Origin of the sequence: Acetomicrobium sp. UBA5826 (assembly GCF_002433005.1) — a bacterium.
GTDB lineage: Bacteria > Synergistota > Synergistia > Synergistales > Acetomicrobiaceae > Acetomicrobium.
This window is the reverse complement of record NZ_DJHF01000018.1, coordinates 1-57671: the sequence shown is the minus strand read 5'-3', so window position 1 is coordinate 57671 and position 57671 is coordinate 1. Positions and strand designations below refer to the sequence as shown.

Below are 57671 nucleotides of genomic sequence, written 5' to 3'. Positions count from 1 at the left end.
TAGCAAAAAGCCTATCGGAACATAGGGCTAATGCGATCTTCAGTCGTATGACAAAGGATAAATACGAAATGTTGAAATCCTTTCTCCCAAATATGGAATACAGAGATGATTCGAGGTTAGCTCTCTGTCGCTTTGAAACGCCGATAGGGCGTGGGGAGGTGGCAATTATCGCGGCCGGCAGTTCCGACCGGCCGGTGGCCGAAGAGGCGGCGGGGGTGGCCGAATTTGCGGGTTGTAAAGTGAAAAGGTTCTACGATGTAGGCGTAGCAGGCATACATCGACTCTTTCCCTATCTTCCCGAGATAAGAAAGTCGAGTGCTATCGTCGTTGTTGCAGGAATGGAAGGCGCCCTGCCGAGTGTAGTTGCCGGGTTGGTCTCGACTCTCGTCATTGCGGTTCCCACCTCAGTAGGTTACGGTGCCAGCTTTGGGGGCTTTGCTGCGCTGTTGTCTATGTTAAATGCGTGCAGCGGTGGCGTGGTAGTGGTAAATATTGATAACGGCGTCGGGGCAGGAATAGCTGCGGCCTTAGTGGCGGCAAAAGATGAAGCGCGATAGTAAGAGTAAAAATAAGAATAAGAAAAACATCGAATATAGGCCTAGGCGGTCGCGAGGCCGCTTGGTCGTCGGAGTGCTTGAGGTCAATCCTCGTGGGTTTGGTTTCGTAAGCTCCATGGGCATCCCTGACGTTTACATTGCCGAAGACGATATGGACGGCGCGATTCACGGAGATAGAGTAAAGGTCGTAGTATATGGAGGTAAAGGAAAACCCTATGGAAAGATTAGAAAAGTCCTTTCAAGGGGCACTTCCGAAATCGTTGGCTTAATTAGGCGTATTGGAAATAAGTTTCGCTTAATTCCATTAAATCGACGCTATAATTTTACCCTTCTTTTGGATGACGAAGGTGAATTCGAAGAGAACCAGGTAGCGGTTGCCGCAATTGAAAGATATCCCTATTTTCCTAATCCCGGCGTGGGAAGGGTCGTAAAAGTTTTGGGATCCGAAGGAGATCCAAGGGTGGGAATATTGGCCCTAATGGAAGAATATAAAATTAGTGCCGATTTCCCGCGGGAAGTAGTTGAAGAGGCCGAAAGGTTGAGCGAACATTCTACATTTTACTGTGCGCCGGGAGAGAGAAAAGATTTAAGAAAAAAGGTCGCTCTTACGATAGATCCGTCGGATGCCAAGGATTTTGACGACGCCTTGTCCATAGAGGAGGTAGAAGAGGGTTGGCTAGTAGGTGTTCATATAGCCGATGTGTCGGAATACGTCAGGCCGGCAAGTCAAATTGACATTGAAGCAAGGCAAAGGAGCTTTTCCGTCTATCTTGTCGATAGAGCCATCCCGATGCTGCCGCCCAGACTTTCGTCGGACCTTTGCAGTTTGATAGAAGGAAAAGACAGGTTATGTCTTACCGTGGAAATGGTGTTGAATCGTCGGGGCGAGCTTTTGAGATACAAAGTCATTCCAAGCGTGATAAGGGTTCGCAAGCGCCTCACCTACGAGGAAGCTCAAGAGGTTTTGGATGGCAGGAACACCTTTGGAGAAGAAATCGACGGGGTGCTGCAGAGGCTATCCCGAGTCGCGAAGAAGCTGTATTCCGGGCGGAAAAAAGAGGGTATGGTAGAGTTTGACTTTCCGGAAGCGAAGGTGGTGCTTGACGAGGGGGGCAGGGCGGTAGACGTAAGGGTCGTAGAGAGGATATTTTCCTATCGGATTGTCGAACACTTTATGATCCTAGCAAATAGCGTGATAGCCGAATATGTATTTAACAGCGATATTCAGGCGATATACAGAGTTCACGAGAGGCCCGACAGAGAAAAGTTGGAACAGCTTAGACGGATCCTTGCGTCGGTGGGAATTGAGATTAAAAGGATCAACCAGTCTAACAGGACGATAAATCGCCTGTTGAAGCGTGTGGAAGGCCTTCCTTTCAAAAGATTGGTTCACACCTTGGTGTTGAGATCCTTGCCTCGAGCTCGTTACGACCCAGTTTGTCTGGGTCATTTCGGTCTCGCTCTCAAATATTATTTGCATTTCACTTCGCCTATACGGAGATATCCCGACCTGGTTGTGCATAGGATCGTCCACGAATTGATCAAAGAAGAAAGATCCCTCGAAGAGCCCTATAGCTTTGAGGAGCTGAAGGACATTGCCTCCTATGCCAGCATTATGGAAGAGAAAGCCGATGAATTGGAAAAGACTTCGGTCAAAATGAAGATAGTGGAATATATGGAAAACAAAGTTAGCGAATGCTTCAAGGGTGTAATATCCTGGATAACACATAGAGGTATTTTTGTCGAGCTGGATAACACAGTAGAGGGGTTTGTGTCAACGGAAAGCCTGGATTCATGGGGCGATTTTTACTACGACGAGGATGATTTTAGTCTGAAGGGGTCGAAGGGAATGGTGTTTCGTTTAGGCGATATGGTAGATGTGCAATTGGTAGAGGTCGACAGAAGCGCCAATAGGATCTGTTTTCGATTGATTTAAGCGGAGAGTGATGAAAGCATGAACGGGTCGTTTGCCAATAAATCACCTCAGGGAGGCTATCTTCCCTTTTTGATCGTCTTTGCCCTCTTGGCCCTGCTGGGGATTTCCATAACGGAGCCAATAGTGCGTCCTCTAATGTGGTCTGTCATCTTGTCCTTTTTTTCACACCCCTTAAACAAGCTTTTATATGTGAAGGTCTTTCGGGGTAAGCACAGAAACTTGGCCGCACTGATCACCGCCGGGTGCGTAGTCTTGCTAATCTGTGTCCCTATGGGTTTTATAGGTATTTCTTTAGCTAGAGAAGCCTTAAGATTCATCCCCAGCCTTTCCGACAATCTCGAATCGATACAGGAGACATTTGCCGGGGCGTGGGCATCGTTAGTTAACAGGCTTCCCGATTACGTCATCCAATATTTCGGCATCAAAGGCGATCCTTCCTTTTTGCGTGATCTCACTCATCGAGCTGTAAATTACGTTATTTCGTCGCTTGGTGATTTTTCCAGAGGCCTGTTGGGCAATGCCTTTAAAATGGTCTATCAATTGTTCGTCATATCGGTTTCGACCTTTTACCTGCTTCGTGATGGCCACGTGGTCATAGAATACCTCGATGACATCCTGCCCCTGCCAAAGGAGGAGAGGGCATCCCTTTTCACGAGCGCGACGCGAATGATGAAAGCGGTAGTCATTGGGACTGCGGTGACGGCGGGAATTCAGGCCTGCCTTGGCGTGGCCGGTTGGTTCTTTTTAGGCCTGCCGGCACCGCTATTGGCCGGTGTACTTCTTTTTATCTGTGCCATGATACCCTTTATAGGCACTCCCTTCGTCTTGATTCCGGCCGCCATTTACCTTTTTCTGATGGGCAACGTAAAAGAAAGCATAATATTGGCGGGTTGGGCTCTTTTGGTCGTAAGCACCATCGATAACTTGGTACGTCCCATTTTTATATCGGAGGGAAGCAGGGTTCATTTTCTCTTAGTCTTTTTGGGAGTGGTGGGCGGAATTCACGTGTGGGGATTCCTTGGGATTTTCTTAGGCCCCATGGTTTTGTCATTGTTTATATTCTTTCTGGATTGTTACAGGAGAATTTGGAGTACGAAAAGGGAATATGAGTAAAAATTCGGAGGAGGAGATTTAATGGCCTACAAGATTTCCCTTTGTGGTTACAAAAACAGCGGAAAGACCGGGCTTTGTAAAAAGCTGATCGAGATATTCAAAGACGAGCTCTCAATGAAAGTGGGCTATATAAAGCACTGTCATGATGAGGTAATTTCCGGTCGCGACACCGACAGCGGGGTAATTGCCGGCTTGGGTGTTGAGGTAGCCCTTTGGGGTGCAGACGGGGTTAGAGTCGAAGTCCAGGGTAATCGTATTGCCTTAGAGGAGATCGAGAAGAAGTTTTTTCCTGATAGAGATTTAATCCTATTGGAGGGAGGGAAATCGCTGCCCATCCCTAAGATTTGGGTTGGCAAAGAGCCTCCCTCAGGTGAAGTAAAGGGAATTTTTTGCCTCTTCAATTGCACCGACGACGTCCTTCCTGCCCTGCCACATTTTCGGTCGGGGCAGGAGCGTCAGTTGGCGGAGTGGATCGTCGAGAGAAGGGGGAGCAGAAGGGAAAGTGCTTTACTGTATATAGGAGGGCAGAAAATAGGCTTGAACGATTTCGTCATGGATTTCATCGTCGGAACCGTCAGGGGTATGATAGGTTCATTGAAAGGTGTCGAGGATGAAAAGGGCGAGGTGTTATTAGTAATTCCGGAGGATAGAAAATAATAACTTTTTCAGATATTTGGACATTATTAATTCCTGCATGAACTTTAAGAAACGCTCCTTCCTGAAGGTCGCCGTATATAGCGGCGTTGTCATGTTTAACCAATGCGAAATGGGATTCGATCTTGCAAATTTAGGGTAACCTGCATATAATTAGGGTCGCTTCTTATATGATCAGTTGCGCCCGCCTAAACAAAGGCGGGCTTGAAATTATCGTAAACGGAGGGATCTGGCAATGAACGGATTTGCGTTGTGGTCTTCAATAGGCGCGGGAATAGTAGCATTGTTATACGCTGTTATAGTAGTTAATCGCATAAACGGATATAAAGTGGATAATGATCGGATAAATTACCTCTCGAACATTATCCAAAGAGGTGCCATGGCGTTTCTGTATAGAGAGTACAGGGCTCTCATTCCCTTCGTGATCGTAGTGGCCTGCCTTTTGGCCTGGAAGTTGGGCCTTCCCATGGCGGTTTCCTTTCTGTTGGGGGCCGTCTGTAGCGCCGTTTCCGGTTTTTTGGGTATGAGGGTGGCTACGAGGGCCAACGGGAAGACGGCCTTTGCTGCCACTACTGGCATGAATCAGGCCTTAAAGATTGCCTTTTCGGGCGGTTCCGTCATGGGCATGACCGTGGTTGGCGTAGGAATCTTAGGAATAATAGTTACCTTTTTGCTATATAGGGATCCGAACATTATCACGGCCTTTGGCTTTGGAGCAAGCTCTATAGCGCTTTTTGCAAGGGTCGGGGGTGGCATTTACACTAAAGCAGCCGATGTCGGGGCCGACTTGGTCGGCAAGGTGGAGGCCGGAATTCCCGAGGACGATCCCCGAAATCCTGCCGTCATAGCGGACAACGTGGGCGATAATGTGGGAGATATTGCCGGCATGGGTGCGGACCTTTTCGAATCGTACGTTAATTCGATCATAGCTGCTATGGCTATTGGAGCCGGCATATTTGGCATTACCGGTGTGTCCTTTCCGATCTTGCTTGCAGCGATAGGAATAGTATCGGCGCTCATAGGAACCTTTTTCGTCCGGATCAAAGAGAAGGGAGATCCTCAGCTCGCCCTTAGAAAGGGCACTTTTGCTACGGGCATTTTGATGATAATCGGTTCTTTCTTTTTAACGATGGCCGTGTTCAGCGATTTGTCCCTCTTTTGGGCAGTTTTGGCTGGAGTCATCTGCGGAGTTGCCATAGGTTATATAACTGAGATATATACTTCTTCTTTTTACACTTCCGTAAAAGAAATTGCCAACGCGTCGACGACGGGATATGCGACCAACATTCTGACCGGGATTGCGGTGGGAATGAAATCGACTATGTGGCCGGTTTTATTGATATGTGCGGCTATTTTCGTAGCCGTTCAGACGGGAGGTTTGTACGGCATCGCCTGTGCGGCAGTAGGCATGCTTGCCATCACGGGAATGACGTTGAGCGTCGATGCCTATGGCCCCATAGCGGACAATGCTGGCGGCATAGCGGAGATGAGCCATTTGTCGCCCGATGTCAGAAAGATCACCGACAGGTTGGATGCAGTAGGGAATACCACTGCAGCGGTGGGTAAAGGTCTTGCGATAGGCTCTGCTGCTTTGACGGCCATTGCACTTTTTTCAGCCTACTCCAGCGCTATCGGTTTGAAGTATATAGATCTAATGGATGCTCGAGTTTTGATCGGGCTTTTTATAGGCGGGATGCTGCCTTTTGTGTTTTCCTCTAGGGCTATTCAAGCCGTTGGAAGGGCTGCACAGAGCATGATCGAAGAAGTGCGGCGTCAGTTCAAAGATATTCCGGGCATCATGGAAGGCTCGCAGGAACCTGATTACGAACGGTGTATCGATATTTCTACAAAGGCGGCCCTTAAAGAGATGGTCGTTCCCGGGATGATGGCGGTCTTTTCTCCGGTGATTGTGGGTTTGCTTCTGGGCCCTTCTGCTTTGGGCGGACTGCTTGCCGGTTCTATCGTAACGGGAGTGATGCTTGCTATTTTCATGGCCAATGCTGGCGGAGCCTGGGATAACGCTAAGAAATATATCGAAGAGGGCAATCTGGGCGGCAAGGGTACACCTCCCCATGCAGCAGCCGTGGTCGGCGATACTGTGGGAGATCCCTTTAAGGATACGGCCGGTCCAAGCCTTAACATATTGATCAAGTTGATGTCCATCATCGCTCTCGTCATAGCCCCGCTGCTAATCTAACTGCCGCTTAAATATTCGCCGTTGACAAAACCCAGTTTTATCGGAAATTTTAGGGAGGGCAGATGTTGTTCCCTCCCTTTTTGGCTTTGGAGGGGTTGGTTTGGATAAATTTCAAATAGAAGAGATAAAAAGAAGGCTCGACATATTGGACATTGTAGGCGATTATGTTCAATTAAAGAAAGTAGGAAAAGGGTATAGAGCTCTGTGTCCATTCCACAGCGAGAAAACCCCGTCTTTTTACGTTATGCCCGATAGGCAGTTCTTTCATTGTTTCGGCTGCGGCAAAGGCGGTGATGTCATATCTTTTGTAATGGAGATCGAGGGGCTGAGCTTTCCCGATGCCATTGAATTGCTTGCCAACAGAGTTGGAATCAAAATCGAAAGCAATGAAACCAGGCGTAACGAGTGGAGCTTAAGCGAAGTAATGGAGAAAGCACTTAAGATATACCGTGACAGCCTGGAAAGCGCAGGAGGAGAAGTTGCCAGAAGGTATCTAATTCAGAGGAGACTATCGGAGAAGTGGTGGTCCCGCTTTGAGATAGGGTGGGCGCCTCCTTCATGGGATTATTTGTGGCGCCTCCTCAATAAGGCCGGCATTCCTTCGAAAGCTGCCATCGAATGCGGTTTGGTTATCGAAGGTCAACGGGGTTTGTATGATCGTTTCAGAGGTAGAATAATCTTCCCCATTAGGGATGTAATGGGTCGGTTAATTGGCTTTGGAGGACGTTCCATAGCGGGTGAGGGCGCCAAATATATCAACACGCCGGAAAGCCCCCTGTTTCATAAAGGACGATGCCTATATCTGCTTAATGTCGCCAAGGATGCCATGCGTGAGAAGGGGCGGGCTATTTTGGTCGAAGGCTACATGGATGCAATCAGACTGCACATATCGGGGTTTGGCGAATCCGTAGCGTCTCTGGGGACGGCATTGACCGAGGAGCAGGCAAATTTGATAAGCAGATTTGCCGATGTTTGTTACGTTTGCTACGATGCCGATACGGCCGGTCAGGAAGCGGCAATACGGGGGATGTATCTGTTGCAAGCTTCGGGTTTACAGGTAAAAGTAGTTGTCTTGCCCCATGATGCCGATCCGGATGAGTTTTTATCGAAGGAGGGGGAGAGGGCCTTCAAGGACCTTTTAAGTCAAAGCCTCCATCTTCCTCTTTATCATTTAAAAATAAGAGAGAAAGCATTAAAAGATCTCTCTCTGCGAAAGAAAACTGTAGAGGAATTGCTAGAATCTTTCTCCAGGATTTCATTGCCCGACCTTGCCCCCTTTATGCCCCAAATAGCTGCTGCCTTGGAGGTTCCTAGGCATGCCTTGGAGAATATGCTGTTGAACTTTGGGGCAAATAAAACCAGGGCTGAAGATGAAAAAAAAAGGAAATCGGCCAAATCTCGCGTATATATAAATGGATGCAAGAAACAGGATGAAAAAAGTTTGGCGGTCGATGCAAAAGAAGCGGCTCTTTTTGCTCTTCTATGGAATGATCTAGAAAAAAGGCATCATTTGAGGGAGGAGGAGATATACCCTCTAATTTCAGACGAAAGGATAAAAACTCTGGTTGCGGCCTTAATTAACGGCGAATCCACCGAAGAATTGGAGAAACGATGGTTGAATTCAGGGGACCTCTTCCCCTTGCAAACGTTGGCCCTGGGTAACGCCTTTTGCGAACAATTCGAGGAAGGAATAAGCCCATGGGACGTAATTGTAGGCGAACTGAGGTTGAGATCGATTAAATTTAGATATGACGAGCTTTATTCGAAGATGCTCAAAGGAGAAGCCAATTACGATGAAATAAAGGAAATGCGAAGGATAGCTTCCTTGCTGAAAGGAGGAAAGGAGGACAGATGAGCAGGAAAGACAACAGCAAAAAAGATAAAGATGTTGAAAAGTCGGAAAAATTCGAAGGCGAAGACAGACAAAAGGAGCGTAACGAGAATATCGTGGATCAGGAACCACAGGAATTCGAAGACGTGGAAAGTCACGAAATGGCAGAATTGATAGAAAATATCCGCGAACTGTTGCAGGAGGGGCGACAAAAGGGCTTTATCACATATGATGACCTTGAAAAATATTTGCCCCAGGAGGCCCTTAGTGAGGCTGATATAATGGACAACGTTTACTCCAATCTCTTGGAATTGGGAATAGATGTTAAAGAAGAAGATAAACTTCAAGAGATCAGGCAAGGCGAACTTCTCCCTCAAGTGAGTCTGGAAGAACTTTCGGACATAGAAAGTGTTTCCATATCCGACCCAGTGAGAATGTATTTGAGAGAGATAGGAAAGATCTCTCTGCTTACTCCGGAAGAAGAGGTGGAGCTGGCGAAACGGGTCGAAGAGGGAGACGAAGAGGCTAAGAAAAAGCTCATAGAGGCGAACCTGCGTCTCGTCGTAAGTATAGCAAAGAAGTATATAGGAAGAGGCTTGTCATTTCTGGATCTGATCCAGGAGGGCAATCTTGGTTTGATACGGGCCGTAGAGAAGTTCGATTACAGAAAGGGATTCAAATTCAGTACCTATGCTACGTGGTGGATCAGACAGGCCATTACGAGGGCAATTGCCGACCAGGCGCGCACCATCAGAATTCCCGTGCATATGGTGGAGACAATAAACAAGCTCATTCGAGTTTCTCGGCAGTTGGTACAACAACTGGGTAGAGAACCGACCATAGAGGAAATAGCACAGGCTTTGGGCTTGCCGCCGGAGAAAGTCGAGGACATTCAAAGAATTGCCCAAGAGCCCGTCTCTCTAGAGACGCCTATAGGGGAAGAGGAAGACAGCCAACTGGGAGACTTTTTGGAGGATAAGGAATCTCCTAATCCGGAAGACGCCACGGCTGGTCAATTATTGCGGGAACAACTGGAAGAGATGCTTGGCGAGCTGACCGAGAGAGAGCGAGAGGTATTGCGTTTGAGATTTGGCCTGGAAGATGGCCATGCCCATACTCTGGAAGAAGTGGGCAAGCGCTTCAACGTTACCAGAGAGCGGATAAGACAAATTGAGGCCAAGGCTTTGCGTAAATTGCGCCACCCCAGCAGGAGCAAAAGGTTGCGAGATTATTTAGAATAAAGAAAGGATTACTTAATGTGATCGATGAGGGTTGTAATTGAAGAAGGCGAAGTATGAAATAAGGTAACTTTTAAAGAGGGGGTGCGATTGATGTTCGAAGACGTAGTCAAAGGATTGTTGAGGGAATGCGAAGGGAAGCCCTTTCTTATGTCGCTGTACGTTGATTGCGATAGAGCGCAAAGGTCGGCCAAAGAGATATTGATCGATCTTAAAAATCTTCAAAAAAAGGCCTCCGAGGAGGTGAAATACGTTTGCGGAGATGCTAATTGCAAACAATGTAACGAAACCGTCGCTTCGCTATTTAATGAGTTGAGCGACGAACTATCTCACGGCGGTTTCAGCGAAGCTAAAGGAGTGTCCTGTTTTGCTGACCTGCATGGAGATTATCGTCGATTTATAGGACTTCCCATATTGGTAGTGAATAAAATAAAATTTCTGGACCACCCTTTTTTGGCGCCCCTTGTCGAAACCCTGTCCCCTCACAAACTCGCCCTCGCTGCGGTCGTTGAGGCCAGAAGGGCTACATTTTTCAGGGTATACGCAAGTTCCGTCGATAAGCTCATGACACTTGAAGAGGATGTGCCCCCCAAGGTTAAATCTGCAGGGTGGTATGGACTCGAAGAAACGAGAATTAAAAGACATGTCGAAGATCACGTGGAAAAACATTTGAAAAACGTCGGGGCAACCATGAGAGCCCTCTACGATGAAGACAATTACTCGATTATATTGGTGGGAGGCAACACGAATTACGCTTTGGTCGTTGCCGATCTTCTTAAAGAGATAATTACCGGAATTCCCGTCGAAGTCTTGGAAAATCTTGGAATTACCGATCAGCCCAAGGCGGTAGTCGATGCTGTTGCCGATCATGCCCTTCAGACCTTCGTAGTCGAGAGCTCGAACTTGATCGATGGTCTCATAACGGAGCATGAAAAGGGTGGTTTGGCCGTTGCCGGGCTTAGGGGGGTAATTCACGCTTCCAATCTTCATGCCATACATAAGCTCATTGTCGACAGCCATAAGGAGATAGCCGGCAAAAGGTGTTCTTCTTGTGGTGCATTGGGCTTGGACGAGGATCTCTGCCCCTTGTGCCATGGCAGGATGGAAGACGTTGAGGATGTAATAGATCTTTTGATCTACAAGACTTTGTGCGATGATGGCGATGTGAGGGTGATTGGGGGCGAGTCTCCTTTAAGGGAGTATGAAGGCGTAGGAGCAACTTTACGCTTCTTAATATAATGTGAAAACAAAGCCGAGCGGCAAAGAGTATGTCCCCGCTCGGCTTTGTTTTTTGTTAAAATACATAACATCGGTTTATGAGATTTGGATTATAAGTTAACATGAACCTAATGTTGATGCGAAATTAAAATCTTTGTGTTGATCGGCGCCTGTGTTATATTTATACTCATTTCTAAGGCGTTTGTGTCGCTAGAGGGGCATAGATAATGAGGATCGACAAGTATTTAAAGATATCCCGTATTGTAAAAAGGCGTTCAGTGGCGCAAGAGATGATTGCAGCAGGCGTGGTAAGATTAAACGGCAGGCCTGTTAAAGCTTCTTCTATGGTAAAGGTGGGCGACATAGTTGAGGTTGCCTTCCCAAGGAGGACTTTGAAGGTTTCGGTTATATGTAACGATGAGCTATTGTTGAAAAAGGGCAATCGCAGTTACGAAGTATTAGAGGAGCATGCAGTAGAACACAAGGATATACCTTAACCTGATCATTTAAGAGAGGTGAAGTTGATGGGCCACATAGTTGGCGTAAATGCTCGCGAAATTCTTGATTCCAGGGGTAATCCTACTGTTGAAGCAGAGGTTTGGCTGGATAGCGGATTAATGGCAAGGGCAGCAGTCCCCTCCGGTGCCTCTACCGGAAAGCATGAGGCTGTCGAGTTAAGGGACGGAGACGGACGTTACGGGGGTAAGGGCGTTCGTAGAGCTGTAGCCAATGTCAAAGAAAAGATAGCTCCAGAAATAATAGGGATCGATCCTGGCGAACAGGCGCTTATAGATAATATAATGATCGAATTGGATGGTACCTCAAACAAAAGCAACCTGGGAGCGAACGCAATCCTTGCCGTTTCCATGGCTGTGGCGAGGTTGGCAGCTATGGAAAGGGAACTTCCGCTGTGGAGATATATTGGCGGATTGGGTCCCTTCCTCTTGCCCACTCCGATGATGAACGTTATAAACGGAGGAGCTCATGCCGATAACAATCTGGATATGCAGGAATTCATGATAGTGCCCCATGGTGCGGAAAGTTTTGGCGAAGCTCTTAGAATGGGGACGGAGGTTTATCACTCTTTAAAGAAGCTGCTGAAGAACAAAGGTAAAAATACATCCGTAGGCGACGAGGGGGGGTTTGCGCCCGATTTGGCCGGTGCCGAGGAAGCCTTAGAGGTTTTGGTCGAAGCCATTGCCGGCTGCGGATATAAACCTGGAGAAGATATTAGTTTAGCATTGGACGTGGCTGCCTCCGAGCTTTACGACGATGGTGTTTATCGCTTCAAGGGGGAGGGAAAGAATTATAACCCCGAACAGTTAGTTGAGTATTACGTGAAATTGTGCCGAAATTATCCCTTTGTCGTGTCCATAGAGGACGGCATGGCGGAAGACGATTTCGAGGGCTGGAAGATGTTGACCCAGGCCCTCGGTGGTGAAATGCAGCTGGTGGGCGATGATATCTTCGTTACCAATCCGAAGAGGCTTGCTGTGGGTATTGAGGAAGGAATGGCCAATGCAGTGCTCGTAAAGCTCAATCAAATAGGGACATTGACCGAAACTCTCGAAGTAATAGACATGGCAGTCAGGAATTCCTATTCAGCAATAATATCCCATAGATCTGGCGAGACGGACGATCCTTTCATCAGTGATCTGTCAGTTTCCGTTGGAGTGGGCCAAATAAAGACAGGGGCACCTGCTCGTGTAGATAGAGTGGCTAAATATAATCAGCTTTTAAGGATCGCAGAAGATTTGGGCGATCTTGCGTTGTTTGCCGGGCTGAAAACCTTTAGAGGAAGGAAGGCAGAGAGATGAGAATAGCCGAGCCAACAGTTGAGAGATTGGTGCAATATATTCGTTATCTCGAGCGTTGTAGAGAAGCTGGGAAAAGGGTAATTTCTTCCCAAGAGATCGGCGACGGTCTCGGTATCAAGGCAAGCCAAGTCCGTAAAGATCTGTCCTATTTTGGAGAAATAGGGAAAAGAGGTGTAGGGTATAACGTAGAGAAGTTATATAGCCATCTTAATACAATTTTCGCCCCACCGAAGACCTGGAAAATAGCCATGATAGGCATTGGAAACCTGGGGGAGGCTTTGTTGGGCTATAAAGCCTTCGAGAGCGATAAGTTTCGAATTGTTGCGCTATTTGACATAGATCCGGCCAAAATAGGCCGCAAAATACACGGTATTCCCTGTTATGACGTCGAGGATATGCCTCAAGTGCTAAATGATGAAGGTGTAGAAGTTTTAATCATAACCACGCCTTCTTCGGCAGCCCAGGATGTCGTCGATAAGGCGACCGAGAGCGCTCCCATTAAGGGGATACTCAACTTTGCGCCGACCACTTTGGTTGTGTCGGAGCATATTATACTTTACAATGTCGATATATTTGTAGAACTCGAGAAATTACTTTTTTATATAAAGCTGAAAGAAATGGGAGGAAATATTTGGGGTTAAAAGATCTTTGCATTGTTACGAGATATTTATTAACTTAGACGTAAATTTAATTAATTTTTTATTAATATAGGAGGGATTTCCTTGAACGGACAAGCTGGGTTGTTGGGTATGATGTGGCCATTGTTGCTATTTATTGTGATATTTTATTTTTTGCTGATAAGACCGCAAAAGAAGCGCCAAAAGCAGCACCAGGATATGTTAAATTCCATCAAGCGCGGAGATCAGGTTGTCACGGCAGGAGGTATTTTCGGTACAGTGCGAGACGTTAAAGACGATAGCTTCATCATTGAAGTCAGCGACGGAGTAAAAATAAGGGTATTGAAGAATGCCATATCAATGAAACGTGGCGGTGGAGAAGCAGGAGAGGCGACGGCAGGATAAAAATAATAAAATATGCAATTCGATAGATAGGACGCGATGTTTTTTCTAGCGAAATTATATTAGTTGCTGCTTTTTCATTTAGGAGGTAGAAATCAATTGCCCAGACATGAACGCTGGAAAATAATACTGATCCTGGTTATTCTGATCGCTTCTGTTTTGGCTGTATATCCTCCGGGCGAAAAAATAAAGCTGGGTTTGGATCTCAAGGGCGGGGTTCATATACTGCTGCAGGCCAAGGGAACGCCGGATAACCCGATCACAGGTGATAGCATCGAACGTTTGATAGCCGTGCTGAGAAATCGAATCGATCAGTATGGTGTGGCTGAACCCGTCATTCAGCGAGAGGGCGGCGATCGAGTAGTTGTCGAACTGCCCGGACTGGATGACCCCGAAGCCGCCATCGAACTGATCGGGAAGACGGCAATGCTTGAGTTTAGACCTGTGGTGGATGTAACGCCAGCAATACCTAGAGAGCCCGAAAGGCAAAACTACGACACTGATGAGGAATATCAATCTGCATTAAAAAGGTGGCAGGAGTATCGCGATCAATCCCTTTCCCTGGAGGAGGAGCTGCGGGTTCGCAGCCAAAGCGATCCTTCTTTTACGGTTGCAAGGGGAGAGGATGATAGGATCTATTTATTGGGCCCTGCCGAGGTTACGGGTAAGCATTTGACGGATGCCAGAGTAGCCTTCGATAATTTGGGAAGACCTGTGGTGACTCTCAAATTTAACAAGGAGGGTACGGACCTTTTTGACGAACTTTCCCGCGAAAACATAGGCAAGCAAGTAGCCATCCTCCTCGATGGAGTTGTCATATCTGCGCCTGTGGTACAGGAGAGGATAAGTGCCGGAGAGGCGCAGATTAGCGGCAGGTTTACCACGGACGAAGCCCAAAGGCTTGCCATAATGCTTCGAGCAGGAGCATTACCTGTAACGGTAGAGATCCTGGAGACGAGGTCAATAGGGCCGACGTTGGGCGCAGATTCCATCAGATCGGGGGTAAAGGCAGGTCTTATAGGGGCTGCTTTGATCTTCATATTTATGATCGTATATTACTCTGCAATGGGGTTAGTGGCTGATATCTCTTTGGTGATGACCATACTGTTGTTGCTTGCGGGTTTGGCCAGTTTCAAGGCAACCCTTACCTTGCCTGGGATAGCCGGGATAATCCTCACCATTGGTATGGCCGTAGATGGAAATATATTGATATATGAACGAATAAAGGAAGAACTCAGGAGCGGAAAGACCGTCATGGCATCGATCGATACTGGCTTTAGAAAGGCCTTTATCACAATAATTGACGCCAATTTGACTACACTCTTCGCGGCTGTCTTCCTTTTCTATTACGGCACAGGGCCAATCAGGGGATTTGCTGTTACCTTGAGCATAGGCATTCTGGCGAGTGTTTTTTGTGCCGTTTTCGTAACCAGGGTTTTGCTGCGAATCCTCATATCTAAGCGGCAAAAACTATTGTTCCCCGCTTCTAAGGAGAGATCCTAATGTTTATTAAGTTGAAGTCGAACTTTAATTTTATGAAATACCGAAAAATAGCTCTGGGGCTCAGCTTGTGCCTGATAATCTCGAGCCTCCTTTTGCTGGCGACAAGGGGTTTAAATTTCGGCATAGACTTCGCCGGTGGAATGCTTTTTCAGCTGGAGTTCGATTCCCCCCTATCTGTTTCGGAGATCAGAGCTTCTTTGGATGAGGCCGGTTTCGGTGGGGCTGTCATACAGCCTTATAGCGATAGAGGCGTTTTGATCCGCGTAAAAAGCGACAGGGAGGGCGACCAAAAGAAAGTTTTGGACTCTCTAAGGGGTAGTACGGGCAAGGACTTCAGAGTGCTGCGGGCCGAAATGGTCGGTCCAGTCGTGGGGAGTCAATTGCGCAAGAGCGCGGCACTTGCGACCGTCTTCGCCCTCCTTGCCATGCTTGCCTACATCACCATAAGGTTTAGGTTGAGGTTTGCGGTAGGCGCAGTAATCGCCCTCGTTCACGACGTGATCATTACGCTGGGCATTTTCAGCTTGACCTTTCAGGAGATATCCATGCCCTTTATTGCCGGCATGCTTACCCTTGTAGGTTATTCCATCAACGATACAATAGTCGTATTTGACAGGGTTAGGGAGAATTTGAAGAACCCAAAGGGGATGGCTTTTGTCGATCTCTTCAACAGCTCGATCAATCAGGTGTTATCGCGGACTATCAATACGTCTTTGACGACCTTTTTCCCCGTCCTGGCGCTTTTTTTGTGGGGCGGTAAAGCTATCTCAGATTTCTCTATGGCGCTATTGGTTGGAATCGTAGTTGGCACTTACAGCTCCATATATATAGCGGGAACGGTGGTTGTCGAGTGGAACATGAGGTCGCGCGGTAAAACCCTGTCGCAGGGGCGTTAAGTTCTTGAGTTTCAGGCCCTCGGGCAATCGTTTGCATAAAAGTTGGTTAGGCACGAATTTTCGCCCCGGTTGTTTAAATTGTATTTTGGGTTAGAATTAAAATTGATGTAAATGCTTACAATATAAAAAGGAGGTCGTCCTATATGGATTCGGTAATTCAGTTGATTTTGGGAGGATTTGGCGTTAGCGACGACCTTGTATCTCTGTGTAAGTCTTATATGAGCACACTGGTTGAAGAGGGCGCCATGGAGCAGTGGGCAATGGATAGGGTGATAGGACAGCTCGAGGAAGAGCTTGCAAGAAGACGTGAGGCGTTGATCCGTGGGTTTAAAAGCGAGATGGAGAAATTTCTCTCCTTTTTACCCCTGGTTACAATAGAGCAATTTAAAGCATTAGAGGCAAGGGTGAAAGCCTTGGAGGAAAGAGAAAACACTTGCAATTAGGATTGTGCCAGCTTAAAGGAGGCGTTTTCGATGGTTATGAGTTTAACGGATCGACTAAAGGGAATGGTTTCGATTGCCCTCTTGAACCAGGTCGTCAAGTTGGTTGAAGAGGGAAATGACGAAAAGCTAGCTTCGCTGTTCGATACGATTTCTCGTTTGGCGCCGGCAAAATTTCAACGGGAAACTTTCAGGGAAATGGCACAAATGGCCAGAGAAAACCATCCCTTTGTTGGCGTATTTAGAAGGGTATTCCAGGAGCTTCATCCTAACTGTCGAAAGAAGCTCATCGTGAACCTTATAGTTAATTTCATGGTCCTCTCTCGCGGCATAAGAGACAGAAAGATGAGAGAGCTTGATATACACATACCCAATTTTATGGTGATCAGCCCGACTATGAGGTGCAATCTGAAATGCAAAGGTTGTTACGCCGGATCCTATGACACGTCGACCGATTTGACTGCCAGTGAAATTGATGACCTGATAACGCAGGCTAAGGAATTAGGAATGTACTTCTTCACTATATCCGGAGGAGAGCCCTTTACGAGGAAGGACCTTTTCGATATATGGGCAAAGCATGACGACTGCTATTTTCAAGTATATACCAACGGGACGTTGATTACGGATGAGGTTGCAGACAAATTGGTGGAGCTCGGAAATGTGGCCCCCATGATCTCCATCGAAGGAACGCCGGAAGAGACAGAATACAGACGAGGCCCGGGAATGTACAGCAAGATCATAGAGACCTACAGAAGGCTTAGGAGGAAGGGTGTGCTTTACGGCTTCAGTGCGACATGTACCCGTTCCAGCGCCTCATACATTTCCAACGACGAGTTCATCGAGCGCATGCTCGAGGAGGGTTGTAAGGTTGGTTGGTTCTTCCAATATATCCCAACCGGTCTCAACCCCGATCTCTCTTATATGGCAACACCTGAGCAGCGAGCTCACCTTAAGAAAAAAGTTGAAGAGTGGAGGTCGAAGTACCCCATATTCTTGGGCGACTTCTGGAACGACGGCCCCTATGTTGATGGCTGCATTGCCGCCGGTTTTCGTTACCTGCACGTGATATCCAACGGAGATGTCGAGCCCTGCGTGTTCTGTCATTTTGCCGTAGACAACATAAGAGAGAAAAGCCTCGTTGAGGTGCTGTCTAGTCCTTTCTTCGAGGCGATACGTTCGAGGCAACCTTACGACGATGATAATTTACTCAGACCATGCCTTATCATAGACCATCCGGCAGTGCTGAGGGAATTGGTCATAGAGTACGGAGCACATCCCACGCATCCCGGGGCCGACAAGCTTCTCGATGAGCTTGCATCTGGATTGGACGAATACGCCAGAAAGATGAAGGATATTTACGATCCGATTTGGGAGGAAAGAGAACGCCAAAAATACCTGAAAACCCTTGAAAAGGAGGATAACCCCGATATTAAGGGAAGGTATAAGAAAAGATGCGTTAATTGTGGCACAAAGGTCGAGAGGTAAATTTTATGGACTGAAGGTGGGGCTTTCATGAAAAGTTATGTTGTAGCTCTTGCGCTTGGAATGTTGTTGGCAGCTTTCTACGCTGTCCAAAATAGCGGAACCGTGATCGTAAAATTTTTGACGTGGCAATGGTCTCTTCATCAAGGCATATGGGAAGTGTTGGTCTTTGCCGCCGGTGCCGTTTTGATGTGGATTACTTCTTTATTTGCTCAGTTAGAATATAAGAACAGATACAAAAGCGACACAAAAGAACTTAAAAGGCGCATTGCCGAACTGGAAGACGAAAAGCGGTCTCTTTTGAACGCCCTGCAACGAGAAGGCAATGCCGGTTCGCGAGATGCCTTCCCCCAGGGAGAATACGCTGCAAATGAAGGGGTAGAAGCTGAGAAGTGATTCCCTTACAAGATAACACGCGTCTTCGTATTTGGGGGATAGAGGATGCTCCGCGTGAATTGGTTGACTCGTTGCAGTGTCATGAGCTAACGGCCTTAACTTTGCGAATCAAATATGGTGACCGCCTGGATATCTCAAAGGCTCGGGCATGGTTGCGCCCGAGCCTAAATTCGTTATTGGCTAATCTTTTCCTTTGTGAGGGAGGGGAGGCAGTTTTCCCTACTTTAAAAGCACTGTCAAAGGGCAGCAAGGTTGCTCTTTACGGGGACTACGATGTGGATGGGGTGGCTTCTGCATTGCTTGCCAGCGAATTTGCCCGTGAAAAGGGATGGCATGTTCGATATTATCTCCCCCATAGGCTAAAAGACGGATATGGTTTAAATCCTGATGTCGTTAAAGTAATAGCGCGTATGGGGTTTGATCTTCTGATCGTTACCGACTGCGGAAGCAAAAACGAGAAGGAAATCGATCTTGCCCTCGATATGGGATTGAAAGTGGCGGTGTTCGATCATCATTTCGTTGACAAAATTTGCCATCGTGAATGTATAATTAATCCTCACATAGGGGGAGATGAAGAAGCGAGAAAGCTGTCTGCTGCGGGAGTTTTGTGGTGTTGGCTGTGGCAAAGCGGCCTTGTGTCGCAGGATTGGTTGTTGGACAGATTGGATATAGTCTCCCTATCGGTAGTTGGCGATTCAATGCCCCTTGGTCTACTGAATAGAGCCCTCGTGCGGGAAGGTCTTAAACGGTTAGAGACGACTCTAAGGCCGGGCTTGAGATATCTATTCGACAAACTTTCTGTAATGTACCCTATAGATGAAAATCAGTTAGCGATGAAGCTTAATCCATGTTTAAATTCGGCCGGAAGGATTTCCCTTGCTGAGACGGCTCTGAAGGCGCTCGAACATTCCAAGGAGAGCATCAAAGCTGCCCTGGAACTTGTGAATTTAAACTATCAGCGTAAAAAGCTGAGCGGCGAGCTGTACAACCAGGCCACTACGGGATTGCGTGATGGACGTTTCAAGTTCGTTGTGGATTCGGCTCATTGGCCTTTAGGGCTTTTGAGCAGCGTGGCGAGCAGATTGTGCTATGAGTTCAACAGGCCTATAGTTTTGGCTGCTCAGCACGGCGGAAATGTGAGAGCTTCTTTGAGGGTGCCGGAGGGTTTAAACGCTATAGAAGTATTGGAAAAGATATCCTCCCATTTAAAGAGCTGGGGAGGCCATAAGGGTGCGGCAGGCTTCAGCGTAGATGCGAAAGGATGGCATGAGGTAAAGAAAAAGCTTGAGGATAGCCTGTCAAAATGCTGTTCTCTTGAGAGCGTCTCGGAATACGAGGACGCAATATCGTTTGAGCCTAAGATGTGGGATTTGCATCTATGGGAGCGATTTAGAGAGCTTGCCCCCTTCGGCGAGGGCAACGAGATGCCCTACTTCTTTATAAGCCATCAATATGATGATGTAATGAAACCTCTAAGAGGAGGGAGTCATTATCGTCTTTTATCAAGGAGTGGCGAGATATTGATATTTAATTTCAGTGAAGCAGAAAAGTACAAAGGCAGAATCAAAGGGTGGCTGTACCGCCCCTTCGTCGATGCCTTTGGGGGAAAGCTTAAGTTGTCCATGAAAGCAGAAAAAGCAGTCATATGATTTGTCAGGGGAGTAGCTAAATGAATGAAGGTAGCGAAAGTCGTATGATGTACGGCTACCAGTGGAGTGGAATGCAGAGTCCCTCATCCCAGGGGATGGATAAGGCCCTACGGATTTTGCGCGATAGCTTCATGGGTCGCATCCCTGAAGAGAGCAGGACGACTGCCGTAAGTTTGGCTTGGCAGGAGCTTTGGAGTAAGGCGGCGAAATACCTGGATAAGAACGAATTGAAGCTCCTGGGGGAAGCTTTTGTGCATGCCGCTAACAAGCATAAGAACCAAAAAAGGGCTACGGGGGAACCTTACGTGGTGCATGTCCTCTCGGTGGCCGGTATACTTTCCGATGTCAATATAGATGTTGAAACTCTTGTAGCCGCGCTCTTGCATGATGTCATTGAAGATACCGATTCTACTTTCGAGGAAGTTAAGGCTAAATTCGGCACGAACGTTGCAGTGCTTGTCGATGGGGTAACAAAACTTGGAAACATCGACTTTAAGACCGTGGAGGACTATCAGGCTGAGAATTTGCGCAAGATGTTTTTAGTGATGGCCAAAGACATTCGGGTCGTGTTAATCAAATTGGCCGACCGCCTTCATAACATGCGTACGATACAGGTGTTGAGAAGGGAAAAGCAGCTTCGCATAGCCAAGGAAACCCTTGAAATATATGCGCCTCTTGCTCATAGGCTCGGCATCTATCATATGAAACGGGAGCTCGAGGATTTGGCCTTTAAAGTCTTGGAACCGGACATGTATTACGAGATTAGGCGGAGAGTAAGGAAGAAACTTCCCGAAAGGGAAGCCATTATAAAAGAAGCTATAGACACCTTATCCAGAAAATTGGATGAAGGGGGAATAAAGGCCTTCATTACCGGGAGGGCAAAGCACTTTTACAGTATTTACGAAAAGATGAAGCGCAAGAATCTAACAATAGAGCAGATGTACGATCTCCTGGCTTTAAGGGTTATTACAAATTCTGTCGTGGATTGCTACCAGGTTTTGGGCATTGTCCATACCATATGGAAACCCATTCCCGGCCAATTCGACGATTACATTGCAAATCCTAAAAGCAACATGTATCAATCTTTGCATACCACAGTGGTGGGGCCAAGCGGAGAACCCCTGGAAGTACAAATAAGAACCTGGGATATGCATTGGATAGCGGAGTACGGGATTGCTGCCCACTGGAGATACAAGGAAGGTCAGATAAAGCCAGACGACCTGGATACCAAGTTGACGTGGATAAGACAAGTCCTGGAAACGCAGCTCGATTCTTCGGAGCCTTCCGAATTCCTGGAAAACTTGAAGGCAGATGTGCTATCGACAGAGGTCTTCGTCTTTACCCCCAAGGGCGATGTGATATCTTTGCCCAAGGGCGCAACTCCTTTGGACTTCGCCTATAATATTCACACCGAGATAGGAAATAAATGCGTAGGCGCCATGGTTAATGGCCGGATAGTTCCCTTGAGCTACGAGTTAAAAAACGGGGATATAATTAGAATTCTTACATCTCCGCAGGGACACCCTTCCAGAGACTGGTTGAGCATTGTAAGCACAGGGCGGGCCCGGTCGAAGATAAGAGCCTATTTCAGGGCGATGGAGCAGACCGAGAAAAAAGAAAGGCTGGAAAGAGGGCGGGATCTGCTGCTGTCTGAAATTTCAAAGCATGAAGAATTTAAAGGCCTGGATTTGGAGTCCTCTTCCAGTACTTTGAATAAAGTGGCAAGGGATTTTGGCCTGTCAAATAAAGAAGAGCTTTTCGTCGCTATAGGAGAGGGGAGCATTTCGCCCTCCTCTGTGGTGTCTAAGCTTATCGACTCGGAACTTGCGAGGTCTAAGGGTGCGGCAAAGGCAATCGGACAACCAAAAACGAAGGAGACGGACTCGGAGATCCTAGTGGAAGGGGCCGGAGGAGTGATGGTCTCGTTGGCCCACTGCTGTTGTCCAGTCCCGGGAGATCAAATTGTCGGTTATGTTACGACAACCAGAGGGATAACAGTGCACAGGTCCGATTGTCCGAATTTGCTGAGAACATCGGATGGCCGAAGGGTTGAGGTCTCCTGGGGGCAGAAGACCAAGGCCTTTTACTCTACTCGCCTCAGGCTGGAGGCTGTCGACAGGCCAGGCTTGTTTGCCGATGTTACACAAGCGATAAACGCTGCCGAGGGAAGTATTCTATCCATAAGCGCCCACGTGGTCGATAAGAACAGGGCCAGAATGAACATGGAGATATTGGTCAAAGACGTAGAGCAGCTTTACCGAATAATGGCGCGCATCAATTCGATCGAAGGTGTGCTCATGGTCGTTAGGGGGTAAGTATATGCGAGTCGTTTTGCAGAAAGTGCTCTGGGCCAAGGTCGAGGTGGGAGGGGAAATATTGGGGGAAATAGGCCCCGGTTTGTGCCTTTTGGTCGGCGTATCTCGAGAGGATACCTTGGAAGACGTGAGGTTTATGGCGAATAAAATACCGAATCTGAGGGTCTTTCCTGATGACGAGGGTAAGCTCAACCTTTCCTTAATGGATGTAAAGGGGTCCATTTTGGCCGTTTCTCAGTTTACCCTTTTTGGAGATTGTAGCAAAGGAAGAAGGCCCTCCTTTTTGGGCGCTGCGCCACCCAATATGGCCAATCAACTTTTTGAGGAATTTTTGGATGAATTGAGGAAAAGCAAGATTGATGTCCAGACGGGGCGTTTTCAGACCCACATGAAGGTAAGTCTGTGCAATGACGGCCCGGTTACATTGATACTAGACAGCAAAGAGGTGTTGAATAAATGAAGGTCATGCGATTCCCCTTGGGAGCTCTGTTTGCGAACGGATATTTAGTATATGATGAAGACGGCAATGCCTTTTTCGTGGATCCCGGCGGAGACCCCGATGATGTCATTGCTGTCATCGAGGGTAATTCGCTTGAATTGAAGATTATTCTCTTGACCCACGGCCACGTGGATCATATAGCTGGGGTTAAGGCTCTACAGGATCGCTACGATTGTCCCGTAGCGGTGCATGAAGACGACTTGGGCATGTTGGCCAATCCAATGAAAAACCTTTCTCAATTTGCCGGTGAAAGTGTGAAAGTGGATGGCAGTGTGAAACCCTTGTCCGACGGGGAGTCGATAAAGGTAGGATCGATTTTAATAAGGGTTATACATACCCCCGGCCATACTCAAGGAAGCGTTTGTTATCTAGCAAGCCATGAGGGCGAAGAGCTGCTTTTTTCGGGAGATACCATTTTTGCCCTTAGCGTTGGAAGGACTGATTTGCCCGGAGGGGATTTTGCCGCCCTTGAGTCGTCGTTGAAAAAATTGGATTATCTTCCCGATGATATGAAGGTCCTTCCGGGGCACGGACCGGAGACGACGCTGGGCAGAGAAAGGCGGGAAAATCCTTTCTGGCCGGGAAAGCGCGATGTGCGCTAAATTGGCCTTCGCATCTATGGCCATTATAATTCAGCGTTTTTGGAGATCGAGAAGGAGGTCTAAATTCCTTGTTTAGGTTTTTGTCGGGATTGTTCGCTAGAGATATGGGAATTGATTTGGGAACGGCCAATGTGGTAGTTTATCAGAAAGGCAAAGGAATCGTGGTTGACGAACCCTCTGTTGTTGCCTACCGTAAATCTTTGAATTCCAAGGATGAGATAATTGCCATCGGGAAGAGGGCAAAGGAAATGATCGGCAAGACCCCCCAGAGCATTGTGACTTTAAGACCTCTTAAACATGGCGTTATCGCTAACTTCGATGTTACTGAAGCGATGTTGCAATATTATATAAGAAAGATCAACGGAGACAGGCGTCTATTTGCCCATCCGAGGGTGGTGGTGAGCGTGCCTGCCTGTGTTACCGAGGTGGAAAGAAAAGCTGTAATTGATGCCTGTCTGGGCGGGGGAGCAAAAGAAGCTTATATCATAGAAGAGCCCCTGGCGGCTGCTTTGGGTGCGGGGCTTCCCATTCACGAACCGAAGGGGTCCATGGTGATCAACATAGGAGGAGGTACTACAGAGGTAGCTGTTCTCTCCTTGGGCGGCATTGTGGAAAGCTCTTCCCTCAGGGTGGCGGGGGACGATATTGATGAGGCAATTATTGAGTTGCTCCGACAAAGCTTCAAGATGTGCATCGGAGAAGCTACCGCTGAGGAAATAAAGATCGCCTTGGGATCTGCCTGCCCGTTGGATGATGAGCTTTCGATCGAGGTTAGGGGGCGCGATTTGAGCAACGGATTGCCCAAGAGTCTGACCATCACCTCATCCGACGTTCGCGTAGCCTTAGAGCCGATGATCAAAAGGATAGAAGAGACGGTCCTGGAGACGCTTGAAAGAACATCTCCGGAGCTCGTTAGGGATATCGTCGAACGGGGCATAATTTTAACTGGAGGCGGAGCCATGTTGAAGGGGTTGCCCAAGCGTTTATCTTCGTCTCTTAACATCCCCATCATGTGTGCCGATCAACCCCTTTATGCCGTAGCCATAGGTATAGGGAAGGTTCTATCGGAACTGGAGAGGATGAAACGGATTTTAATATCAGTTTAGCTAATGCTTCCGATGATAATATTTTATTATTTTAAACAAGAGGTGCTGCTTCACGATGCGAGATCGGAAGATGGTTGAATTTTGGCAAGTCGGCATATCCTTGATCGCCTTTTCCATGGTGCTAATGGCAGTAGTCGGTCATCAATCGAGTTTCGATGTAAGAATGAGAAGCTTCATTTATAAAGGTCTGAGGCATTTGGAATTGCCTGCCCTGACCCTTCGAGAGGGCATAAACAGGGCGTTAGTTCTTAGTCGAGATAAGAGGATGTTTTTAGAAAAGATAGATTTGTTGCAAAAGGAAAATGTCGCCCTGCGAATGGAATTAAACAGGGATAAGGAGTTTAGTGGCTCAGAAGCTTATGAAGCCTCCCCCTATTTAGCGGTGGAGGGGGTTAATTTCTTGAATGCGACAGTAATTTACCGACACCCCGGATGGTGGTGGAGATATTTGACCATCGATAAAGGCCGAGATGACGGCGTAAAGAGAGGCATGCCGGTGTTGAGTGGCGAAAACGTCGTAGGAAGAGTTTCCATAGTAGAAGATGCGACGGCTGTTGTCGAGTTGGTGACGTCGCCCGACCTTAGGATCCCCGTTATCGTAGAAGACACGAGGGATATCGGCGTCCTTTCGGGAGACGGGAAAGGTAACATGTCCTTATTTTATATGCCCAGGAAAGCTCCTTTGCAAAGGGGCATGAAAATAGCTACGGCCTTTGCCGTGGGCAATTTCTATCCCGGATTGTTGGTGGGTACTGTGGATGGTCCAGAAGAAGATTTCGTCGAGGGAGATTTTGTTACATACAAAGTAAAGCCAGATATAGATTTCTCTCGCCTTCGAAGGGTCAGGATTTTGGAGGTAAGGTGAAGTGCCCTCCCTTTTGTTAGCCTCTATTATCACTTGGCTTGTCCAGGATTTTTTTCAAGTCCTGGCTAACCCCTTTTCGGGAATTCCGGATTTCTACGTTTTAACCTTAGGAATGCTTCTTGTCAGCAATAGAGAGGGAAAGGAAATTCATCTTTTGGTTGCCGCATTTGTCGGTGGACTCCTCTGGGATCTGCGGTGGGGAAGCCCCTTAGGCTTTAGCTCCCTTTTCTACGTTTCCGCTATGCTGGCAGTCAAGTTGATCTGGGGGGCGATTTCTCAAACAGCGAGAACATCTCTTTCTGCGATGCTTCTCGTTCTTGGTTCCCATATTTGTATTTCTATAGCGGAAGCATTTATATTCGATGCCCCAATTTTGCATATAGGCCTTGCTTTTGTGGTAAAGCAATCTGGCGCTTTTCTTTTTTGTATCCTTATGAATGCATATATATTTCATCGGGAGATGGACTAATTGAAACGCCTCGATCTTCCTTTGACGATCGATAAACGCCTTTTGTACTTTAGTTATTTTGCCTTTGCTATACTGCTATTTTTGATGATCGCTCTGTTCGTCTTTCAGGTGATGCATGGTGACGATTATGTTAGGTTGGCTACAGAAAACAGGCTCAGAGTGATCAGGCTCTCACCTCGGAGGGGGACTATTTTCGATGCTAACCAAATTCCTCTTGCCGTAAGCATCAGCACTTTTTCCATTCAAGGGTATCCTCTCTCCATGCAGAGCGAGGAAACCATAGAACGGATCGCATCCTTCCTTGGAAAGCACGGGATCGTAAAAAGGCCTGAGGATCTCAAAGAAACATTGAAGAGCCAATATACGGTCCCCTATAGGTCGGTGACATTGGTCAATAACCTCACCCTGGCGCAAATGGCAACGATAGTGGCTGACCCTGAATTTCCCCAGGAGCTGGTGCCCGTCTCTCAGTGGCGTCGCGTATATCCTGCAGGGGAGGTCATGTCTCATGTCGTTGGCTATGTGGGCAGCATTAACAAAGAGGAGCTTAAAAGATACGGTAGCAGAGGCTATCAGGGCGGAGATGAGATAGGCAAATCCGGGGTTGAGGCGAAGTTCGAACACCTTTTACGCGGTAATTTTGGCGGGGAGGCCATAGAGGTGGATGCCAGGGGAAGGCTGGTTCGTAAGTTAGATTTCAAACCCTCCGAACACGGTAAGGATGTTGTTCTTACGCTGGATTTAATTGCCCAGCAAAAGGTCTCGGAATTGATGGAAGGAAAGAGGGGGGGCGTCATAGTTATGGATGTACAGCGTGGCGATGTAGTGGTGCTCTATTCTTCTCCTTCTTACGATCCCAATCCCTTGGCATGGGGCTTAAGGGATTTTGAGTGGAGGGCCTTGACCAAAGATCCTTCTTACCCCATGATGAATAGGGTCATAGGAGGCCTTTATTCGCCCGCCTCGACTTTTAAAATCGTCGCTGCGATTGCCGGGCTGGCTGAAGGCGTCATTACACCGAAAACAACTTTCTATTGTCCCGGCTATTTGGAGGTGGGCAACAGGAGGTTTCGTTGCGTAAGGCCACATGGCAGGGAGGATATAGTTGGCGCCTTAAGGGATTCCTGTAATGTTTTTTTCTTCCAGCTCGGTTTAAAACTTGGTGTGGACGTGCTATCCGATTGGGCTTACAGGTTGGGCTTCGGCCGGCCGACGGGTATCTCTCTGCCGGGCGAGGCGACGGGAAATTTGGCGGGTCGTAGGTGGAAAAAGGTCACTTTCGGTGAAAGTTGGTACCTTGGAGATACTGCCAATTACGTAATAGGACAGGGCTTTTTGCTCGTAACCCCAATTCAGCTTGCAAGGGCCTATGCGGCTGTGGCAAATGGAGGGTTCTTGCCTAGACCTAGGTTGATCGAAGCAGAAGGCCTAGATGGCGAAGAGATATCGATAGACGATAAGGTTTTAAGCGTTATAAGAAAAGGCCTGGAAGAGGTGGTCAAATCCGGAACGGGACGGGCTGCCGGGGCGTATGGTGTCAAAGTCGCTGGCAAAACGGGAACGGTGCAAACTTCACGAGATAAAAACGACGCCCTCTTCGTGGGTTATGCTCCTGCGGATTCTCCGAAGTACGTCATTGTAGTTTTGTTGGAAGAGGGAGAATCCGGAGGAAGGGCAGTGGCGCCCCTGGCGGGCGAAATATTGGCCTATTTGCTAAAAGAGAGAGGGGAATAACAGATGGGGTCGCATATCCTCCTAAAGGGCACCAGGGAAGGCATACGCTGTATTTTTCCCGAAGATAAAGATATAATTGGCATTGAGCAGATGTGCGATGAGGTCGTAAGAGAGAGCGGCCATATTTTGCGAGACGGAACTTTGATAGTGGATTTGCAGGGACGGGAAAGCGACGAAGGCGAAATAATCGCTATCTTGAAGAACCTCGTGTGGTCCTCCGGTGCAAGGGAAGTTGTCTGGAGGTCCTACGATCCCCACGTAAGAAGGATCTTGAAGTTGGCAGGTTTTTGTATAGAAAATCGTCAAAGTTACGGAAGCGTCGGCGTAAGGGGTCTTTTTATATTTAAATCTCTGAGATCGGGGCAGAAGGTTGAACACGATAGCGATGTATTCATACTGGGCAATGTAAATGACGGCTCAGAGGTCTGGGCAGGCGGCAACATTTGGGTTTGGGGAAAACTGCAAGGCCTGGCTCATGCCGGCTGTCACGGGGACGAAGATGCCCATATACTCGTCAAGGTCTTTGAGTCGAACCAGATTAGAATAGGCAAGCTTTATAGCAGTATTGAGAAAGACTGCTCCTATTGGGGCAAACCCGTTTTAGTTTATGTGCAAGAAAATACGATTATTTTTAAGGAAATTCAATAGTTTACAGGGAGGCGGGGGCGTTGGTCGCTAGGACGATAGTAATAACATCCGGTAAAGGGGGGGTTGGCAAAACCACGACCACGGCTAATCTGGCCGTAGAGCTCGCAAAGATCGGCAAAAAGGTCGTTGCCATAGACGGAGATATCGGCTTGAGAAATCTGGATGTGGTAATGGGGCTCGAAAATAGAATAGTATATACCCTAGTGGATGTCGTGGAAGGGGCATGTAGGTTAAATCAAGCCCTTGTCCGAGATAAAAGGATCGAAAATTTGTATATGCTTCCGGCGGCACAGACGAGAACGAAGGATGCCGTAACTTCAGAACAAATGTGCGAAATTTGCTCGATGTTGTCCGATGAATTCGACTTCATACTCATCGATAGCCCCGCCGGCATAGAAAGCGGGTTTAGGAACGCCGCAGCTCCTGCGCAGGAAGCCCTTGTCGTTACCACTCCCGAAGTTTCCGCAGTCAGGGACGCCGATCGCATCATAGGTCTGTTGGAGTCCATGGAAAAGAGGGGAATATCTCTGGTGATAAATCGACTCTCCCCAAAAATGGTAAAAAGAGGCGATATGTTGGACATATCGGATGTCGTGGAGATACTGTCGATCAACCTGATCGGCATCGTCCCCGAAGACGAGGCTGTGATAACTTCCACTAACAGGGGAGAGCCTCTGACATTTCAGGCGGTCGGTCCTGCTGCCAGGGCATTCAGTAATCTGGCGAAACGCATATTGGGCGAAAAGGTTCCCTTCGATGAACTCGAGCACATGAACAATAAGGGCATATTGGGACACATCAAAAAGTTGTTTGGGGTGTAGTTTAAATTTTTTAACATGGATTTGGAGGCATGGGATATGGCTTTTTTGGATAGATGGTTTGGCAGAAACAAGACGAAGGATGAGGCAAAGGAACGCCTGCAGCTTGTCTTGATTCACGACAGGACCGATCTGGCCCCGGAACTTCTCGAGCAGCTCAGAGCCGAGCTCATAAAAGTCATATGTAATTACTTGGAAGTAGACGATAAAAAAATTGAACTCGGGCTCGAAAGGGAAGATCGAACCGTAGCCCTCGTGGCTAATATACCTGTCAAAAACATCAAAAGATACATTCCTAACGCAAAGAACAAGTAAGGATAAATGACGGAAAGCAGCAAATTAAAGCAGGTCTTTGCCTCTCTCGATCTGCCCCTTATTGCGGCAATTGCAATTTTATATGGTCTAGGGGTTATGACCATATACAGCGCAACCTACGGTCAGGGGCTGGGATATGTCGAAAGGCAGTTGATTAACGGCATCGTGGCTGCGATGGCAATGGTTGTCTTTTTCTTTATAGGCATCAGGCGGTTTTTTGAATGGTCCTACCTGTTGTACGGGTTGCTCGTAATATCCCTGATCGCTCTTTTGTTCTTGGGCGATGCCACGAGGGGTTCCCACAGGTGGGTCTACCTTGGAGGATTTGCCTTTCAGCCTTCCGAGATGGGAAAGCTCATATTATGCTTGGCTTTGGCCCGTTTTTTGGCATTGAAAAAGGACAAGTCTTTCTCGATTTTTTTAGAGGTTCTCGGACTCTCCGCTGCAAGCGGATTGTTTGTCCTGTTGCAGCCCGATCTCGGCACCTCGATCATATATGTCGTTATTACGATATCCTGCCTTTGGGTGTGGGGTTTGCCGAAGAAGTATTTCGCTGCCATCGTTGGATCGGGCCTTGCGTGTATTCCGATTGGATGGCCTTTTTTGAGGGATTACCAGAAGCTTCGTATTTTGACCTTTTTAAACCCCAATATCGATCCCTTGGGAGCGGGGTATAACGTGATTCAGTCTCGAATTGCTGTCGGTTCCGGAGGTGTCTTCGGCAAGGGTTTTTTGAAGGGAACTCAAAGCAAACTGCAGTTTCTTCCCGAACCTCATACTGATTTTATATTCGGTGTTTTCGCCGAGGAATTCGGGTTTGTTGGAGCTTTTCTTGTGCTTTGTCTTTATGCGTTCGTCCTTTGGAGGATTCTTCTTGTAGGATTAAAGAGCAAGGATCTGAGGGTTAAGATTTTTGTCGGCGGATTTACGGGGTGGATATTATTTCATGTATTCGAAAGCGTGGGCATGAGCATGGGGTTATTGCCGGTGACGGGCTTGGCGTTGCCCTTCATGAGCTATGGAGGAAGCTCGATCATTTCTTTAAGCTGCGGCTTTGGCCTTCTCCTAAGCGCATGTTTGGATTTTCCCAAAAGATACGAATAAAAGATAAGTTTGCGAGGAGATTAGATGGAGAATTTGTCTTTGGATTTGGAGTGGAATAAAGATTGGGATTATCTTACCAAGGTCAAAAGACCCTCCCGATACATTGGAGGAGAGTGGGGTCTTTTGCCCCCGAAAGATGATGAAGAAAATATCATTTCTCTCTGCCTTGCCTATCCCGATGTGTATGAGGTGGGGATGAGCTACCTGGGATATCAAATTTTGTATTTTTTGGTTAAATCCCTTGATTTTGCCGATGTTGACAGGGTTTATGCCCCCTGGCCCGATATGGAGGAAATGCTTGCGAAAGATGGAGTGCCATTGAGGTCTTTGGAGATGAAGAAACCCCTGAGGAAGTTCGACCTATTGGGGTTTACGTTACAGTACGAACTTAACGCAACTAACATCCTCACCATGCTTAACTTATCCTCTATTCCCCTTCGATCTGCCGATCGCGGGGATGAAGACCCCATAGTCATAGCAGGGGGACCCGGAGCTCTTGCGCCAATGCCCTACACCCCCTTTATCGACGTCTTTTGCATGGGTGACTGCGAAGAGCTGTTGGTAGAGCTTTTGTCTATCCTATATGAGCATCGATCTTTTGCCAGAGAGGAAAAGCTTAAATTGCTTTCCAAGATAGATGGGTGTCATGTTCCGCTCATGGCGGGGAGATCGGGCAAAGTCAAAAGAAGGATAATATCTTTGCAAGAGGCCTATGCCCCCGAAAGGTTCATGGTTCCCTCCGATAAAATTGTTCATGATCGAGCATCGGTAGAGGTTTTCAGAGGCTGCACCAGGGGGTGCAGATTTTGCCAGGCCGGGATGATATACAGGCCCGTTCGCTACAGAGATCCGGAAAGGGTTTGTGAGCTGGCGAATAAGATCCTATCTCAAAGCGGTTACGAGGAATTGGGCCTGACATCGCTTTCTACCTGTGATTATCCCTGGCTTGAGGAGACTATGGACAGATTAGGTCCGCTGCTTTCTGAATACAGGGCTGCTTTAAGCCTTCCCAGCTTGCGGATGGATCCCAAAGCCATTGACGTGGCTTTGAAGCTTGAAGAGATGAAAAGAAGGGGTCTTACCTTTGCCCCTGAGGCGGGGAGCCAGCGTTTGAGAAATGTGATCAACAAGGGAGTGACCGAAAAGGATATAGAAAACACCTTGAAGGCGGTCTTCGAAGCGGGCTGGAGCAAGGTGAAGCTATATTTTATGATGGGCCTGCCAACCGAAACAGAGGAAGACCTCAGGGGCATAGTTGATATAATAGGAATGGCCCGCTCCCTGGGAAGGTCGTACAATAAAAGGACGTCGGTATCGGCTTCGATTGCCGGTTTTGTGCCGAAGGCTCACACGCCTTTTCAGTGGGAAGCACAGAACCGGATGGAAGAGTTAATGGATAAGGGGCTTTGGATTAAAAGGCAGTTTCGTCAGAAAAACGTCTCCGTGAGTTTTCATGAGCCTGCACAAAGTTTTATAGAAGCCGTTATAGCGAAAGGCGATGAAGAGGTGGCCGACGTAATCGAAAGGGCCTGGAAATACGGTGCGCGATTTGATGGATGGGGCGAGACCTTCGACCTCTCTTTTTGGCTAAAGGCGTTCGAGGATTGCGGAGTTGACCCCTATCATATTACGGCCAGGCAGATTCCATACGAGGAAAGGCTCCCCTGGGATCACGTCGATGTAGGCGTAACGAAGGAATTTCTGTGGTCCGAGAGGGAAAAAGCCTTAAAGGGCGAAATAACGGGTGACTGCAGATGGAGCGGATGCAACGCTTGTGGCCTCCGGGATGTTTGTTTCTCAGGTGATGTACGCCATGAGAGTTAGAATTCTCTACGAAAAAATGGGGCCCATATGTTTTGTCCCCCATGTCGAAATGCCCACCCTTCTGTCGAGATCCCTAAGGCGGTCAGGAATAAGGCAGATTTTTACGGAAGGCATGTCGCCCCATCCTAAGATAAGTTTGGGTCCTCCTTTGCCTGTGGGGGTCTTTTCTCTATGCGAAGTGGCCGATATTTGGGTAGAAAATTGGAGAGCAGAAGATCTCGAGGCTTTGAATGAAAAACTGCCCCGTGGTTTGATGGCAAAAAAAGCTGTCTCGACAGAGGGCTTGTCTTTGAGCAAATCCTGCGATAAAGCCCAATATCTTTTGCAATTTAAAAGCAAAGAAAAGGGGAGCGATGCCTGCACTCTTTTGCAAAACCATGTCCCTGGGGTCGAGATTTTGACGCTTTGCGGAAAAGAAGTAGAAGCCGTAACCGGCAATCCTTATCAAATAAGCCCAACGCTTTTCGTAAAAGCCCTTTCAAAGGGCGGAGTGATCTCCTCCTGGGAGGACATAAGGATAGTCAGAACAAAACTAGGAAAAGGCGAAGAGGGAAAGATACTTCCCCTCTTGTAATAAATTGCTGTTTAGGGGGTAACGCTTTTGAATGACGACGATAAATGGATCATAGCAAATGTCATCGATCCGGAAGAATCTCGCGTTGCCATTTTGGAAGGAGGGCGTCTGGTAGAGCTTTTTGCCGAAAGGATGTGGGAAAGGCAGAGAGCGGGAGAGATATATAAGGCCAGGATAGATAATATACTTCCAGGGATGAATGCGGCCTTTGTAAATTTAGGTGAAGGGCGAAACGCCTTTTTATATCTCGACGACGCTAAGAATGCCGAAATAAAGCCAAACGGAGAGATAATCGTTCAGGTTACCAAGGTAGCCAGGAAGGGCAAGGGGCCGCGAGTAACGGCTCGCATTTCCTTGCCGGGAAGGTATGTGGTTTTGCTTCCCGGAGCTAGCGACATCGGCGTTTCCAGGCGTATCGACGAATCGGGAGAAAAGGAGCGGTTGAAGGGTATCGCAAGAGAATTGGTTCCCGATGGTTTTGGCGTCATCGTGCGTACAGTGGCTTCGGGAATGGATGAAGAGGTCATAAAAGAGGAGATTGGAGAGCTTTTGGAACTTTGGAAAGATATAAGCAACCTCGCGCTGAAAATGCCATCCCCCTCTCTTCTTTATCGGGATGCCGGCCTGCTGGGAAAAGTTTTGCGCGATGAGCTCGACGAAAGGGTCTCTCAAGTGGTTATAGATGATCCTTACGATCACAAGCTCGTAGTTGATTACATTTCCAGACATTCCCGCAGGGTACAGCCCGTTGTGGAACTCTATGCCAGGAACATACCCATATTTGAATATTTCGACATAGAAAAAGATATCAGCGCCGCCCTGGAAAGAAAGCTCTGGCTTTCATCTGGCGGTTTTTTATACATAGACCAGGTGGAAGCGATGACGGTAATAGATGTCAACACGGGCAAGTATGTCGGAACGGATAATTTAAGACATACCATATTGGATACAAATATGGAGGCGGCAAAGGAGATCGCAAGACAGCTGAGGCTTCGCTCCATCGGCGGAATAATCATAGTGGACTTCATAGATATGGATTACCAGGAGGACAAACAAAAGCTTTTAGACTATCTGGAAGAGCTGTTCAAGGGGGACAGGTATAAATCCAAGGTTTACGGCGTGAGCAAGCTCGGCCTCGTGGAGATTACGCGCAAGCGCTCGAGGCCGGACTTGAAGACCTATATGACTAGGCCTTGTCCTTTTTGCGCCAATATGGGTTGGGTGTTAAAGGAAGATGCCGTCGCCATGGACATAAAGCGTTTCCTGCGGAAGGTGATATTGTCCAGCAAGGTCGAAGCCCTCATATTGGAGGCACACTCTGCCATAGCCGAATACATAGGAAATAATTTCCTCTCCCAGTGGGCTCAGGAATTTGAAAAGGCCCTTTTCGTCCTTCAGTCGAAGGAGCTGGCGTGGGATAAGTATCGCCTTATCTTCCAAGGTCCTCTGGACCAAGCTCTTTATAAGATTAAATTGTTGGAAGAGGATGGAGATATTGTTGTTTATAGAGCGGGTCGCTCTTAAGGGATTTAAAAGCTTCGGGGAGCAGGTCGATATCGAGCTTTCCGAAAAATATACGGTAATCGCAGGTCCAAACGGAAGCGGAAAGAGCAATATTCTAGATGCCATAAGATGGGCTTTGGGGGAGCAGTCTCCGAGCCGTTTGAGGATATCGAAGCAAAGCGATCTTCTCTTCCAGGGCAGCCCCTCGCGCCCCCCTGCCAGGGAGGCCCGGGTTTCCTTCGTAATCAACGATAAGGGAAAACTGAAAGCCTTTAAGCGCGTTCTCGACGAAAGCGGTTCCTCCTTTTTCGTGGATGGCAAAAAGGTAAAACTTTACGAGATGGAGGAAGAAAAGCGCCTGTTGGGGCTTGAAGGGATCGATTTTGCTTTCATCGGCCAGGGCGAGGTCCTGGAAGCTATTAAACAAAAACCCGCCGAAAGGAGGGCGAACCTGGAAGTTCTTTTCGGTATATCTCAATACCGCAGGAAGAGAGAAGAGGCCCTTTTAAAGCTGATTAGAGCTGATGAAGAGGCCCTAAGATTAAAAACTTTGATCGATGAATTAAAGCAAAGGCGCAGCGACATTCATCCTCAAGTCATGAGAGCCGAAAAAAAAAGCGAATTGGACGAAGAGCTTAAAAGTTTATCGAAAAGGATAAAATGGCTTGAGTATTGCAGGGTCATCGAGGAGATCAAAGACGCAGAGGATGCCAAAATGAGAATTTCCGGGAGCCTTTTTTCTGCCCGGCTCTGGGTTTCCCTATGGCAGAAGGCTCTGAGCGTTTTTGAAAACCAAATTGATGCCTTGGCCTCCGGGGACGAAAGAAATAGAGAGATTTTTGACAGACTCTCCAGTGAGATCGGCAACTTAAAAAAGAAGCTCTCCTCCCTGGCTTTGGAGCGCAGCAAAACAAGGGACCTCTATTTTCGTACTAAGGAGGAGCTCGAGTCGGCATATATGTCGATGGAAAAGCTTCTGCCTGAAGAAGAAAGCCTTAGGCTCGCCGTAGAAGAGCTGAAGGAACAATTGGCCGAAAAAAGGCGACTGCGCGATGATCTCGAGGCCAAATTGAAAGACAGCTTTTCGAAGATAAAAGAACTTTCTCGAAAGAAAGAAGAATTGCTCGGAAAGAAGGCCTTTTGCGAAACATCTCTCACTGAGTTGAACCGCAAGGTTCATTATTTCGGAAAAAGTTACGGCAGCCTGATCTCCCAAATGCTGGAGGCGAAGGAGGAATTATCCGATCTTCAAAAATCTGCGAGAGAGACAGCTCTAAAGTTGCAGGATGAAGAAAGGATCTTTGAGGAATTATCCTCTCAACACATGAAGGCTCTTGCCGAAGCTCAGGCGATAGCCGCCAAGTTGCAGTCCAGAAGAAGAGAGAGGACAAAGCTGAATTCGGAGATCGAAAGGACCAAAGACGTACTCTCATCCGGAGTTTATCCGAGGCCCGTTGAATATCTGATGGCCGCCAAAAGATTGGGAAGGCTGAAGGTTGATTTCGACCCCTTCGTCGATGCAATATCCTGCCCCAAGGAATATATCCCAGCCCTGCAGTCCTTTTTGGGTGGAAGGCAATTTTGGATATTAGTGCCCGACGAGCATGCGGCCGGCGAATGTATCGAGTACCTGAAAGTGGGCAATGCGGGAAGGGCTACCTTTTTACCCTTGAGCAGGGCCAACCCTCAGCGGAAGAATCAGGCCATCCGCGTAGATGGAAAGAAGGCGATAGGATGGTTTATAGATCTCATCTCCTACAACCCCAAATGGGAAAATTGCGTGATGCACCTTTTGGGCAACCTGCTGTTGGCGAGCGATTACGGTGAGGCCGTCAGGATATCGGGCATGTACAGGAATTTTCCGGTAGTGACCCTTGACGGAGAGGTATTCTTGCCAGGCGGTACCATATCCGGGGGCAGCGCGAACAAGTCTTCACAAAACGTTTTAGAGCTAAGAAACTATCTGAGAGAAAGGTCGTCTTTTCTTGAATTGCTCGATGAAGAGATAGAAAGATTAAGCTCCACCTTGTCCAAGGCGGAGGAAAGGGAGATAAGGTTAAAGGAGGACACTCAAAGGCAGCTCGCTTTGGTCGATCGGCTGAAGGGGGAGATGAAAAAGATCTCGAGCCTTTTATCCAACAGCGAGAGTCGGATTAAGGACGCGGAAGCCGAGGCTGGCAAATTAAAAAAAGAAATAAAATCCCTCATCGTGGATATGAAAGAGAGAAAGGCCGAACTGGAACAAATCTCATTAGAGTTGTCCGGCATGGAAGAGATCGACTTAAATGATAGATTGCAGAGCGATCTTTCCTACCTCGATCGAGAGGTGGAGTTATTGCAGGAGAGGATAAGGGGCCGTCAAGATGTGTTGGATAGGATAGAAGATGAGTTATCAGCCCACAGGGAGCGCATCCAGCAAAAGAGGGAGGAAATCCTCAAAGCCGAAAGGGAATTGGCCGACAGCGAACTCAAAATATCTGAGTTGAAAGGCAAGTACAAAGAGCTGTTTTCCAGGCGTCGGAGCCTTGCCGGGGATATGAAAAAAGCGCAGGAAGTTAGGGTAAAAATCGAAAATATGTCTCGCAAGTCCTCTTCGAAGCTTCAAGAAGCAAGGGAACGAATGAGGAAATGCGAGTCCCAGTTGGTCCTGGCGAAGGAAAGGCTGAAAAACCTGTATGGCCAGAGAGCAGAACTTGAGGATAACGGATTCGACGGCAAAGAAGGTCCTCTTTGCGACGCGAGCCCTGTCGAACTGGGACGCCTTAAAGAGAGGGCAAGATCATTGCAGCTAGAGCTTCAGGATTACTGTGATGCGGACTACGGTGTCTTGTCGGAGGACGCCTCGCTGATCGGCCGCATTGACTACCTTTCCGAGCAATATGATGATGTTAAGGAAGCCAAAAGAGAGCTCGATGGCATTATAAGGGATACCGACAGGCAGGCGGGATTATTGTTCAAGGGAGCCTTGAAGGCTATAAACGATCGCTTTAATGCCATTTTCGCCAAGCTCTTCGGGGGCGGAGAAGCCAATTTGGCTTTAAACGACGAGTTTGATCTCTGGAATTCGGGGGTTGACATAGCTGCTAGACCGCCGGGCAAGAGGCCGCAAAGTTTGGCTCAACTTTCGGGAGGCGAACGCTCCCTGACAGCCATTGCCTACCTTTTTTCCACCATGGAGGAAGCCCAGGTCCCCGTAGCCATTTTAGATGAAGTGGATGCCTCCCTGGACGAAGCCAACTTAAGGCGTTTTGCCGATTTGGTGGAGCAATACTCCAAATCCCTCCAAATTGTGGCAATTACCCATAGAAGGCTGACAATGGAAAGGGCGGATATAATGTACGGCGTGACTCTGGAAGAACCCGGACTATCGAAAATCGTAAGCATCAGGCTTTCCGATTGGGAATGAGGCGAGCGATGGAGATAACTTTGGATGATATACTTTACGGCAAGCTGAAATTAAAACAACCGCTGCACGGTCCCAGGGTATCAGTGGATACCGTGTTGTTGTCGTGGTTTGTAAGGTTGCGGTCGAAGGATCGAGTGATGGAGCTTGGCACGGCAAGCGGTGCCGTTGCCCTGATATTGGCCAAGAGGTGGCAGAAGGTGTCTGCAATAAAGGGCATTGACATACAGGAGGAGCTGATCGAGATTGCAAGAGAGAATGCTTTAGCCAACGATCTTGAGGACAGAGTCACCTTCGAAAGGGGTGACGTAAGGGAGATATCGGCAATTTCTCCCCCCCAGACCTTCGATGCGGTTGTGGTCAATCCTCCCTACGATGAAGCCTCGAAAAGCAGGACCAGTCCAAAGGAGGGCGTTGCCCTCGCAAAACAGGGAATTGCCTGCACTTTAGAGGACGTAATAAGGGCCTCATTTTATTTGTTGAAGGACAGGGGGAGGCTTTATATGGTCTTGAGGGCAAAACGTACCTCTGAATTGTGCTACCTTCTTGAAAAAAACAGAATGCCCCTTAAGAGGTTGAAAATCGTCTACCCCAAGCCAAAGACAGAAGCCTCCGTCGTTTTGATCGAGGCCAGAAGGAATGCAGGAAGAGGTCTGAGGTTGGAGCCTCCCCTTTTTATATGCGACGAAAAGGGAGATTACACCCCCGAACTTCTTGCTGCCTATGAATTGGAGGAAAACTGATGCCTCTTTTTGTTGTCCCGACGCCGATAGGAAATTTAAAGGATATTACTTTCAGGGCTATAGAGGTGCTGAAGACGTCGGACCTTCTACTCTGCGAGGACACGAGGCGGGCGATCAAACTACTAAACCACTATAATATTAAAGTAAAGATGCTTTCATACCATGAGCATAACGAGAAAAGTCGCCTCCGTGAAGTTTTGGACATGCTGGACCGCGGAATAAAGGTTGCCTTGATATCCGATGCAGGCACGCCTTGCATATCCGATCCAGGACAACTTCTGATATGTGAAGCGATTAAGGCAGGCCATGAAGTGGATGCTCTGCCCGGCCCTTCTGCGATACTTCCTGCCCTCGTCATGTCGGGACTTCCTTCGTCTCAATTTTCCTTTTTGGGATTTCTTCCTGAAGAAAAGGCCTCGCGGCAGAGATTTTTGATATCCTTGAGAAATTTGCCCCATACTTCGCTATTTTACGTCGCACCCCATAAATTAAAGCGAGACCTAGAAGACATCATCGAGATTTGGGGCGACAGAAGAGCAGCGCTGGTGAGGGAGATATCGAAAATACACCAGGAATGCCTTCGAGGTTTTCTTTCCGATATTCTCGGCGGCTCAAGGGAGGTAAGGGGCGAAATAACCCTTGTAGTGGATGGCCTTAGAGACACAGCGATTGAAGAAGAGGACGAATCATGGCAGAAGGTGGCCGTCAACATGAGAAAAGAGGGCATGCCCATAAAGGATATTGCAAAAATTCTGTCCGAAAGCTATGGTATAGAGAAAAACCGGGTTAGAAAATTCGTACTAGGTCGGGAAAGAATGGAGGAAGGAAAAGATGAATCGCGAGAGTAGTTTTTATATTACCACTCCAATTTATTATGTGAACGATGTCCCTCATATAGGACATGCATATACGACGGTGGCTGCCGACGTCATGGCGAGATACAAAAGGATGTGCGGAATTGATACCCTTTTCGCTACCGGAACTGACGAACATGGTCAGAAAGTTCAACAGGCCGCTCAAAGAGAGGGGATCACCTCTCAGGAGCTGGCGGACAGGACTGTGCTGAATTTCAAGAAGCTTTGGGAGGCATTGAACATATCCTGCGACGATTTCGTGAGGACTACGGAACAAAGGCACATCGAGGTAGTTCAGTATATCTTCAAGAAGCTGATGGATCAGGGTGACATATACAAAGGAACATATGAGGGGTGGTACTGCATCCCCTGTGAGACTTATGTCCCGGAAAGCCAGATGGGAGAAGGGAAAACTTGCCCCGATTGCAGGCGTCCCCTTGAAAGGATGACGGAGGAAAGCTATTTCTTTCGCATGTCGAAATATGCCCAACCATTGTTGGAGTACTACGAAAAAAACCCCACGGCTGTCCTGCCGGAGTCCCGCTATAACGAAATAGTAAGCTTCATAAAAATGGGGCTTAAAGATCAGTCGGTCTCCAGGACTACCCTTAAGTGGGGCATACCCGTACCTGGCGATGATGCCCACGTAATATACGTGTGGTTTGACGCCCTGATCAACTACCTGACCGTCTGTGGTTATCCCCAAGACGAAGAAAGATGGAAGAAATACTGGCCCGTCGTCCGCCATTTGGTTGGCAAGGACATATTGAGGTTCCACAGCATCGTTTGGCCGTCCATGCTTCTTGCCTTAGGAGTCAACCCCCCGAAACAGGTTTTTGCCCACGGATGGTGGACTGTGGAAGGCGAAAAGATGTCCAAGTCCAGGGGAAATGTCGTCGATCCCTTTGAGGTCATTGATCTTTACGGAGCCGATCCTTTCCGTTATTTCATGTTGAGAGAAGTGCCCTTCGGCCTAGATGGCGACTTCTCTGAAAAGGCCCTGGTCCAGAGGATTAATTCCGATCTGGCCAACGATCTTGGCAACCTCTTGTCCAGGACGTTGCAGATGGTTGTCAAATATTTTGACGGTACCGTTCCGGAACCTCTCTCGAAATCGACGAAAGAGGATCAAGAAATAGGAAGAGATGTCGTAGAAGCGTTGCTTCAAAGGGTGGACCGGTCCATGTCGCGCTTTGCCTACGATGATGCCCTAAAGGAGATATGGGGATATGTGGGTTTGGCGAATAAATACATAGACCTCACCATGCCCTGGAAACTTGGTGAAGAAGGCGATAGAAAACGTCTCAGCAACGTGCTGTACAACCTTTGCGAGTCCCTGAAGTGCATAGCTCTTTTCCTTCGCCCCTTTATGCCCGCTAAGGCCTTAGAAATATGGGAACAGCTGGGCCTAAAGGGCAAATTGTCAATCGATAGCTTCGAAACCGTAAAGATTCCCTATCCGGCAGGCACTGCCGTCTTGAAGAAAGGCGCCCTCTTTCCGAGGATAGACATTAGAAAATGGGCTGCAGAAAAGGCAGAAAGGGACGCTAAAAAGGGGTTGGCTCCAGACCCTGGCGATCATGAAGAAGAGATATCCGTTGACGACTTTAAAAAGGTCGAACTCAGGGTGGCAAAGGTTATATCCGTAGATCCCATTCCCGGAGCCGATAAGCTCTACAAGCTGACGGTGGATCTGGGTTATGAGCAGAGGACGATAGTTTCGGGTATAAAGGAATTCTATAAACCTGATGAACTGGAGGGCAAAAAGATCATAGTGATCTGCAACCTGAAGCCGGCAAAACTGCGAGGTGTGATGAGCAACGGCATGCTTTTGGCCGCAGAATCGCATGACGGTTCCAAACTTGCTCTCCTTACCGTCGATAACGACGAAATACCCACGGGAAGCCGTGTGCATTAGGGAGTTGCGATGCCCCGTGAGATTGGCCGATACCCATTGTCATATTTATATGTCGCCGTTGAAAGGCCATCTGGACGAGGTCTTGGCGAGGGCCTCAGGCAAGGGTTTGAAGCGTTTGCTCGTACCCGGAGTGGACGAAGCATCGAGCTTCGAGGCCCTTTCTTTGGCGAGGCAGGTCACGGCCGTGAGGACCTTTGCGGCCGTTGGCGTTCATCCCCATGACGTGAAGGATCTGAAAGAGGGCATTCCCGAGGAGCTCCTTTCCTTGGGAGAGAACGAATCGGTGCTGGCTATAGGGGAGACCGGATTGGATTACTATCGCAACCTCTCGCCCAGGAATGTTCAGCGGGAGTTTTTCATAAAGCACATAGAATGGGCTAAGTGCGTAGGCAAACCCCTCATATGTCACGTGAGAGATGCCTACGATGAGGCCCTGGAGATTTTGGAAGCCGAAGACGCCTTCGAGGTGGGAGGGGTTTTGCACTGTTTTCAGGGGGAGATGGAACATGCAAAAAAAGCTATCGACATGGGCTTTTATATTTCCTTTGCCTGTACAATTACCTACAGAAAAAACGAAAACTTGAGGAGGATCGCCGCCTCCATTCGGCCGGAGAGCATTCTTTGCGAGACCGATTCTCCGTACCTTTCTCCGGAGGACCTTCGAGGCAAACCGAACGAGCCGGCCAACGTCGGTTACGTTTACGAGACGATTGCAGCCTTGCGAGGCATTGAGGTGGAAGAATTGGCCGAAGTAGTGTTCGATAATTCGATGAGGCTTTTAGGATGGTAGGCCATGGGGAGGGATAAGCTTTTCAGCTATGAGATCATTGCCGAATGTCCCCATACCGGAGCCAGAGCAGGCAAGTTCTATACGACTCATGGAGTGATAGAGATGCCCTGCTTTATGCCCGTGGGGACCCAGGCCACCGTCAAGGCCATGGCACCCTTCGAGCTTGAGGCTTTGGGAGCTCGCATTATTTTGGGGAATGCCTATCATCTTTATCTCCGCCCCGGCGTCGATGTAATAGAAAAGGCGGGAGGTCTTCACGCTTTTATGGGGTGGGACAGGGCAATTTTGACGGATAGCGGGGGCTTTCAGGTGTTTTCCCTGGCGTCGTTGAGAAGGGTAAGCGATGAGGGCGTGGAATTTCAGTCCCATCTGGACGGCAGCAAACATTTTCTGACGCCTGCCCTGGTAATGGCCATAGAGGAAGCCATAGGCAGTGACATAGCCATGTGTTTCGACGAATGTACCTCCTATCCAATAACGGAAGAAGGCGCTAAGGAAGCGACCCTTCGAACCATAAAATGGGCGGGACTTTGTAAAAAGGCACATTCGAGAAGGGATCAGGCTCTGTTCGGGATAGTGCAGGGTTCTGTCTTTCCATTTTTGCGCGAATACTGTTGTCATGCGCTGGTGGATATGGATTTCCCAGGTTACGCCATAGGGGGCTTGGCCGTTGGGGAGCCGAAGGCGCTCATGCATGAAGTTTTAGAGCTCTTGAACAAGTTGTTGCCCAAGACGAAGCCCCGTTATCTTATGGGTGTAGGTCATCCCCTTGATATGGTGGAGGGGATAGCAAGGGGCGTGGATATGTTCGATTGCGTGTTGCCGACGAGAAACGCGAGAAACGGTTCGGTGCTGACCTCGATGGGAAAGTTGAACGTTCGCAGGAAAGAGCTTAAAGAGGATTTTTCTCCCCTGGATCCTAATTGCAGTTGTTATGTTTGCAGAAATTTCAGCCGCGCCTACATTCGTCATCTCCATAAAGCAGGCGAAATTTTGGCGTCAAGGCTTTGTACTTGGCATAACCTGCATTTCATGTTAGATCTTGCGCGCAAGGCGAGAAGGGCCATTATAGACGGCACTTTTCCCGACCTTCTAGAGCATTGCCGAGAGGTTTTCGGAGATGAAGCGGATTGAAAAAAGCTGCAATATATAAAATAGGCAAATGGAACCCAGAACGTGAAATAATAAAAATTGCCGCGGAAGCGATAGCGAAGGGAAAGTTAGTTGCCTTTCCCACGGAAACTGTTTACGGCCTTGGTGCCAATGCCCTGGACGAAAGTGCCGTGAGAGGCATCTTCTCTGCTAAGGGACGTCCCTGCGACAATCCCTTGATAGTTCATGTAGCAAATGTGGAATCGGCAGAAAAAATTGCCCACACCACCCCGAAAGCTTTGAGGTTGATGGAACGTTTCTGGCCGGGTCCTTTGACGCTGGTCATGAAGGCCAAGGATATTGTTCCCAAAGCTACGAGGGGAGGGCTTGAGACGGTTGCGGTGAGGATGCCCGCCCATCCCGTGGCATTGGCCTTGATAGAGAAATCCGGCGTTCCCATAGCAGCTCCAAGCGCCAACACCAGCGGAAGGCCAAGTCCCACGGATGCAGGGGTCGTCTATGACGATCTCGGTTGCTGTATAGATGTGATCTTGGATGCCGGGCCGACCGACGTGGGCGTGGAATCTACAGTCATAGACGTGATGCAGGAAAAAGTAGTTCTTTTAAGGCCGGGCGGTCTGCCCGTTGAGGCCATAGAGGGGTTTGGCGAAGAAGTCATGTTGCCCGATGAATTGGGAGCAGGCCGGGCAGAAGATGTTAGGCGCAAGTCCCCGGGTACCCGTTACAGGCACTATGCTCCCCGGTGCAGGGTTGTGCTTTGGAGAGAGGGCGATGATTGGCCCGTCGAGGGGGCTGAAGCGGTAGGTTACATGGGCATCAAAAGACCTCCCCTGGATATTTCGGAGAAGGTCATTTTGTTCGATTCTCTTGAACATTACGCTCGAGGACTTTTTATGGCTATGCGATACCTCGAAAAAAAGGGCGTAAAGGTGATAGTGGCCGATTATCCTGCCAAAGAGGGGTTGGGTCTGGCCATCAGAGATCGGCTTTATAGAGCTTCGTCGGCTGAATTTGACGAAAACCCGCATGACGTAGTAAAATAAATCGCCATGCGAAGCAGGGGCAGGTGGCGGAAAGGTAGACGCGCTGGCCTCAGGAGCCAGTGGGCTTAGCGCCTGTGGGGGTTCAAATCCCCCCCTGCCCACCATTCTTAAAACTACATAATTATGTTCATCCCTTCAGGAGTGAGATGTATCCATAATCACATCAAGTTATGGAAAAGAGATATTCCTATGGTATTGACAGAGCGTTCGCCATTTGTTATCATGTTCGCTCGCATTATAAACAATGGTTCCCATTTTAACCCACCAAAAACATAGATAGGGAGGTCGTTGCTCCCATGTCAAATTTCGTGAATATGGGGAGAAAACGCGAGAGGTTGTCTTTTGGTCCTTCAAAAGAATTAGTCGCCCTGCCTTATTTAGTCGAGCTGCAACACCAATCTTACAAATGGTTTTTGCAACCCGATGTCCCCCCTGACTACAGAAAGTCTCAGGGGCTTCAGGAGCTGCTCGAAGAGATCTTTCCGATAGAAAGTTACGACGGTTCCTTTGTCATCGAGTTTGTTCGATATTACATCGATCCTCCCACCTTGACGGAAGAAGAGGCAAGACAAAAGGATTTGACCTGGTCTATGCCTCTTCGCGCTACAGTTCAGATGATCAATCGCGGCACCGGGGAGATCAAGGAGGAAGAGATTTTCCTCGGAGATTTTCCCGTAATGACGGACAGAGGAAGCTTTATCGTCAACGGCACGGAAAGGGTTGTCGTAAACCAGCTGGCTCGTTCGGCTGGAGTTTATTTCAGCATTGAGACGGGGGCTCCCGGTCAGGAGGTTTACAAGGCCAAGATTATACCTGACAGAGGCGCCTGGCTCGAATTCGACCTCACCCCGGGCGACGTCTTGTCCGTTAACATCGACAATAGGCGCAAGGTTCCCGCAACAGCGCTTCTAAAGGCCTTTGGCATCAGGGACAATACGGAGTTGCTAAGGACCTTCGGAGGTGTCGAGAAAGAGGTCGATATCGTAGAGGAAGAGGTTAGAGGGCGCTTGATCGCCGAAGACATAATAGACAGCGCCGGCCACGTGATAATACCCAAAAACGACCGTCTCACCAAAGAGCACGTCGAAGTTTTATGGAACAGCGGCAGGACGAAGGTAAGATTGTGGAATGTGGACCCTGTATTCGCAGCTACCCTGGAACGCGACGGCACCGATACGCCCGAGGAGGCGATGCTCGAGATTTTTAGGCGCATGCGTCCTAACGAGCCTCTGAGGGTGGAAAACGCCAAAGATTACGTCTATTCCCTTTTCTTCGATACCAGACGATATAACTTGGGCCGAGTGGGAAGGTATAAATTGAACAGAAGGCTTGGTCTCAATATATCCGAGGAGGTTCGTCTGCTCACTATAGATGATTTGGTGACCATCGTTAAGGGCATACTCAACTTGAGAGACGGATTGGAGCGGGAGGACGATATAGATCATCTCGCCAACAGGCGTGTCCGTTCGGTAGGGGAGCTCCTTCAGAATCAAATTCGCATAGGATTGCTGAGGATGGAACGCATCGCAAAGGACAGGATGACCACCATACCCGATCTTTCTACCGCAACGGCTCACGATCTCATAAACATTCGCCCCATCTCGGCTGCAATAAGGGAATTTTTCGGTTCCAGCCAGTTATCTCAATTTATGGATCAGACTAACCCCCTGGCCGACGTCACACATAGGCGGAGGTTGTCCGCCATGGGGCCCGGAGGTTTGACCAGAGAAAGAGCGGGGTTTGAGGCGAGGGACGTACACCCGTCTCACTATGGGAGGATATGCCCTATCGAGACTCCGGAAGGTCCAAACATAGGTTTGGTTACCTCCTTGGCCAATTACGCCAGGGTCAACGAATACGGCTTCCTGATGTCGCCAAAGCGCGTCGTCAGGGACAGGTATGTCACCGACGAAGTTGTGTATCTTCCCGCCGACGAAGAGGACGAGGCCTTTGTCGCCAGAGCAAACATACCCTTGGATGAAGAGGGAAGGATATACGAAGAAGAAGTCCACGTCAGGCATCGCGGATCCATAGTCATAGTCCCTCCCGAACAGGTAAATTACGTCGACGTAACGCCAAAACAGATCGTGTCCGTTTCAGCAGCCCTGATACCCTTCCTTGAACACGACGACGCCAATAGGGCTTTGATGGGTTCTAACATGCAAAGACAAGCTGTTCCTCTCGTGCAGAGCGAATCTCCCCTTGTGGGCACGGGCATGGAGGAAAAGGTCGCAAGGGACTCGGGAGCCTGTATATTGGCCAAAAGGCCCGGGACGGTTACCTATGTCGATGCCAACAAAATTCAGGTTACTATCGAGGATGGCTTGGTAGATACCTATACTTTGATAAAGTTCAGAAGGTCTAACCAGGGAACGGTAATACACCAGCGTCCTATCGTCAGAAAGGGAGATTTTGTCAATGAGGGAGATTTTCTGGCAGACGGTCAGGCGGTGGATCATGGCGAATTGGCGTTGGGCAGGAACGTCTTGGTTGCCTTTATGGGGTGGGAGGGCTATAACTTCGAAGATGCCATCCTTCTCAGTGAAAGGCTCGTAAAAGAGGACGTATATACGTCGATCCATATAGAGGAATACGAAATAGATGCCAGGGATACGAAGCTGGGTCCCGAGGAGATAACCAGAGATATCCCCAACGTGGGAGAAGACCAGCTGAAAAATTTGGACGAAAGAGGCATTGTTCGCATAGGAGCTGAGGTGAGGGCCGGGGATATCCTGGTAGGCAAGGTCTCGCCCAAGGGCGAAACGGATCAGACACCTGAGGAAAAGTTGCTCAGGGCCATTTTCGGGGAAAAGGCCCGTGAGGTAAGGGATACTTCTCTGAGGGTGCCTCACGGCGAAGGTGGCAAGGTCGTAGCCGTTAAGCGGCTTTCCCGGGATGAATACAGCGATGATCTTCCTCCCGGAGTCAACGAAGTGGTCAAGGTATTTTTGGCCCAAATCAGAAAAATTACCGTGGGAGATAAGATGGCAGGACGCCACGGCAACAAAGGGGTTGTGTCCAGAATCTTGCCCGTGGAAGACATGCCTTATTTGCCCGATGGCACCCCCGTAGATGTGGTCTTGAACCCGCTTGGCGTTCCCAGTCGAATGAACTTGGGCCAAGTTCTTGAGACCATATTAGGGTTTGTGGCCTATCACAACGGATGGAGCGTTGCGACTCCAGTCTTCGAAGGCGCCTCTGTGGACGAGATATTCAAGTATATGGAGGAAATTCGGGATAGCAAGCTTCCCGATCTCACCAGGGACGGAAGCATCGTCCTTTACGACGGGAGGACGGGCGAACCCTTCGAGAATAAAGTTACCGTGGGATATATGTACATGCTCAAGTTGATCCATCTTGTCGACGACAAGATCCATGCCCGATCCGTTGGCCCCTATAGCTTGATAACGCAACAGCCTCTGGGAGGAAAATCCCAATTTGGCGGACAACGCTTCGGAGAAATGGAAGTTTGGGCCCTGGAAGGATATGGCGCATCTCACATATTGCAGGAGATGCTCACCATCAAATCCGATGATGTGCAGGGACGTCTCAAGACATTCGAGAGCATAGTCAAAGGTCAAAACATAGGAAACCCCGGTGTGCCCGAGAGCTTTAGGGTACTTGTAAAAGAGCTTCAGGGATTGGGCCTTGACGTGCAGGTCCTTTACGACGACGACAGTGTTGGCTACGTTGAGGAGGAAGAGCAGAATATAGTTGAAGTGAAGAAAGAGACGGAGAAAAAACCTCAGACAAAAAAGGAAGAGGCAAAGATAGGTTTGGAAGCCAGGATCTTCGGCGATCCGGACGATGACGAAGCAGAAGTGGACCCTGAGGGGGATGATGCGTAAATGAACAATCGCGAAATTGTAGGCGTTCGAATCAGGTTGGCAAGTCCCGAAAGGATAAGGGAACTGTCAAGCGGCGAGGTAAAACGCCCTGAGACGATAAATTACAGGACCCTTAGGCCCGAAAAGGACGGTCTTTTTTGTGAGCGCATATTTGGACCTGTAAGAAGTTACGAATGCGCCTGTGGGAAATACAAGCGGAACGGCCCTAAATTTAAGGGCATAGTGTGTGACCGCTGTGGAGTCGAAGTTACCGACAGCAAGGTGAGAAGGGAGAGGATGGGCCATATAGAGCTTGCCTGTCCGGTCGTTCACATCTGGTATCTGCGCGGCATTCCGAGCAGGTTGAGCCTGTTTTTAGGAACGACATCCAAAGATCTGGAGAGAGTGGTGTACTTCGCCCCTTTAAGGCGAAGGGAAATCCTCTACAAAGTAGTCATGGAGGGTAAAAGGCCCGATCTGGTCAGAAAAGGCGATCTCATACCTGCCTGCGAAGAGCGCATACACAGGCACTACGATCCTAAATTCAAAGCTGAGGAAGCGTATCGTATCACTAGAGTAGACGATTTGCCCTTAAAAGAGGGGGATATACTTTCGGCCCAACAGGTATCTCGCTATCGAACGGAGTACGGCGATGACCTTTTTAAAGTCGAGCCGGCTTACACGATCACCGAGATAGAAGATGCCAATTTCAGGGTTGGTGATGTGGTAAGCCAGAGCGACATCGAACGACTCCAAAGACATGGCGTCAAGGTCGAATTCCAGAGGGCGACTATCAAAAACCAGGAGGCCTTTATAGTCGTCGCTGCCGTGCGCCTGCCCTTTTCTAAGGACGATGTGGTTTCGGCTTCCGAGTTGCAGCTTTATATGAAAAACTATCCTGGCAGATTTACCTCTCAGCAGGAGACGGTGACTATCGAGGATCCTTCATATATAGTGATAGACGGAAGCGATTCGCCCTTTGAGCAGTGCGACATCATAGTCGAAAGAGAACAAAAGCTGTGCAAGGCTTACGACAAGGACTTCGCAGCAGGCATCGGGGCGGAAAGCATTTTAGAGTTACTCAAGAACATAGATATAGACGAGTTGGCCATATCCCTTAGAGAAGAGATCGCGAATTCGACGGGCCAAAAGAAGCGCAAGCTGATAAAACGCCTTCAAGTTGTGGAAGATTTCAGGAAGGGCGACAGCAAGCCGGAGTGGATGATCATGAGCGTTCTTCCCGTCATTCCCCCGGATTTGCGTCCCATGGTGCAGCTCGACGGCGGCAGATTTGCCACTTCCGATTTGAACGACCTGTACAGGAGGGTCATCAACAGGAACAACCGTCTGAAAAAGTTACAGGAACTCCGAGCCCCGGAGATGATCATAAGAAACGAGAAAAGAATGCTTCAGGAGGCCGTGGATGCCCTGATAGACAATGGACGGGTTGGTAAGGCCGTTTTGGGCGCAGGCAACCGTCCCCTTAAGAGCTTGACCGATTTGCTCAGGGGGAAGAAGGGGCGCTTCCGTCAGAACTTGCTGGGCAAGCGCGTCGACTACTCGGGCAGATCCGTAATAGTCATTGGTCCGGAACTCAAGCTTTACCAGTGCGGTTTACCAAAGGAAATGGCACTGGAGCTGTTTAGGCCTTTCGTAATGCACAAGCTTATTGAGAAGGGCATAGCCTCAAACGTAAAGGGCGCAAAGCGCGTTATAGAGCGCAGGAGAGATGAGGTATGGGAAGCCCTGGAAGAGATAATCAAAGACCATCCCGTTATGCTCAATCGCGCGCCCACTTTGCACCGTCTGGGAATTCAGGCCTTTGAGCCCCTGCTAATGGAAGGCAAGGCTATAAGGCTTCATCCGCTGGTCTGTACTGCCTTTAATGCCGACTTCGACGGAGACCAGATGGCCGTTCACGTTCCTCTTTCTTTGGAGGCTCAAGCGGAGTCTAGGATATTGATGCTGGCGGGACACAACCTGTTGTCGCCGGCCCACGGCAAACCTATAGTGACGCCCACGCAGGATGTTGTTTTGGGGATATATTACTTGACTGCAATGACCGAGGGGCGCAAGGGAGAGGGCATGGTTTTCAGGGATATTGAAGACGTATTGACGGCTCTGGATCACGGAGTGGTCCACCCCCACGCAAAGGTGAAGATGTTGTGGGACGGGCAGCTGATCGAGACCTCGCCGGGGAGGGCGTTATTTAACAGCATGCTTCACTCGTCGTTGAGGTATATCAATAAACAGATTGCCAAAAAGGACCTGGGAGCCCTGCTGGATATGGCCTTCGACCGAGTAGAACACGAAGACCTGGTCAAGATGTTAGATGACGTTAAACTTCTGGGCTATCGATGGTTTACCAAATCTGGAGTTTCCCTGAACATAGATTCGATCGTTATTCCTCCCGAGAAACAAGAGATCGTCAGGGAAGTAATGGAAAAGGAGAGCGAGCTCAACAACCAGTACGGCATGGGCATCCTCACCGAGGACGAATATTTGAGGCAAACGGAGCTTCTCTGGACGGAGGCCGCAGCCAAAATCGCGGACTGCATTTTGGAGCATATGGATGAATTAAATCCACTTCGCATGATGATAGATTCCGGCGCTCGCGGCAGCAAGAGCCAGGTCTCCCAGATGGCGGGCATAAGGGGAGTCATGGCCGATCCTTCCGGTAAAGTCATCGACTATCCTATCGTTTCCAACTTTAGGGAAGGGCTTAACATGTTGGAATACTTCATTTCCACCCATGGCGCCAGGAAGGGGTTGGCCGACACGGCATTGAGGACGGCCAAGTCTGGTTATCTGACGAGACGACTTGTCGATGTCTCGCAGGACATCATTGTCCTCGAGGAAGATTGCGGCACAGATCAAGGCGTCTACATCACTCCTCTGCTTCAGGACGACAAGGTCGTGATCCCTTTGAACGAAAGGATTTACGGCAGGACGGCTCTGGAGGATGTGCGCCATCCTGTCGATGGGACTGTTTTAGTCGGGGCGGGCGAGATCATAGATCAGGAAAAGGCCGACGCCATAGAGGCTGCGGGAGTAAAGGGCCTCTGGGTCAGAAGTCCCATGACTTGCGCATTTCGCAATGGCATATGCCAGAAATGTTACGGCCTTGATTTGGCTACGAGAAAGCCCGTAGCCATAGGCGAAGCCGTGGGAGTCGTGGCAGCTCAGTCCATCGGTGAACCCGGTACCCAGCTTACCATGAGGACTTTCCATACCGGTGGCGTGAGGATTACGGGCGAGGACATCACTCAAGGTCTTCCCAGGGTGGAACAGCTCTTTGAGGCGAGAAAGCCAAAGAAGACGGCCTTACTATCCGAGGTCGACGGGGTCGTAACTGAGATTCGAGAGATGGAGGGCAAAAGAAAGATCGTCATACAATCCGCCGACAACCCCGACGAAAAGATGAGCTTCAACGTCTCCACGGCTCAAATGCTCCTCGTCGAAGAGGGAGACGAGGTGAAGAAGGGCCAGGTGCTGACCGAAGGTTACATCGACCCCCAGCAATTGATGGAGGTCAATGGTATCGAGGCCGTGCACGCCTACATGGTGGACGGAATCCAGGAGGTTTACAAATCTCAAGGCGTCTCCATAAACAATAAGCATATAGAGGTAATATTGCGCAAGGTTGCGCCCGTTAACAAAGTTCGGATAGCCGATGAAGGAGATACCTCCTACGTGGTTGGTGAAATAGTGTGGATCGACGAGCTGGAAAGGGAAGTCCGGGAAATCAGAGAGCATAACCAGCGATGCATAGATGATTCCGTAGCCATGTTGAAGGGTAAAATCCTCAAGGATGTTATCGGCAAGGGGTCGCTGGACCATGCCGCTCAGTACAAAGGAGAGGCTCTCGACGAAGGGGCCATCAAGATCCTGTTGCAGCCAGGGACAGCCCTTACTGAATTGATAGTTGAAGATGAGGGAGAATTAATAAGGGTTATAGTGGGAGAATCCCTTTTCAGACGCGAGCTTGAAGGGTTGGAGCTCGTCGAGGATTACGAATCCGGCGATGGCGTGAAGATCGATGCCGGGAGTTCGCTTTCGATGAAACAGCTTACACTTATCACCAAAGACCTGCGAAGTCCCTTGCAGATCCTGGATACGGATAAGCTCTTCTCCCTTTGTGACGTTACCTACTTAGCCGAGGATGTTGTAAGCGGTGATACGGTTATAGCTGTTAAGGATGCTCTTTTGACAAGGGAAGCCGCTTTAAAAATAAAGGAGAGCTTCATTAAAGAAATCAAGGTATGGAAGGCCCCCGAGACGATAGATCTGCCCGATGCCATCCAGGAATACCTGATCAGCAAGATATGGGGCAGGCCGCTTGGCAAGGTTATTGATGCCAGCGGAAACGAACCCATAGATGTCCCGCCTATAGTGGACGGCAGCATTGTTCGCGGTATAATTGAAGGCGATATAACGGCTATAGAGGCTGACGGCGAGATATATTCGCGCCAGAAAATACTTCACAGCGTCCTTACCGAAAAAATTTACGGAAAGGTCCTGCTCGAGCCTGTTAAGGATAAATTGGGGAACGTTGTCGTACCTGCAGGGACAGAAGTCAATCAGCAGGTTCTAGAACGCCTAACCGAGCTGGAGCCGACGAAGATCGTCATCAGGCCGATACTGGCGTTGTCTCAAGTCGAAAGGCTTATACAAAAGGTGACCTTCGTGAGAAAACTTCGCCAGGAGCCGATATGGAAGCCGGTATTATTGGGCATAACTAAGGCTGCTCTTGCAACGGATAGTTTCCTTTCGGCCGCGTCCTTCCAACAGACGGCTCAAGCGTTGGCATCGGCTGCCGTTCGCGGCGAAGTCGATTACCTTAAAGGCTTGAAGGAAAACGTCATAATAGGACACCTGATACCTGCTGGAACAGGCGCTACCGTGAATCGCAACTTCGAGGTAGTCGAAGTGAAGAGGGAGCCCGTTTTCGAATCCGTTTCGGCGGATCGAGCGGGGTAGGAGCCTCGTCAAGTGGGTTCCGAATAAAAGGGGCCCACTTGACATTGCGCTTCGGCGTTGTTATTATTCCTCGGTGCCTTATGTCACGAGAAGGTGATTTATTGTGCCCTTACAGGAGCTGGCCGCTGGCAAACGCGTAGTTGGTGCCAGAAGCGTCTATAGGAAGTTAATCAAGTCGGAGATCGTGAAAGTATTCGTCGCGCGTGACGCCGAAAAAAAGGTCATCGAATCAGTGCTCAAAGAGGCGGAAGCGAGGAGCATCCCGGTGGAATGGGCGGATGACTCTAAGATATTGGGAAGGGCCTGTTTGATCGAGAGGCCGGCGGCAGTAGCCGGCTTATTAATAGATCGAAGTACCAATAATATAAGATAGATATTTTTAAGCAGATCGAAGGGGGGACATTTGTGGCTACCATCAATCAGCTAATACGCCAAGGGCGTAAGGAGAAGAAGAAGCGATCCGGTGCTCCGGCATTGCAGGGTAATCCGCAGAAGAGAGGAGTTTGCACGAGGGTCTATACCGTTACACCAAAGAAGCCAAACTCCGCCTTGAGGAAAGTGGCTCGTGTGAGGTTGACGAACGGCATAGAGGTTACGGCCTATATTCCCGGGATTGGCCATAATTTGCAGGAGCACTCGGTGGTATTGGTTCGCGGAGGGCGCGTCAAGGACCTTCCCGGCGTTCGTTATCACATTGTGCGCGGGGCTCTTGATTGCGGCGGAGTCGAAAATCGCCGTCAAGGAAGGTCTAAGTACGGCGTAAGAAAACCTAAATAGAGAACGAGGAGGTCGATGTCATGCCGCGAAAGGGGCATGTGACTAAAAGGAAGGTTCACCCCGATCCTTTATATAAGAACGAAGCAATAGCCAAGTTTATTCATTGTGTCATGTACGATGGCAAGAAGAGCATTGCCGAACGTATAGTATACGGAGCCTTAGAAGTGGCTGCAAAGAGGCTAAACGTATCTCCCGATGAGGTTTTCGATAAAGCTTTGGAGAACGTTAAACCCCTCATAGAGGTCAGGCCGCGGAGGGTCGGAGGAGCTACTTATCAGGTTCCAGTGGAAGTAGACCCCGCCAGAGCTCAGGCCTTGGCGATAAGGTGGATAATAAACAGCGCCAGATCTCGTAAAGGCATTCCCATGATCGAGCGCCTTGCCAGGGAATTTGTAGATGCTTACAAGGGAGAAGGATCAGCGGTAAAGAAACGTGAAGATACGCACAGAATGGCTGAAGCAAACCGAGCTTTTGCCCATTATCGCTGGTAATATGGTAATTAGGGTGGTGATTTGTAAGGCATGAGCGATGCAGGAATAGATATTCGCAAAATACGCAATATTGGCATAGCAGCGCATATAGATGCAGGCAAAACGACGACATCGGAGCGCATTCTTTTTTATACGGGAAAAATACATAGAATAGGCGAGGTGCACGAAGGCGCCGCTACGATGGACTTCATGGACCAGGAGCGCGAAAGGGGCATTACCATATCCTCGGCAGCTACGACGTGCTACTGGAAGGAATATATGATCAATTTGATTGATACGCCCGGGCACGTGGACTTTACTATGGAAGTAGAAAGATCGCTCAGAGTGTTGGATGGAGCGGTCGCCGTCTTTTGCGCTGTAGGAGGAGTTGAACCGCAGTCAGAAACGGTTTGGCGCCAGTTGGACAAGTACAGGGTGCCCAGAATTGCTTTCGTGAACAAGATGGACAGGGTGGGCGCAAATTTCTTCGACGTTATGGAGCAGATTAAGGAACGGTTAGGGGCAAACCCCGTTCCCATACAGTTGCCAATGGGCGCCGAAGATGCCTTTAAGGGCATTATCGACCTCATAACGATGCAGGCAATCGAGTACGCCGACGAGCTTGGAACCCGCTTGGAATTGGAAGAGATACCTCAGGCTTTTCTGGCAGAGGCCAAAAAATGGCGTGAGCGCCTGATAGAGGCCTTAGCCGAAGTTGACGACGAAATCATGGAATCCTACCTCGAAGGCCGGGAAATATCGGAGGAGAGCATAAAAAGGGCTCTGCGTTTCGGTACCATAAATTTAAAGCTGGTTCCCATGCTATGCGGATCGGCCCTCAAAAACAAAGGGATTCAATTGCTTTTGGATGCGGTGATCGATTACCTTCCATCTCCCTTGGACATTCCCCCTGTAAAGGGAGTCGACCCGCGCACGGGAGAGGAAGTTATCCGCCATACCGATGCGGAGGCGCCCTTTACGGCACTGGCTTTCAAAGTGTTGGTGGACCCATATGTCGGTCGGGTCGTTTATACGAGGATATACAGCGGAAAACTGCACACCGGAATGTCGGTGCTCAATACGAACACCGGGAAGAAGGAGCGTATAGGGAGATTATTGAGGGTGCATGCCAATAAACGTGAGGACATCGAATCGGCCTTGGCCGGAGCGATAGTGGCAATTCCCGGCCTTAAGAACACGAGGACGGGAGACACGCTTTGCGATGAAAAGGAACCCGTCGTATTGGAGGGGATGAACATACCCGAACCGGTCATTTCTTTGGCCATCGAACCGGCAAGCAAGGCCGACCAGGTCAAGTTGTCCAAGGGTTTGGCTGCCCTTGCAGAAGAAGACCCGACATTTAGGGTTGCCATAGATCACGAGACGGGGCAAACGATCATATCCGGTATGGGCGAGCTTCACTTGGAGATTATAGTAGACAGGCTGCGTAGGGAATTTGGAGTTGACGTCAGGGTCGGCAAGCCTCAAGTTGCCTACCGTGAAGCCATAAAAAGACCCGCTAAAGGAGAGGGCAAGTTCATACGCCAATCCGGCGGTCGCGGTCAGTACGGCCACGTGGTGCTTGAAATAGAAGCCCTCCCGGGACATACGGGATACGAGTTTGAAGACAGGATCGTGGGGGGCGTGATCCCCAAAGAATTTATACCTGCCGTACAAAAGGGTGTAGAAGAAGCCTTAACCAGTGGTGTCGTTGGGGGATACCCCGTCATAGGCATAAAGGTTGCGCTGGTGGACGGGAGCTTCCATGAAGTCGACAGCTCCGAGATGGCCTTCAAGATAGCTGCGTCTATGGCTTTCAAGGAGGCAATGAAAAAGGCAGATCCTGTTTTGATGGAACCTATTATGGAGGTGGAGGTAGTAACGCCCGAGGAATACCTTGGAGATGTTATGGGAGACCTCTCATCGCGCAGAGGGCGGATCGAGGGCATGGCCACTCGATCGGGAGCAAAGGTTGTCAAGGCCTACGTTCCTCTGTCCGAGATGTTCGGTTATGCCAGTGCACTGAGGAATAAAACCTCGGGAAGGGCTACGTTTACGATGAAATTCAGCCACTACGAGGAAGTTCCTTCCGAGGTGGCGGAAAAATTGTTGGCATCGGCATCTTAGATGCTCTAATACAATAAGTTTAAAATTATTGAGGAATAAATTTTTTAAGGGAGGCTGACAAGCATGGCAAAGGCAAAGTTTGAGAGGATGAAACCACATTTAAACATAGGAACCATAGGGCACATCGACCACGGCAAGACAACCTTGACCGCCGCTATAACCAGGACCCTTTCCACCGAGGGATTAGCTGACTTCACCCCCTTCGACGAGATAGACAAGGCCCCTGAGGAGAGGGAGCGCGGCATAACGATAAGCATATCCCACGTGGAGTACCAGACCGAACACAGACACTACGCCCACATTGACTGCCCCGGACACGCCGACTACATAAAGAACATGATCACCGGAGCAGCCCAGATGGACGGAGCCATATTAGTTGTATCCGCTGCCGACGGACCCATGCCGCAGACGAGGGAACACGTCCTTTTGGCAAGGCAGGTCAACGTCCCCTCCATAGTGGTCTTCATGAACAAGGTGGACATGGTAGACGACGAGGAACTCTTGGACCTTGTCGAGATGGAAGTGAGAGACCTCCTTTCGAGCTACGACTTCCCGGGAGACGAAGTCCCCGTGATAAGAGGCTCCGCCCTGAAGGCCCTGGAGTGCGGCTGCGGCAAGAGGGAGTGTCAGTGGTGCGGCAGGATATGGGAGCTCATGGACGCCTGCGACAGCTACATACCCCTTCCGGAGCGTCCAGTGGACCAGCCCTTCCTCATGCCCATTGAGGACGTCTTCTCCATAACGGGACGCGGTACCGTCGTCACCGGCAGGGTCGAAAGAGGAAAGATAAACGCAGGCGAGGAAGTGGAGATCGTAGGCATGAGGGAGGACAAGACAAAGACCGTGGCCACCTCCCTTGAGATGTTCAGAAAGATCTTAGACGAGGCCATAGCGGGAGACAACATAGGAATACTCCTTCGGGGCGTGGGCAAAGACGACGTGGAAAGGGGCCAGGTAGTGGCAAAACCCGGCACCATAACTCCCCATAAACACTTCAAAGCCGAGATATACGTCCTGAAGAAGGAAGAAGGCGGAAGACATACCCCCTTCTTCAACGGCTACAAACCTCAGTTTTACTTCAGGACCACCGACGTCACTGGTGAGATAACCCTGCCCGAGGGTGTAGAGATGGTAATGCCCGGAGACAACGCCAACATAGAAGTGAAGCTCATAGTTCCCGTAGCCTTGGAGAAGGGCTTGAGGTTTGCCATAAGGGAAGGCGGACGTACAGTAGGTGCCGGCGTAGTAACGGACATACTGGACAAGTAAGTCCCCTTAAAAGTGAAAGGGGGGATATGAATGGC

46 protein-coding genes and 1 tRNA gene (1 of these 47 running past the window's edge) are annotated in these 57671 nt (G+C 48.9%); all 47 read left to right on the top strand.

Features of this window, described 5'->3' with window-relative positions; all coding sequences use genetic code 11:
- On the top strand, window positions 1-557 hold the 3' portion of the coding sequence (gene larB / locus B3N34_RS06055; protein WP_213697285.1) for a nickel pincer cofactor biosynthesis protein LarB. Its footprint begins 202 nt before the window's first position; 557 of the gene's 759 nt are visible here — the last part of the coding sequence; its start codon lies off the left edge, out of view; it ends in the stop codon at window positions 555-557.
- Window positions 544-2493, top strand: coding sequence for a ribonuclease R (rnr, locus tag B3N34_RS06050; RefSeq protein ID WP_286975798.1), 1950 nt, complete (start codon window positions 544-546; stop codon window positions 2491-2493). Before larB ends, rnr begins: the two co-directional genes overlap by 14 nt.
- Window positions 2494-2511: 18 nt before the next feature.
- Window positions 2512-3606 (top strand): AI-2E family transporter, encoded by a 1095-nt coding sequence (locus B3N34_RS06045; protein ID WP_286975795.1) that lies wholly within the window; start codon window positions 2512-2514, stop codon window positions 3604-3606.
- Between the two features lie 21 nt (window positions 3607-3627).
- On the top strand, window positions 3628-4263 hold the full coding sequence (locus tag B3N34_RS06040) for a molybdopterin-guanine dinucleotide biosynthesis protein B (protein ID WP_286975794.1): 636 nt from the start codon (window positions 3628-3630) through the stop codon (window positions 4261-4263).
- 232 nt (window positions 4264-4495) lie between these two features.
- On the top strand, window positions 4496-6457 hold the full coding sequence (locus B3N34_RS06035) for a sodium-translocating pyrophosphatase (RefSeq protein ID WP_213697289.1): 1962 nt from the start codon (window positions 4496-4498) through the stop codon (window positions 6455-6457).
- Window positions 6458-6557: 100 nt separating this feature from the next.
- The gene (gene dnaG, locus B3N34_RS06030) at window positions 6558-8312 is read left to right on the top strand and encodes a DNA primase (protein WP_286975790.1); all 1755 of its coding nucleotides are present in this window, start codon (window positions 6558-6560) and stop codon (window positions 8310-8312) included.
- The gene (gene rpoD, locus B3N34_RS06025; RefSeq protein ID WP_286975787.1) at window positions 8309-9529 is read left to right on the top strand and encodes an RNA polymerase sigma factor RpoD; all 1221 of its coding nucleotides are present in this window, start codon (window positions 8309-8311) and stop codon (window positions 9527-9529) included. The genes dnaG and rpoD overlap by 4 nt, the downstream gene beginning before the upstream one ends.
- Before the next feature lie 90 nt (window positions 9530-9619).
- Window positions 9620-10765, top strand: a complete 1146-nt coding sequence (locus tag B3N34_RS06020) for a hypothetical protein (RefSeq protein WP_286975784.1) — start codon at window positions 9620-9622, stop codon at window positions 10763-10765.
- A gap of 206 nt (window positions 10766-10971) precedes the next feature.
- Window positions 10972-11241: an RNA-binding S4 domain-containing protein gene (locus tag B3N34_RS06015; RefSeq protein WP_286975782.1), complete on the top strand. Its 270-nt coding sequence runs from the start codon at window positions 10972-10974 to the stop codon at window positions 11239-11241.
- 27 nt (window positions 11242-11268) lie between these two features.
- Window positions 11269-12561 carry a phosphopyruvate hydratase gene (gene eno / locus B3N34_RS06010; RefSeq protein WP_286975781.1) on the top strand — a complete coding sequence of 431 codons (1293 nt, stop codon included), beginning with the start codon at window positions 11269-11271 and terminating at the stop codon, window positions 12559-12561.
- Window positions 12558-13202 (top strand): redox-sensing transcriptional repressor Rex, encoded by a 645-nt coding sequence (locus B3N34_RS06005; protein ID WP_213697294.1) that lies wholly within the window; start codon window positions 12558-12560, stop codon window positions 13200-13202. Before eno ends, B3N34_RS06005 begins: the two co-directional genes overlap by 4 nt.
- An 81-nt stretch (window positions 13203-13283) precedes the next feature.
- Window positions 13284-13583 carry a preprotein translocase subunit YajC gene (yajC, locus tag B3N34_RS06000; protein WP_414632102.1) on the top strand — a complete coding sequence of 100 codons (300 nt, stop codon included), beginning with the start codon at window positions 13284-13286 and terminating at the stop codon, window positions 13581-13583.
- A gap of 96 nt (window positions 13584-13679) precedes the next feature.
- Window positions 13680-15083 (top strand): protein translocase subunit SecD, encoded by a 1404-nt coding sequence (gene secD / locus B3N34_RS05995; RefSeq protein WP_286975779.1) that lies wholly within the window; start codon window positions 13680-13682, stop codon window positions 15081-15083.
- On the top strand, window positions 15083-15979 hold the full coding sequence (gene secF / locus B3N34_RS05990; RefSeq protein WP_286975777.1) for a protein translocase subunit SecF: 897 nt from the start codon (window positions 15083-15085) through the stop codon (window positions 15977-15979). Before secD ends, secF begins: the two co-directional genes overlap by 1 nt.
- Before the next feature lie 143 nt (window positions 15980-16122).
- Window positions 16123-16422, top strand: coding sequence for a hypothetical protein (locus tag B3N34_RS05985; RefSeq protein WP_286975774.1), 300 nt, complete (start codon window positions 16123-16125; stop codon window positions 16420-16422).
- Between the two features lie 30 nt (window positions 16423-16452).
- Window positions 16453-17904, top strand: a complete 1452-nt coding sequence (locus B3N34_RS05980; RefSeq protein ID WP_286975773.1) for a radical SAM protein — start codon at window positions 16453-16455, stop codon at window positions 17902-17904.
- Window positions 17905-17931: 27 nt separating this feature from the next.
- Entirely contained in the window at window positions 17932-18297 is a 366-nt protein-coding gene (locus B3N34_RS05975) for a LapA family protein (RefSeq protein WP_213697299.1), read from the top strand.
- 59 nt (window positions 18298-18356) lie between these two features.
- A complete protein-coding gene (locus tag B3N34_RS05970; RefSeq protein ID WP_286975770.1) occupies window positions 18357-19946 on the top strand; it encodes a single-stranded-DNA-specific exonuclease RecJ in 1590 nt (529 codons plus the stop codon).
- Between the two features lie 20 nt (window positions 19947-19966).
- Window positions 19967-22261 carry a RelA/SpoT family protein gene (locus B3N34_RS05965; RefSeq protein WP_286975767.1) on the top strand — a complete coding sequence of 765 codons (2295 nt, stop codon included), beginning with the start codon at window positions 19967-19969 and terminating at the stop codon, window positions 22259-22261.
- Window positions 22262-22265: 4 nt separating this feature from the next.
- A complete protein-coding gene (dtd, locus tag B3N34_RS05960; protein WP_286975764.1) occupies window positions 22266-22721 on the top strand; it encodes a D-aminoacyl-tRNA deacylase in 456 nt (151 codons plus the stop codon).
- A complete protein-coding gene (locus B3N34_RS05955) occupies window positions 22718-23362 on the top strand; it encodes an MBL fold metallo-hydrolase (protein ID WP_286975762.1) in 645 nt (214 codons plus the stop codon). The genes dtd and B3N34_RS05955 overlap by 4 nt, the downstream gene beginning before the upstream one ends.
- A 68-nt stretch (window positions 23363-23430) precedes the next feature.
- On the top strand, window positions 23431-24468 hold the full coding sequence (locus B3N34_RS05950; protein WP_286975759.1) for a rod shape-determining protein: 1038 nt from the start codon (window positions 23431-23433) through the stop codon (window positions 24466-24468).
- Between the two features lie 55 nt (window positions 24469-24523).
- On the top strand, window positions 24524-25333 hold the full coding sequence (mreC, locus tag B3N34_RS05945) for a rod shape-determining protein MreC (protein WP_286975757.1): 810 nt from the start codon (window positions 24524-24526) through the stop codon (window positions 25331-25333).
- A 1-nt stretch (window position 25334) separates the two neighbouring features.
- Complete coding sequence (locus B3N34_RS05940; RefSeq protein ID WP_286975754.1) at window positions 25335-25802, top strand: hypothetical protein; 468 nt, start codon at window positions 25335-25337, stop codon at window positions 25800-25802.
- Window positions 25803-27536: a penicillin-binding protein 2 gene (mrdA, locus tag B3N34_RS05935; protein WP_286975752.1), complete on the top strand. Its 1734-nt coding sequence runs from the start codon at window positions 25803-25805 to the stop codon at window positions 27534-27536.
- Window positions 27537-27539: 3 nt separating this feature from the next.
- Complete coding sequence (gene minC / locus B3N34_RS05930; protein WP_286975749.1) at window positions 27540-28184, top strand: septum site-determining protein MinC; 645 nt, start codon at window positions 27540-27542, stop codon at window positions 28182-28184.
- Between the two features lie 20 nt (window positions 28185-28204).
- Window positions 28205-29005: a septum site-determining protein MinD gene (gene minD, locus B3N34_RS05925; protein ID WP_286975747.1), complete on the top strand. Its 801-nt coding sequence runs from the start codon at window positions 28205-28207 to the stop codon at window positions 29003-29005.
- Window positions 29006-29041: 36 nt separating this feature from the next.
- Window positions 29042-29317, top strand: coding sequence for a cell division topological specificity factor MinE (minE, locus tag B3N34_RS05920; protein WP_286975745.1), 276 nt, complete (start codon window positions 29042-29044; stop codon window positions 29315-29317).
- Between the two features lie 6 nt (window positions 29318-29323).
- Window positions 29324-30421, top strand: coding sequence for a rod shape-determining protein RodA (gene rodA, locus B3N34_RS05915; RefSeq protein ID WP_286975742.1), 1098 nt, complete (start codon window positions 29324-29326; stop codon window positions 30419-30421).
- Window positions 30422-30445: 24 nt separating this feature from the next.
- Window positions 30446-32245: a TIGR03960 family B12-binding radical SAM protein gene (locus B3N34_RS05910; RefSeq protein WP_286975741.1), complete on the top strand. Its 1800-nt coding sequence runs from the start codon at window positions 30446-30448 to the stop codon at window positions 32243-32245.
- A complete protein-coding gene (locus tag B3N34_RS05905; RefSeq protein WP_286975739.1) occupies window positions 32235-32819 on the top strand; it encodes a TIGR03936 family radical SAM-associated protein in 585 nt (194 codons plus the stop codon). The genes B3N34_RS05910 and B3N34_RS05905 overlap by 11 nt, the downstream gene beginning before the upstream one ends.
- Window positions 32820-32846: 27 nt before the next feature.
- A complete protein-coding gene (locus B3N34_RS05900) occupies window positions 32847-34343 on the top strand; it encodes an Rne/Rng family ribonuclease (protein ID WP_286975737.1) in 1497 nt (498 codons plus the stop codon).
- Window positions 34306-37728, top strand: a complete 3423-nt coding sequence (gene smc, locus B3N34_RS05895; protein WP_286975735.1) for a chromosome segregation protein SMC — start codon at window positions 34306-34308, stop codon at window positions 37726-37728. Before B3N34_RS05900 ends, smc begins: the two co-directional genes overlap by 38 nt.
- Before the next feature lie 8 nt (window positions 37729-37736).
- The gene (locus tag B3N34_RS05890; RefSeq protein WP_286975732.1) at window positions 37737-38468 is read left to right on the top strand and encodes a tRNA1(Val) (adenine(37)-N6)-methyltransferase; all 732 of its coding nucleotides are present in this window, start codon (window positions 37737-37739) and stop codon (window positions 38466-38468) included.
- The gene (rsmI, locus tag B3N34_RS05885; protein ID WP_286975730.1) at window positions 38468-39316 is read left to right on the top strand and encodes a 16S rRNA (cytidine(1402)-2'-O)-methyltransferase; all 849 of its coding nucleotides are present in this window, start codon (window positions 38468-38470) and stop codon (window positions 39314-39316) included. Before B3N34_RS05890 ends, rsmI begins: the two co-directional genes overlap by 1 nt.
- The gene (gene metG, locus B3N34_RS05880) at window positions 39300-41240 is read left to right on the top strand and encodes a methionine--tRNA ligase (protein WP_286975728.1); all 1941 of its coding nucleotides are present in this window, start codon (window positions 39300-39302) and stop codon (window positions 41238-41240) included. The genes rsmI and metG overlap by 17 nt, the downstream gene beginning before the upstream one ends.
- Before the next feature lie 16 nt (window positions 41241-41256).
- Window positions 41257-42030, top strand: coding sequence for a TatD family hydrolase (locus B3N34_RS05875; RefSeq protein ID WP_286975727.1), 774 nt, complete (start codon window positions 41257-41259; stop codon window positions 42028-42030).
- A gap of 3 nt (window positions 42031-42033) precedes the next feature.
- Entirely contained in the window at window positions 42034-43164 is a 1131-nt protein-coding gene (gene tgt, locus B3N34_RS05870; protein WP_286975724.1) for a tRNA guanosine(34) transglycosylase Tgt, read from the top strand.
- Entirely contained in the window at window positions 43161-44186 is a 1026-nt protein-coding gene (locus tag B3N34_RS05865) for an L-threonylcarbamoyladenylate synthase (protein WP_286975722.1), read from the top strand. The genes tgt and B3N34_RS05865 overlap by 4 nt, the downstream gene beginning before the upstream one ends.
- A 17-nt stretch (window positions 44187-44203) precedes the next feature.
- Window positions 44204-44290 (top strand) — tRNA-Leu (locus tag B3N34_RS05860).
- A gap of 192 nt (window positions 44291-44482) precedes the next feature.
- A complete protein-coding gene (gene rpoB / locus B3N34_RS05855; RefSeq protein WP_286975719.1) occupies window positions 44483-48034 on the top strand; it encodes a DNA-directed RNA polymerase subunit beta in 3552 nt (1183 codons plus the stop codon).
- Window positions 48035-52993, top strand: a complete 4959-nt coding sequence (rpoC, locus tag B3N34_RS05850; protein ID WP_286975716.1) for a DNA-directed RNA polymerase subunit beta' — start codon at window positions 48035-48037, stop codon at window positions 52991-52993.
- A 103-nt stretch (window positions 52994-53096) separates the two neighbouring features.
- Window positions 53097-53366 carry a ribosomal L7Ae/L30e/S12e/Gadd45 family protein gene (locus tag B3N34_RS05845; protein ID WP_286975714.1) on the top strand — a complete coding sequence of 90 codons (270 nt, stop codon included), beginning with the start codon at window positions 53097-53099 and terminating at the stop codon, window positions 53364-53366.
- A gap of 32 nt (window positions 53367-53398) precedes the next feature.
- Entirely contained in the window at window positions 53399-53770 is a 372-nt protein-coding gene (rpsL, locus tag B3N34_RS05840) for a 30S ribosomal protein S12 (RefSeq protein WP_009201492.1), read from the top strand.
- Window positions 53771-53790: 20 nt separating this feature from the next.
- Window positions 53791-54261, top strand: a complete 471-nt coding sequence (gene rpsG / locus B3N34_RS05835; RefSeq protein WP_286975712.1) for a 30S ribosomal protein S7 — start codon at window positions 53791-53793, stop codon at window positions 54259-54261.
- A gap of 30 nt (window positions 54262-54291) precedes the next feature.
- Entirely contained in the window at window positions 54292-56367 is a 2076-nt protein-coding gene (gene fusA / locus B3N34_RS05830) for an elongation factor G (RefSeq protein ID WP_286975709.1), read from the top strand.
- A gap of 63 nt (window positions 56368-56430) precedes the next feature.
- Complete coding sequence (gene tuf, locus B3N34_RS05825) at window positions 56431-57636, top strand: elongation factor Tu (RefSeq protein WP_286975707.1); 1206 nt, start codon at window positions 56431-56433, stop codon at window positions 57634-57636.
- The last annotated feature ends 35 nt before the right edge of the window (window positions 57637-57671 follow it).

Excerpts from the sequence above, each read along its gene's own strand:
- B3N34_RS06040 (WP_286975794.1), top strand. The coding sequence starts at position 3,628 with ATGGCCTACAAGATTTCCCTTTGTGGTTACAAAAACAGCGGAAAGACC.
- smc (WP_286975735.1), top strand. The coding sequence starts at position 34,306 with ATGGAGATATTGTTGTTTATAGAGCGGGTCGCTCTTAAGGGATTTAAA.
- minE (WP_286975745.1), top strand. The coding sequence starts at position 29,042 with ATGGCTTTTTTGGATAGATGGTTTGGCAGAAACAAGACGAAGGATGAG.
- B3N34_RS06045 (WP_286975795.1), top strand. The coding sequence starts at position 2,512 with ATGAACGGGTCGTTTGCCAATAAATCACCTCAGGGAGGCTATCTTCCC.
- B3N34_RS06015 (WP_286975782.1), top strand. The coding sequence starts at position 10,972 with ATGAGGATCGACAAGTATTTAAAGATATCCCGTATTGTAAAAAGGCGT.
- B3N34_RS05985 (WP_286975774.1), top strand. The coding sequence starts at position 16,123 with ATGGATTCGGTAATTCAGTTGATTTTGGGAGGATTTGGCGTTAGCGAC.
- B3N34_RS06020 (WP_286975784.1), top strand. The coding sequence starts at position 9,620 with ATGTTCGAAGACGTAGTCAAAGGATTGTTGAGGGAATGCGAAGGGAAG.
- fusA (WP_286975709.1), top strand. The coding sequence starts at position 54,292 with ATGAGCGATGCAGGAATAGATATTCGCAAAATACGCAATATTGGCATA.
- B3N34_RS06005 (WP_213697294.1), top strand. The coding sequence starts at position 12,558 with ATGAGAATAGCCGAGCCAACAGTTGAGAGATTGGTGCAATATATTCGT.
- B3N34_RS05975 (WP_213697299.1), top strand. The coding sequence starts at position 17,932 with ATGAAAAGTTATGTTGTAGCTCTTGCGCTTGGAATGTTGTTGGCAGCT.
- rpsG (WP_286975712.1), top strand. The coding sequence starts at position 53,791 with ATGCCGCGAAAGGGGCATGTGACTAAAAGGAAGGTTCACCCCGATCCT.
- tgt (WP_286975724.1), top strand. The coding sequence starts at position 42,034 with ATGGGGAGGGATAAGCTTTTCAGCTATGAGATCATTGCCGAATGTCCC.
- rpoC (WP_286975716.1), top strand. The coding sequence starts at position 48,035 with ATGAACAATCGCGAAATTGTAGGCGTTCGAATCAGGTTGGCAAGTCCC.
- tuf (WP_286975707.1), top strand. The coding sequence starts at position 56,431 with ATGGCAAAGGCAAAGTTTGAGAGGATGAAACCACATTTAAACATAGGA.
- B3N34_RS05910 (WP_286975741.1), top strand. The coding sequence starts at position 30,446 with ATGGAGAATTTGTCTTTGGATTTGGAGTGGAATAAAGATTGGGATTAT.
- rpoB (WP_286975719.1), top strand. The coding sequence starts at position 44,483 with ATGTCAAATTTCGTGAATATGGGGAGAAAACGCGAGAGGTTGTCTTTT.
- eno (WP_286975781.1), top strand. The coding sequence starts at position 11,269 with ATGGGCCACATAGTTGGCGTAAATGCTCGCGAAATTCTTGATTCCAGG.
- minC (WP_286975749.1), top strand. The coding sequence starts at position 27,540 with ATGGGGTCGCATATCCTCCTAAAGGGCACCAGGGAAGGCATACGCTGT.
- rpoD (WP_286975787.1), top strand. The coding sequence starts at position 8,309 with ATGAGCAGGAAAGACAACAGCAAAAAAGATAAAGATGTTGAAAAGTCG.
- B3N34_RS06035 (WP_213697289.1), top strand. The coding sequence starts at position 4,496 with ATGAACGGATTTGCGTTGTGGTCTTCAATAGGCGCGGGAATAGTAGCA.
- B3N34_RS05890 (WP_286975732.1), top strand. The coding sequence starts at position 37,737 with ATGGAGATAACTTTGGATGATATACTTTACGGCAAGCTGAAATTAAAA.
- secF (WP_286975777.1), top strand. The coding sequence starts at position 15,083 with ATGTTTATTAAGTTGAAGTCGAACTTTAATTTTATGAAATACCGAAAA.
- metG (WP_286975728.1), top strand. The coding sequence starts at position 39,300 with ATGAATCGCGAGAGTAGTTTTTATATTACCACTCCAATTTATTATGTG.
- rsmI (WP_286975730.1), top strand. The coding sequence starts at position 38,468 with ATGCCTCTTTTTGTTGTCCCGACGCCGATAGGAAATTTAAAGGATATT.
- B3N34_RS05955 (WP_286975762.1), top strand. The coding sequence starts at position 22,718 with ATGAAGGTCATGCGATTCCCCTTGGGAGCTCTGTTTGCGAACGGATAT.
- rnr (WP_286975798.1), top strand. The coding sequence starts at position 544 with ATGAAGCGCGATAGTAAGAGTAAAAATAAGAATAAGAAAAACATCGAA.
- B3N34_RS05980 (WP_286975773.1), top strand. The coding sequence starts at position 16,453 with ATGGTTATGAGTTTAACGGATCGACTAAAGGGAATGGTTTCGATTGCC.
- dtd (WP_286975764.1), top strand. The coding sequence starts at position 22,266 with ATGCGAGTCGTTTTGCAGAAAGTGCTCTGGGCCAAGGTCGAGGTGGGA.
- B3N34_RS05905 (WP_286975739.1), top strand. The coding sequence starts at position 32,235 with ATGAGAGTTAGAATTCTCTACGAAAAAATGGGGCCCATATGTTTTGTC.
- mreC (WP_286975757.1), top strand. The coding sequence starts at position 24,524 with ATGCGAGATCGGAAGATGGTTGAATTTTGGCAAGTCGGCATATCCTTG.
- B3N34_RS05965 (WP_286975767.1), top strand. The coding sequence starts at position 19,967 with ATGAATGAAGGTAGCGAAAGTCGTATGATGTACGGCTACCAGTGGAGT.
- rodA (WP_286975742.1), top strand. The coding sequence starts at position 29,324 with ATGACGGAAAGCAGCAAATTAAAGCAGGTCTTTGCCTCTCTCGATCTG.